The 57,671-nt window shown below is 57.8% G+C and carries 52 protein-coding genes (2 of these 52 only partly in view); 22 read left to right on the forward strand and 30 right to left on the reverse strand.

The window, feature by feature from the left end:
• From rsmG to rpmH, 8 genes are all read right to left on the reverse strand, one after another.
• A protein-coding gene (gene rsmG / locus BLU25_RS14735) for a 16S rRNA (guanine(527)-N(7))-methyltransferase RsmG (protein ID WP_016782870.1) crosses the window boundary here: on the reverse strand, positions 1-575 show its 5' portion. It extends 70 nt beyond the left edge of the window; 575 of the gene's 645 nt are visible here — the first part of the coding sequence; the start codon lies at positions 573-575; its stop codon lies beyond the left edge, outside the window.
• Positions 572-2,464 (reverse strand): tRNA uridine-5-carboxymethylaminomethyl(34) synthesis enzyme MnmG, encoded by a 1,893-nt coding sequence (gene mnmG / locus BLU25_RS14740; protein WP_016782869.1) that lies wholly within the window; start codon positions 2,462-2,464, stop codon positions 572-574. The genes rsmG and mnmG overlap by 4 nt, the downstream gene beginning before the upstream one ends.
• A gap of 504 nt (positions 2,465-2,968) precedes the next feature.
• Complete coding sequence (locus BLU25_RS14745) at positions 2,969-4,585, reverse strand: ABC-F family ATP-binding cassette domain-containing protein (RefSeq protein WP_016782868.1); 1,617 nt, start codon at positions 4,583-4,585, stop codon at positions 2,969-2,971.
• Between the two features lie 235 nt (positions 4,586-4,820).
• Positions 4,821-6,188 (reverse strand): tRNA uridine-5-carboxymethylaminomethyl(34) synthesis GTPase MnmE, encoded by a 1,368-nt coding sequence (gene mnmE / locus BLU25_RS14750; RefSeq protein ID WP_016782867.1) that lies wholly within the window; start codon positions 6,186-6,188, stop codon positions 4,821-4,823.
• A gap of 79 nt (positions 6,189-6,267) precedes the next feature.
• Positions 6,268-7,950 (reverse strand): membrane protein insertase YidC, encoded by a 1,683-nt coding sequence (yidC, locus tag BLU25_RS14755; RefSeq protein WP_016782866.1) that lies wholly within the window; start codon positions 7,948-7,950, stop codon positions 6,268-6,270.
• Positions 7,951-7,963: 13 nt separating this feature from the next.
• Complete coding sequence (gene yidD, locus BLU25_RS14760; protein WP_019828647.1) at positions 7,964-8,197, reverse strand: membrane protein insertion efficiency factor YidD; 234 nt, start codon at positions 8,195-8,197, stop codon at positions 7,964-7,966.
• Entirely contained in the window at positions 8,190-8,591 is a 402-nt protein-coding gene (gene rnpA, locus BLU25_RS14765; RefSeq protein WP_019828646.1) for a ribonuclease P protein component, read from the reverse strand. Before rnpA ends, yidD begins: the two co-directional genes overlap by 8 nt.
• Positions 8,592-8,607: 16 nt before the next feature.
• Entirely contained in the window at positions 8,608-8,742 is a 135-nt protein-coding gene (gene rpmH, locus BLU25_RS14770) for a 50S ribosomal protein L34 (protein WP_003213577.1), read from the reverse strand.
• A gap of 563 nt (positions 8,743-9,305) precedes the next feature.
• Here rpmH and dnaA point away from each other — a divergent pair.
• The 4 genes from dnaA to gyrB are packed head-to-tail and all read left to right on the forward strand — an operon-like array spanning position 9,306 to position 15,504.
• Positions 9,306-10,814 carry a chromosomal replication initiator protein DnaA gene (dnaA, locus tag BLU25_RS14775; protein WP_083369697.1) on the forward strand — a complete coding sequence of 503 codons (1,509 nt, stop codon included), beginning with the start codon at positions 9,306-9,308 and terminating at the stop codon, positions 10,812-10,814.
• A 38-nt stretch (positions 10,815-10,852) separates the two neighbouring features.
• Positions 10,853-11,956, forward strand: coding sequence for a DNA polymerase III subunit beta (dnaN, locus tag BLU25_RS14780; protein ID WP_016782864.1), 1,104 nt, complete (start codon positions 10,853-10,855; stop codon positions 11,954-11,956).
• 21 nt (positions 11,957-11,977) lie between these two features.
• Positions 11,978-13,081, forward strand: a complete 1,104-nt coding sequence (recF, locus tag BLU25_RS14785) for a DNA replication/repair protein RecF (RefSeq protein WP_016782863.1) — start codon at positions 11,978-11,980, stop codon at positions 13,079-13,081.
• A 5-nt stretch (positions 13,082-13,086) separates the two neighbouring features.
• On the forward strand, positions 13,087-15,504 hold the full coding sequence (gyrB, locus tag BLU25_RS14790; RefSeq protein ID WP_016782862.1) for a DNA topoisomerase (ATP-hydrolyzing) subunit B: 2,418 nt from the start codon (positions 13,087-13,089) through the stop codon (positions 15,502-15,504).
• 71 nt (positions 15,505-15,575) lie between these two features.
• Here the strand turns inward: gyrB and BLU25_RS14795 are convergent, their stop codons facing one another.
• Entirely contained in the window at positions 15,576-16,463 is an 888-nt protein-coding gene (locus tag BLU25_RS14795; RefSeq protein ID WP_029611652.1) for a LysR family transcriptional regulator, read from the reverse strand.
• Between the two features lie 151 nt (positions 16,464-16,614).
• Between BLU25_RS14795 and BLU25_RS14800 the strand changes: the two genes are divergently transcribed.
• Both BLU25_RS14800 and BLU25_RS14805 read left to right on the forward strand, forming a co-directional pair.
• The gene (locus BLU25_RS14800; protein ID WP_016782859.1) at positions 16,615-18,276 is read left to right on the forward strand and encodes a GMC family oxidoreductase; all 1,662 of its coding nucleotides are present in this window, start codon (positions 16,615-16,617) and stop codon (positions 18,274-18,276) included.
• A 90-nt stretch (positions 18,277-18,366) separates the two neighbouring features.
• Positions 18,367-19,989: an MFS transporter gene (locus BLU25_RS14805; RefSeq protein WP_016782858.1), complete on the forward strand. Its 1,623-nt coding sequence runs from the start codon at positions 18,367-18,369 to the stop codon at positions 19,987-19,989.
• Between the two features lie 192 nt (positions 19,990-20,181).
• Here the strand turns inward: BLU25_RS14805 and BLU25_RS14810 are convergent, their stop codons facing one another.
• From BLU25_RS14810 to glyQ, 4 genes are all read right to left on the reverse strand, one after another.
• Positions 20,182-20,952 (reverse strand): lysophospholipid acyltransferase family protein, encoded by a 771-nt coding sequence (locus tag BLU25_RS14810; protein ID WP_016782857.1) that lies wholly within the window; start codon positions 20,950-20,952, stop codon positions 20,182-20,184.
• A 77-nt stretch (positions 20,953-21,029) separates the two neighbouring features.
• The gene (gene gmhB / locus BLU25_RS14815; protein ID WP_016782856.1) at positions 21,030-21,569 is read right to left on the reverse strand and encodes a D-glycero-beta-D-manno-heptose 1,7-bisphosphate 7-phosphatase; all 540 of its coding nucleotides are present in this window, start codon (positions 21,567-21,569) and stop codon (positions 21,030-21,032) included.
• 4 nt (positions 21,570-21,573) lie between these two features.
• Positions 21,574-23,628: a glycine--tRNA ligase subunit beta gene (gene glyS / locus BLU25_RS14820; RefSeq protein ID WP_016782855.1), complete on the reverse strand. Its 2,055-nt coding sequence runs from the start codon at positions 23,626-23,628 to the stop codon at positions 21,574-21,576.
• A complete protein-coding gene (gene glyQ / locus BLU25_RS14825; protein WP_029611650.1) occupies positions 23,625-24,578 on the reverse strand; it encodes a glycine--tRNA ligase subunit alpha in 954 nt (317 codons plus the stop codon). The genes glyS and glyQ overlap by 4 nt, the downstream gene beginning before the upstream one ends.
• Positions 24,579-24,659: 81 nt before the next feature.
• Here glyQ and BLU25_RS14830 point away from each other — a divergent pair, with 81 nt between their 5' ends.
• Both BLU25_RS14830 and BLU25_RS14835 read left to right on the forward strand, forming a co-directional pair.
• Entirely contained in the window at positions 24,660-25,217 is a 558-nt protein-coding gene (locus tag BLU25_RS14830; protein WP_029611649.1) for a DNA-3-methyladenine glycosylase I, read from the forward strand.
• A gap of 183 nt (positions 25,218-25,400) precedes the next feature.
• Positions 25,401-26,288 (forward strand): lysophospholipid acyltransferase, encoded by an 888-nt coding sequence (locus tag BLU25_RS14835; RefSeq protein ID WP_016782851.1) that lies wholly within the window; start codon positions 25,401-25,403, stop codon positions 26,286-26,288.
• 118 nt (positions 26,289-26,406) lie between these two features.
• On the opposite strand, the gene BLU25_RS14840 is transcribed toward BLU25_RS14835, so the two are convergent.
• The 5 genes from BLU25_RS14840 to def all read right to left on the reverse strand — a co-directional run bounded on the left by BLU25_RS14840 (position 26,407) and on the right by def (position 31,098).
• A complete protein-coding gene (locus BLU25_RS14840) occupies positions 26,407-26,718 on the reverse strand; it encodes a hypothetical protein (protein WP_016782849.1) in 312 nt (103 codons plus the stop codon).
• A gap of 10 nt (positions 26,719-26,728) precedes the next feature.
• The gene (gene trkA, locus BLU25_RS14845; RefSeq protein ID WP_016782847.1) at positions 26,729-28,105 is read right to left on the reverse strand and encodes a Trk system potassium transporter TrkA; all 1,377 of its coding nucleotides are present in this window, start codon (positions 28,103-28,105) and stop codon (positions 26,729-26,731) included.
• A 19-nt stretch (positions 28,106-28,124) separates the two neighbouring features.
• Positions 28,125-29,435, reverse strand: a complete 1,311-nt coding sequence (rsmB, locus tag BLU25_RS14850; protein WP_016782846.1) for a 16S rRNA (cytosine(967)-C(5))-methyltransferase RsmB — start codon at positions 29,433-29,435, stop codon at positions 28,125-28,127.
• Complete coding sequence (gene fmt, locus BLU25_RS14855; protein ID WP_016782845.1) at positions 29,432-30,382, reverse strand: methionyl-tRNA formyltransferase; 951 nt, start codon at positions 30,380-30,382, stop codon at positions 29,432-29,434. The genes rsmB and fmt overlap by 4 nt, the downstream gene beginning before the upstream one ends.
• 209 nt (positions 30,383-30,591) lie before the next feature.
• Complete coding sequence (gene def, locus BLU25_RS14860; protein ID WP_016782844.1) at positions 30,592-31,098, reverse strand: peptide deformylase; 507 nt, start codon at positions 31,096-31,098, stop codon at positions 30,592-30,594.
• 380 nt (positions 31,099-31,478) lie between these two features.
• Between def and dprA the strand changes: the two genes are divergently transcribed.
• Together dprA and tsaC are read left to right on the forward strand one after the other, a co-directional pair.
• Positions 31,479-32,576: a DNA-processing protein DprA gene (gene dprA / locus BLU25_RS14865; RefSeq protein ID WP_083369698.1), complete on the forward strand. Its 1,098-nt coding sequence runs from the start codon at positions 31,479-31,481 to the stop codon at positions 32,574-32,576.
• A 35-nt stretch (positions 32,577-32,611) separates the two neighbouring features.
• The gene (gene tsaC, locus BLU25_RS14870; RefSeq protein WP_016782842.1) at positions 32,612-33,169 is read left to right on the forward strand and encodes an L-threonylcarbamoyladenylate synthase type 1 TsaC; all 558 of its coding nucleotides are present in this window, start codon (positions 32,612-32,614) and stop codon (positions 33,167-33,169) included.
• Positions 33,170-33,271: 102 nt separating this feature from the next.
• Here tsaC and BLU25_RS14875 read toward each other — a convergent pair whose 3' ends face one another.
• A complete protein-coding gene (locus BLU25_RS14875) occupies positions 33,272-34,249 on the reverse strand; it encodes an NADPH:quinone reductase (RefSeq protein ID WP_029611648.1) in 978 nt (325 codons plus the stop codon).
• A gap of 152 nt (positions 34,250-34,401) precedes the next feature.
• Between BLU25_RS14875 and hemF the strand changes: the two genes are divergently transcribed.
• The 7 genes from hemF (at position 34,402) to BLU25_RS23760 (ending at position 42,158) form a co-directional block, all read left to right on the forward strand.
• On the forward strand, positions 34,402-35,316 hold the full coding sequence (hemF, locus tag BLU25_RS14880) for an oxygen-dependent coproporphyrinogen oxidase (protein ID WP_016782840.1): 915 nt from the start codon (positions 34,402-34,404) through the stop codon (positions 35,314-35,316).
• 22 nt (positions 35,317-35,338) lie between these two features.
• Entirely contained in the window at positions 35,339-36,160 is an 822-nt protein-coding gene (gene aroE, locus BLU25_RS14885; protein WP_016782839.1) for a shikimate dehydrogenase, read from the forward strand.
• Between the two features lie 159 nt (positions 36,161-36,319).
• Positions 36,320-36,646, forward strand: coding sequence for a DOPA 4,5-dioxygenase family protein (locus BLU25_RS14890; RefSeq protein WP_016782838.1), 327 nt, complete (start codon positions 36,320-36,322; stop codon positions 36,644-36,646).
• 278 nt (positions 36,647-36,924) lie between these two features.
• Positions 36,925-37,461, forward strand: a complete 537-nt coding sequence (locus BLU25_RS23460; RefSeq protein WP_134050339.1) for a hypothetical protein — start codon at positions 36,925-36,927, stop codon at positions 37,459-37,461.
• Positions 37,462-37,473: 12 nt separating this feature from the next.
• Complete coding sequence (locus tag BLU25_RS14900) at positions 37,474-38,970, forward strand: hypothetical protein (protein WP_016782836.1); 1,497 nt, start codon at positions 37,474-37,476, stop codon at positions 38,968-38,970.
• Positions 38,971-39,643: 673 nt separating this feature from the next.
• On the forward strand, positions 39,644-41,602 hold the full coding sequence (betT, locus tag BLU25_RS14905) for a choline transporter BetT (protein ID WP_016782835.1): 1,959 nt from the start codon (positions 39,644-39,646) through the stop codon (positions 41,600-41,602).
• A gap of 415 nt (positions 41,603-42,017) precedes the next feature.
• The gene (locus BLU25_RS23760) at positions 42,018-42,158 is read left to right on the forward strand and encodes a hypothetical protein (protein ID WP_016782834.1); all 141 of its coding nucleotides are present in this window, start codon (positions 42,018-42,020) and stop codon (positions 42,156-42,158) included.
• Positions 42,159-42,422: 264 nt separating this feature from the next.
• Here the strand turns inward: BLU25_RS23760 and BLU25_RS14915 are convergent, their stop codons facing one another.
• The 8 genes from BLU25_RS14915 to BLU25_RS14950 all read right to left on the reverse strand — a co-directional run bounded on the left by BLU25_RS14915 (position 42,423) and on the right by BLU25_RS14950 (position 49,723).
• Entirely contained in the window at positions 42,423-42,638 is a 216-nt protein-coding gene (locus BLU25_RS14915; protein WP_003444581.1) for a TOBE domain-containing protein, read from the reverse strand.
• Positions 42,639-42,672: 34 nt separating this feature from the next.
• Positions 42,673-43,479 carry an aliphatic sulfonates ABC transporter ATP-binding protein gene (gene ssuB, locus BLU25_RS14920; protein ID WP_016782832.1) on the reverse strand — a complete coding sequence of 269 codons (807 nt, stop codon included), beginning with the start codon at positions 43,477-43,479 and terminating at the stop codon, positions 42,673-42,675.
• Complete coding sequence (gene ssuC / locus BLU25_RS14925; protein ID WP_016782831.1) at positions 43,476-44,282, reverse strand: aliphatic sulfonate ABC transporter permease SsuC; 807 nt, start codon at positions 44,280-44,282, stop codon at positions 43,476-43,478. Before ssuC ends, ssuB begins: the two co-directional genes overlap by 4 nt.
• 7 nt (positions 44,283-44,289) lie before the next feature.
• Complete coding sequence (gene ssuD / locus BLU25_RS14930) at positions 44,290-45,438, reverse strand: FMNH2-dependent alkanesulfonate monooxygenase (RefSeq protein ID WP_016782830.1); 1,149 nt, start codon at positions 45,436-45,438, stop codon at positions 44,290-44,292.
• A gap of 31 nt (positions 45,439-45,469) precedes the next feature.
• Entirely contained in the window at positions 45,470-46,435 is a 966-nt protein-coding gene (locus BLU25_RS14935) for a sulfonate ABC transporter substrate-binding protein (protein ID WP_016782829.1), read from the reverse strand.
• A gap of 100 nt (positions 46,436-46,535) precedes the next feature.
• A complete protein-coding gene (gene ssuE / locus BLU25_RS14940; protein ID WP_016782828.1) occupies positions 46,536-47,129 on the reverse strand; it encodes an NADPH-dependent FMN reductase in 594 nt (197 codons plus the stop codon).
• A gap of 310 nt (positions 47,130-47,439) precedes the next feature.
• Positions 47,440-48,078 (reverse strand): peroxiredoxin, encoded by a 639-nt coding sequence (locus BLU25_RS14945; protein ID WP_083369699.1) that lies wholly within the window; start codon positions 48,076-48,078, stop codon positions 47,440-47,442.
• A gap of 292 nt (positions 48,079-48,370) precedes the next feature.
• Positions 48,371-49,723, reverse strand: coding sequence for an OprD family porin (locus BLU25_RS14950; protein WP_016782826.1), 1,353 nt, complete (start codon positions 49,721-49,723; stop codon positions 48,371-48,373).
• Positions 49,724-50,221: 498 nt separating this feature from the next.
• On the opposite strand from BLU25_RS14950, the gene tauA reads away from it, so the two are divergent.
• The 4 genes from tauA to tauD are packed head-to-tail and all read left to right on the forward strand — an operon-like array spanning position 50,222 to position 53,742.
• The gene (gene tauA / locus BLU25_RS14955; RefSeq protein WP_016782825.1) at positions 50,222-51,205 is read left to right on the forward strand and encodes a taurine ABC transporter substrate-binding protein; all 984 of its coding nucleotides are present in this window, start codon (positions 50,222-50,224) and stop codon (positions 51,203-51,205) included.
• Positions 51,206-51,231: 26 nt separating this feature from the next.
• Complete coding sequence (gene tauB, locus BLU25_RS14960) at positions 51,232-52,026, forward strand: taurine ABC transporter ATP-binding subunit (RefSeq protein WP_016782824.1); 795 nt, start codon at positions 51,232-51,234, stop codon at positions 52,024-52,026.
• Positions 52,023-52,859: a taurine ABC transporter permease TauC gene (gene tauC / locus BLU25_RS14965; protein WP_016782823.1), complete on the forward strand. Its 837-nt coding sequence runs from the start codon at positions 52,023-52,025 to the stop codon at positions 52,857-52,859. The genes tauB and tauC overlap by 4 nt, the downstream gene beginning before the upstream one ends.
• A 49-nt stretch (positions 52,860-52,908) precedes the next feature.
• Positions 52,909-53,742 carry a taurine dioxygenase gene (gene tauD / locus BLU25_RS14970; RefSeq protein ID WP_016782822.1) on the forward strand — a complete coding sequence of 278 codons (834 nt, stop codon included), beginning with the start codon at positions 52,909-52,911 and terminating at the stop codon, positions 53,740-53,742.
• 137 nt (positions 53,743-53,879) lie between these two features.
• On the opposite strand, the gene BLU25_RS14975 is transcribed toward tauD, so the two are convergent.
• The 3 genes from BLU25_RS14975 to BLU25_RS14985 all read right to left on the reverse strand — a co-directional run bounded on the left by BLU25_RS14975 (position 53,880) and on the right by BLU25_RS14985 (position 56,911).
• A complete protein-coding gene (locus BLU25_RS14975) occupies positions 53,880-54,536 on the reverse strand; it encodes a TetR/AcrR family transcriptional regulator (protein WP_029611646.1) in 657 nt (218 codons plus the stop codon).
• 64 nt (positions 54,537-54,600) lie between these two features.
• Complete coding sequence (locus tag BLU25_RS14980; RefSeq protein ID WP_139803918.1) at positions 54,601-55,530, reverse strand: carbonic anhydrase; 930 nt, start codon at positions 55,528-55,530, stop codon at positions 54,601-54,603.
• Positions 55,531-55,534: 4 nt separating this feature from the next.
• Positions 55,535-56,911, reverse strand: a complete 1,377-nt coding sequence (locus tag BLU25_RS14985; RefSeq protein ID WP_016782819.1) for a glutamine synthetase family protein — start codon at positions 56,909-56,911, stop codon at positions 55,535-55,537.
• A 278-nt stretch (positions 56,912-57,189) separates the two neighbouring features.
• On the opposite strand from BLU25_RS14985, the gene BLU25_RS14990 reads away from it, so the two are divergent.
• A protein-coding gene (locus BLU25_RS14990; RefSeq protein WP_083369700.1) for a gamma-glutamyl-gamma-aminobutyrate hydrolase family protein crosses the window boundary here: on the forward strand, positions 57,190-57,671 show its 5' portion. 295 nt of this gene lie beyond the right edge of the window; 482 of the gene's 777 nt are visible here — the first part of the coding sequence; the start codon lies at positions 57,190-57,192; the stop codon falls past the right edge of the window.

Below are 57,671 nucleotides of genomic sequence, written 5' to 3' on the forward strand. Positions count from 1 at the left end.
CTATCTAGACGAAAATCAGACGGCAATGCTACCAGCTCATCGGCCGGATGGACGCCCTTCATTGCCAACCAGCGGGTTTCGCTGTTGCCCAGGTGACGGGTCCAGTTGCTGAAATTCTCCATGCTGCTGAAAGCCCTGGAAACAATTCCGTTGAAAGGCTGCTCAGGCTTGAACTCCTCGACGCGACTGTGGATAACTTGCAGGTTATCCAGCTTCAGCTCGAGTTTTACCTGGGTCAGGAAACGGGTTTTCTTGCCGTTGCTGTCCAGGCAGGTCACTTGCGACTCGGGAAACAGGATCGCCAGGGGAATACCCGGCATGCCGCCGCCACTGCCCACATCCAGCCAACGGCCGTTTTCGATGAAGGGCATCACACTCAGACTGTCGAGCAAATGGCGTGACACCATTTCGTCCGGGTTACGCACAGCCGTGAGGTTGTAGGCCTTGTTCCATTTGATCAACAGGGCCAGATAACCCAGCAATTGCTGATGCTGGCTTTCGGTCAGTGCAACGCCCAACTGGCGTGCACCTGTGGATAACTCTTCGGCGTGTTGTGCGGTTACCAGCGAACTCAAGCGTTTTGCTCCAACGTGCGGCCAGCGCCGCGCTTTTTCAGGTGAATCATCAACAAGGAAATCGCCGCGGGGGTCACACCCGGGATACGCGAAGCCTGGCCCAGGGTCTCGGGACGGGTAGCGCCCAGCTTGCTCTGGATCTCTTTCGACAGACCGGAGATGGTCGTGTAATCGATATCCACAGGCAGCTTGGTGTTTTCACTGGCACGCAGACGGGCAATTTCGTCCTGTTGACGATCGATATAACCGGCGTACTTGGTCTTGATTTCAACCTGCTCGGCAACCAGCGGGTCTTCTGCGCCCTGCCCGGTCACTTCAACCAGACCGGCGTAATCGATTTCGGGACGGGTCAGCAGGTTGAGCAAATTGTATTCATGGGTCAGCGGCGTGCCGAACTTGGCTGCAATGGCATCGCCCTGCTCGGTACCCGGGCGAACCCAGGTACTTTTGAGGCGCTGTTCTTCCTGCGCGATGCTTTCGCGCTTGGTGCAGAAAGCCGCCCAACGGGCGTCGTCGACCAGGCCCAGTTCGCGGCCTTTTTCGGTCAAACGCATGTCGGCGTTGTCTTCGCGCAGGATCAGGCGGTATTCGGCGCGGGAAGTGAACATCCGGTACGGTTCTTGAGTACCCAGGGTAATCAGGTCGTCGACCAATACTCCGATGTATGCCTCATCACGACGCGGGCACCAGCTTTCCTTGCCCTGTGCGAGCAATGCCGCGTTGGCGCCAGCCAGCAAACCTTGCGCACCGGCCTCTTCGTAGCCGGTGGTGCCATTGATTTGCCCGGCAAAGAACAAGCCGCCAATGACTTTGGTTTCGAGGCTGTACTTGAGGTCACGCGGGTCGAAGTAGTCGTACTCGATGGCGTAGCCCGGACGCACGATATGGGCGTTTTCCATGCCGCGAATCGATTGCACGATCTGGATTTGCACGTCGAACGGCAAGGAGGTGGAAATCCCGTTCGGGTACAGCTCGTGGGTGGTCAAACCTTCCGGCTCGATAAAGACCTGATGGCTTTCCTTGTCGGCAAAGCGATGGATCTTGTCTTCGATCGACGGGCAGTAACGCGGGCCGATACCTTCGATCACACCGGAATACATCGGCGAACGATCAAGATTGGACGCGATGATTTCGTGTGTCCGTGCGTTGGTATGGGTAATCCAGCAACTGACCTGGGCCGGGTGCTGTTCCTTGTTGCCCATGAACGACATCACGGGAATCGGGGTATCGCCCGGTTGCTCGGTCATAACCGAGAAATCCACAGAGCGGCCATCGATACGCGGTGGGGTACCGGTTTTCAGGCGGCCGACTCGCAGCGGCAGTTCACGCAGACGGTGTGCCAGGGCGATCGAAGGTGGATCACCGGCGCGGCCGCCCGAGTAATTCTGCATCCCGATGTGGATAAGTCCACCGAGGAAGGTGCCTGTTGTCAAAACCACGGCATCAGCCATGAAACGCAGGCCCATTTGGGTCACTACGCCACGCACTTGATCCTGTTCAACGATCAGGTCATCAGCGGCCTGTTGAAATATCCACAGGTTGGGCTGGTTTTCAAGAATTTCGCGTACCGCCGCCTTGTACAAGATGCGGTCGGCCTGTGCGCGGGTTGCCCGCACTGCCGGGCCTTTACGGCCATTGAGTACGCGGAACTGAATGCCGCCTTTATCGGTGGCAATCGCCATCGCGCCGCCCAGGGCGTCGATTTCTTTAACCAGATGGCTTTTACCAATCCCGCCAATTGCAGGATTGCAGCTCATTTGCCCGAGGGTTTCCACGTTGTGGGTCAACAGCAGGGTTTTTACGCCCATGCGTGCTGAAGCAAGTGCAGCCTCGGTTCCGGCGTGACCGCCGCCGATGACGATCACTGCAAAACGGGAAGGGAAATTCACCACGCACCTCGTGCCTGTTACTAGGGGTTTTTTGGATAGACCGCGAAGTATAGGGACTTCGCCCTTCTTAAAGAACCCTTTGCACAAAATTTAACCAGCTGTGGATAAAGGCAAGATAGATAAATAAATAGAGAAGAAATTTATAAAGCTTTGTTTTTATGTTTATTTCTACTGAGGCACCTTTCTGTGGATAGATTGCTACAGGCCTTATTTTACATACTGTACAGAGATTCAAAAGTCTGTGGTTATGCACCGATGAGGGGTTGGGATAAGTGCTTTAAGCCTGTGGGTAAAACAGGTGCTTATCCACAGGGGTGGTTATCTTCAGTTTTCATGCCTACTTACCCACTGACCTGAAGGGCAGTTATGCACAGGGCTTATTCCCGTGTTTGAGCGTTTCAGGGCCCATAAACAGGCAGCCGAAAACCGCTTGCAGGCGCATTCCAGCAAGCGGTCGGATGATCGGTCGGTGATTGAAGTGATAAACGGTAGAGGCCGGCAGGCTTACACAGCAGTTTTCAGCCAGCCTGTGGATGATGCCTGGAGCTTGTGGGTCATTCCGATTGCCGTGATAAACAGCTCATCGTGAGAAGTGACCACCAGCGTTCCCCGGTACTGATTGAGCATGCTTTGAAGTGCCAGAATCGAAGGCAAATCCAGATGATTGGCGGGTTCATCGAGTAACAGCAGCGGTGGTGGCACCTGAGCATAAAATACGCAGGCCATCGCGGCTTTCAATCTTTCACCACCACTGAGCTCCCCGCATGGCATGCAGACCTGATCGGCATTGAGGCCCAATTGCGCCAGCCGGGTACGCAATTGGCCTTCATTGAGTTGCCGGTTGAGAGACTGCAATTGATCAAGAACTGAGCGATCAGCTGCCAATATCTCCAGGTTCTGATCCAGATAAGCGGTGCTGACGAAGGTATGTGCCCGGCCCGAAACAACCGGCAGTTGCCCGGCCAGCACCCTGAGCAATGTCGATTTGCCGCAACCGTTCGGTCCCAGCAAAGCCACCCGCTGGCCACGGGTAAGGGTCAGATCGATGGCGCGCAAATGTTCTGCACCCTGGGGCAGGCGCGCATTGATCAATTCTGCAATTTGCACCGGTGTAGTCAAACAGTCTTGAGGTGGATGGACAAAGATAGCCTGCTGCTCTTCAACCCGGTTCGCGGCCAGGCGAACTTGAGTATCCAACAGCTCACGCGCCGCATCCTGTTGCATGCGCATTTTGCCGCTACTGGCCTGGCTACGCTCCTTTTGACGTCCCAGCAGGATTTTTGCCTGATTGGCCTCGCTGGCCTGCTTGTTACCCCGCGATTGTCTGCGCTCAAGGCTTTCCCTTTGCTCACGCAATACCTGTTCCTGCCGCTTGCGCTCAAGCCTGGCCAAGGCCAGTTGATGTTGCGCTGCCTCCCCTTGCTGGGCCCTGGCCAGTGCATAAAACGAGTAACCACCGCCATAGCCGGTGAGCCCCAAGGATGAAAGCTCAAGGATGCGCTCCATCCGTTCGAGCAAGTCGCGATCATGGCTGATGACCAGCAAGCCGTTGGTCCACCGCTCTAACTGCTCATAAAGCGTCATGCGGTGTTGTCGATCCAGATGATTAGTCGGTTCATCCAGGATCAGCAGGTCGGCTTCAGACATAAGGGCGCCCATCAGTGCCACGCGCATGGCTTCGCCACCGCTCAGGCTTGAGACAGGTGTGGAGGGTGTCAGATGTGAAAGGTTGTTGTGCCCAAGTTGATCGTGCAATTGCTGGCGGATAGCCCAGCGATCACCGACGCAGTCAAAGTCCGCTTGCGCGCTGCTGCCTTGCTCAATGCGCTCAAGCGCGGCAAGGATGGGTTGCACACCGGCGAGGCTGGCAACGGTCTGTTCAGGATCCGGACTGATTTGCTGAGCCAGGTAATGCACAGAGCCGTTGCGAATGCAGCGGCCTCTTGAGGGGGAAATATCTCCGGCGATCAGCTGAGCCAATATGCTTTTACCCACACCATTTCTACCCACCAGGCCGGTGCGGCGCTGGTCGAGGTGCAGATCAAGATCGGAAAACAGGCAACTGCCACCGGGCAGATGATAAGAAACGCTTTCCAGCGTCACACAGGTCACGAGAGCCATACGCACTCCAAAGATGCACAGATCTACCCCCTGTTGCAGGGGAATGAAGAACTGGCCGCAAGCATCGCGGCGGCATCAATTGCGCATTGGACTAATACCTCGTGTGAATGTGTACCGCAAAATTATAGTGCAAGACTTGTGGGAGCGGGCTTGCTCGCGATGGCAGTGACGCGGTGTACCTGTCACACCACGGCGATCCAATCGCGAGCAAGCCCGCTCCTACAAGGTTGAGGGATTATTTGCCGATGCAGAAGCTGGAGAAAATCCGCCCCAGCAGGTCATCCGAGCTGAACGCCCCGGTAATTTCGCCAAGGGAATGTTGCGCCTGGCGCAAATCTTCGGCCAGTAGCTCCCCTGCACCCGCCAGGGTCAATTGTGCCCTGCCGTGCTCAAGTGCATGGCTGGCGTGCTGCAGTGCCTCCAGATGGCGTCGGCGTGCGCTGAAGCTGCTCTCCGAGGTCTGCTCATAGCCCATGCAGGCCTTGAGGTGTTCGCGCAGCAAGTCCAGCCCTTCTGTGGATCTGGCACTCAGGCTGATGGTGACATGGCCATCTTCGCTGACTTCCAGGGCAATGTTCTCACCGCTCAGATCCGCCTTGTTGCGGATCAAGGTCACTTTCGCCGGATCCGGGCGCTGTTCCAGAAACTCTGGCCACAGGGTAAACGGGTCATCCGCTTCAGGCGCCGTGGCATCGACCACCAGCAACACCCGATCAGCCTCGCCAATAGCCTTGAGTGCCCGCTGCACGCCGATTTTTTCCACATGGTCGTCGGTGTCGCGCAGGCCGGCAGTGTCGACCACGTGCAACGGCATGCCATCGATGTGGATATGTTCGCGCAACACATCACGGGTAGTGCCGGCGATCTCGGTCACGATTGCCGCTTCACGACCGGCCAGGGCATTGAGCAGGCTCGACTTGCCAGCATTGGGCCGCCCGGCAATCACCACGGTCATGCCGTCGCGCAGCAAGGCCCCCTGCCCGGCTTCGCGCTGAACTGTGGATAACTCTTCGCGCACCTTGTCGAGCATACCGAGCACATGGCCATCGGCCAAAAAGTCGATTTCTTCTTCCGGGAAATCAATCGCGGCTTCGACATAGATACGCAAACTGATCAATTGCTCGGTCAAGTTATGCACACGTTGAGAGAAAGCCCCCTGCAGGGAGCGCAATGCATTACGTGCAGCCTGTGCAGAACTTGCCTCGATCAGGTCGGCAATCGCCTCGGCCTGGGCCAGGTCGAGCTTGTCATTCAAAAATGCCCGCTCACTGAATTCCCCGGGGCGTGCCAGTCGGCAGCCCAGCTGGATGCAGCGCTGCAGCAGCATGTCGAGAACGATCGGGCCGCCGTGGCCCTGCAGTTCAAGCACGTCTTCGCCGGTAAAGGAGTTCGGGCCCGGGAAATACAGCGCAATGCCTTCATCGAGCACTTCACGGTTTTCGCCGTAAAAAGGGCCGTAATGGGCATAGCGCGGTTTCAGTTCGCGTTCACTGAACGCTTTGGCCGCAACACGGGCGAGCGGCCCGGAAATACGTACGATCCCCACACCACCTCGGCCTTGGGCGGTCGCTACTGCGGCAATGGTCTCAGCCGGAACACTCATAAACAGGCCTCAAAACAAAAGTGACGGATAGCAAAACGCCCCACTAGGGGGCGTTTTGAGTGGTGCTTATCAGAGTAAGTTACTCAGCGACTTTTTTGGTAGCCGCTTCGACTTTACGCGTGATGTACCACTGTTGAGCGATGGACAGGCAGTTGTTCACAACCCAGTACAGCACCAGACCAGCCGGGAACCACAGGAAGAAGAAGGTGAAGATGATTGGCATCAGCTTCATCACCTTGGCCTGCATCGGGTCCGGCGGAGTCGGGTTCAGACGCTGCTGGATGAACATGGTTGCGCCCATGATGATCGGCAGAATGAAGAACGGGTCCTTGATCGACAGGTCGGTAATCCAGAGCATGAACGGCGCCTGGCGCATTTCAACACTTTCCAGAAGTACCCAGTACAAGGACAGGAAGACCGGCATCTGCACCAGGATCGGCAAGCAGCCGCCCAGTGGATTGATCTTCTCTTTCTTGTACAGCTCCATCATCGCTTGCGACATTTTCTGGCGGTCATCACCGAACTGCTCTTTCAGAGCGGCCAGTTTTGGTGCCACAGCGCGCATGCGAGCCATCGACTTGTAGCTGGCGGCCGACAGAGGGAAGAAGATCCCCTTGATCAGCATGGTCAGGAAGATGATCGACCAGCCCCAGTTACCGACCAGGCTGTGGATATGTTGCAGCAGCCAGAAAATAGGCTGGGCAATGAACCACAGGATGCCGTAGTCGACGGTCAGTTCCAGGCCTGGGGACAACTCTTTGAGTACACCCTGGCTTTTCGGACCGGCGTACAGGGTAGCGCTGGTTTCAGCGGTTTTGCCCGGCTCAACGGTCAAGGTTGGGCCAGTGAAACCGATGATGTAGTTGCCCTGGTTGTCTTTGCGGGTCTGAACGACGTTGTTATCGCCTTTCTGAGGGATCCACGCGGTCACAAAGTAGTGCTGCAACCAGGCAACCCAGCCGCCTTGTACGGTTTCTTTCAGCTGAGCCTTGTCGATATCTTTCATCGACACTTTTTTGTACGGCTCTGCACTTGTCCACAGGGCTGCGCCCAGGTAAGTCGCAGTGCCGGTGGCGGTGCTGGAAGAAGGATCGGAACTGGCGTCACGCTTCAATTGCGCGAACAGGTTGCCGTTCCACGGCTTGCCGCTCTCGTTATCAATCAGATAGCTGACTTGTACATCGTACAAACCACGCTTGAGCGTGAAGCGCTTGATGTAGTTGATGCCGTTTTCGCTGAATTTCAGGTCAACAACCAGTTGATCCTGGCCTGGGGCCAGTTCGTAGGTCTTTTTCTCAGTGCTGAAAACAGGACGACCTGACGGACGGGCGTCCGGGCCATCAACGCCTGTCAGGCCACTTTGTGCCAGATAGGTGCGTTCGTTGCCGTTATCGAACAACTGGAAAGGAACATCCGGGTGATCCTGGCGACGTGGGTACAGCGGCAGACGCAGCTGGGCAATGTCGCCACCCTGTGGATCAATCGCGATATCCAGAACATCCGTTTTTACATGGATGAGGTCTTTGCTTGCAGCCACCGGGGTTTCAGTCGGTGTGCTGGTATCAGTATTGGCGCTGGGTACATCGGCACTGTTCGAAGCGTTGTTACCTGAAACCGTGTCGGGCAAAGCCGGCGCGGTGGTGCTGGCGGCAACATTCTGAGTCGGCAGGGCAGCTTGGCCGTAGTCCTGGTTCCATTTCAGAACCATAACGTAGGACACGACTGCGAGAGCGACGATCAGGATCGTGCGTTTAATATCCATGATTACTCGGCCATCAAGAAGAACGGGAGGTAGGGATAGGCGGAACCGGGTCGTAACCACCGGGATTCCACGGGTGACAGCGACCTAAACGACGAAAGGTCAGCCAGCCGCCGCGCAGAAGGCCATGATTTTCGATGGCTTCCAACGCGTAGCAGGAACAACTGGGGTAGAAACGGCAGTGGCTGGCCATCAAAGGACTAATGGCATAGCGATAAAACTGGATCGGAACGAGTGCCAGTTTACGCATCAGGACTGCCTACCCCTACAGTTTCGGTTTTAACCGCTGGAACTGGCGTGTTACGGGCCAGACGCTTCCAGAGTTTGCCGAAATGCTGAATCAATTCGGGGTTCTCTACGTCACCCAAACCTTTGCGCGCGACGATAACGATATCCCAACCAACCAGTAAATCCTGGTGGAGACGAAACGATTCACGCATCAAACGCTTAAGGCGATTGCGCTCAACGGAGAGCTTTACGCTCTTTTTCCCGATCACTAACCCCAGGCGGGGGTGATCAAGATCGTTGCTACGCGCAAGGAGCAGGAGATTTTTCCCCGGAACCTTGCCGGTGGGGGAGTCAAAGACTGCCTTGAAATGTCGGGGAGTGAGTAACCGCTTTTCCCGACTGAAGTCCTGACTCACCACCATTGTCTGATTATCAAACTGCCAGACGTGCACGGCCTTTGGCGCGGCGACGCGACAGGACTGCACGGCCGTTTTTAGTAGCCATGCGAGCACGGAAACCGTGAGTGCGGGCGCGTTTGATAGTGCTTGGTTGGAAAGTACGTTTCATGTCGTGCTACCTGGTTCGTCCACAACGGGCCGGAATGGCCCCCGTTTTAAGAGACCGGCGATTCTAGAGAATGCAAGCCGATAGGTCAATTTCCAACCAACGTTTACTGCTAAATAGATGTTTGCCGTTTTACACCTGCCTGGTGCCTGCCAACTATAGAAATAAAAAAACGAAGTATTTAAAGCTCTTTTAAAGAACTTACTACTTTTATAGAGCCAGTTATCTGTGGATAACTCTATGCAGCCCTTGTACAGCAAGGTTTTCAGAGATCAGAAAGGTTGTCCACAAGCGGTGCTTTGCCTGTGCTGCGCACGCGGATAAGCTGTGCATGAAAGGGCTCTTTATCCACAGGCGGGTTATGCACAGAGTTTTACCCCCACTTGTGCAACGAGCTCAGGCCCGCTTATCCACAGACCTTATGCACATACCATTTGTCGCTTTGTTCACAGCAAAAAGCCGGTTAACCCCCTATATGCAGCGCAGCTACATGTGGATAAGTGCGACCGCGGTCGCTACAATGGCGCCTGTTTTTGCCTCACCGGCTTTCAACTTAGGGGATATCCGTGTCAGTGGAACTTTGGCAGCAGTGCGTGGAGCTTTTGCGCGATGAGCTGCCTGCCCAGCAATTCAACACCTGGATCCGTCCACTACAGGTCGAAGCCGAAGGCGACGAGTTGCGTGTGTATGCACCCAACCGATTCGTTCTCGACTGGGTCAACGAAAAGTACTTGAGCCGTTTGCTTGAACTGCTTAATGAGCACAGCAATGGCATGGCGCCAGCGTTGTCCTTGTTAATAGGCAGCAAACGCAGCTCGGCGCCTCGTGCTGCGCCCAATGCGCCTCTGGCTGCAGCGGCCTCCCAACAGGCCCCGGCGCCGAGCGCTCCTGCGCCAACGGCTACAGCGGCGCCCGCCCCTGCTCCAAAGCAGGCCGAGGCCGCCAGTGAAGAGCCTTCGCGCGCCAGCTTCGATCCGATGGCCGGCGCCAGCTCGCAGCAAGCGCCTGTGCGTGCCGAGCAGCGCACCGTCCAGGTTGAAGGTGCGCTCAAGCACACCAGCTACCTGAACCGCACCTTTACCTTCGAAAACTTCGTTGAGGGCAAGTCCAACCAACTGGCTCGCGCTGCGGCGTGGCAGGTGGCAGACAACCCCAAGCACGGTTACAACCCGCTCTTCCTTTATGGCGGCGTAGGTCTGGGTAAGACTCACTTGATGCACGCGGTGGGTAACCACCTGCTGAAGAAAAACCCGAATGCCAAGGTCGTGTACCTGCATTCCGAGCGTTTTGTAGCGGATATGGTCAAAGCCCTGCAGCTCAATGCCATCAACGAGTTCAAGCGCTTCTACCGTTCGGTGGATGCCTTGCTGATCGATGACATTCAATTCTTTGCGCGCAAGGAACGGTCCCAGGAAGAGTTCTTCCACACCTTCAACGCCCTGCTTGAAGGTGGTCAGCAAGTGATTCTGACCAGTGACCGCTACCCTAAAGAGATCGAAGGCCTCGAAGAGCGTCTCAAGTCGCGTTTTGGCTGGGGCTTGACGGTTGCCGTCGAACCGCCGGAGCTTGAGACCCGCGTAGCGATCCTGATGAAGAAGGCCGATCAGGCCAAGGTCGACCTGCCCCACGATGCAGCCTTCTTTATCGCCCAGCGTATTCGCTCCAACGTGCGTGAGCTCGAAGGCGCGCTCAAGCGCGTTATTGCCCACTCGCACTTTATGGGCCGCGACATCACCATCGAGTTGATTCGCGAGTCGCTGAAGGACTTGCTGGCGCTGCAAGATAAACTCGTCTCTGTGGATAACATCCAGCGTACGGTGGCCGAGTACTACAAGATCAAGATTTCGGACTTGCTGTCCAAGCGCCGCTCGCGCTCGGTAGCGCGACCACGCCAGGTCGCGATGGCACTGTCCAAAGAACTGACCAACCACAGCCTGCCGGAAATCGGCGACGTGTTTGGCGGTCGTGATCACACTACGGTTTTGCACGCATGCCGCAAGATCAACGAACTCAAGGAATCCGACGCGGACATCCGTGAGGACTACAAGAACCTGCTGCGAACTCTGACAACCTGATGACACCAGCGCAGCTTATTAAGGCAAGGGACTAGACCATGCATTTCACCATTCAACGCGAAGCCCTGTTGAAACCCCTGCAACTGGTCGCCGGCGTAGTTGAACGCCGCCAGACCTTGCCGGTATTGTCCAACGTGCTGTTGGTTGTCGAAGGCCAGCAACTGTCGCTGACCGGTACCGACCTTGAGGTCGAGCTGGTTGGTCGTGTGCAACTTGAAGAGCCGGCTGAACCAGGCGAAATCACTGTGCCTGCGCGCAAGCTGATGGATATCTGCAAAAGCCTGCCCAACGATGCCCTGATCGATATCAAACTCGATGACAACAAACTGGTAGTCAAGGCAGGCCGTAGCCGTTTTACCCTGTCGACCCTGCCAGCCAACGATTTCCCGACGGTTGAAGAAGGCCCGGGCTCGCTGACCTGCAGCCTGCAGCAAAGCAAACTGCGTCGCTTGATCGAGCGCACCAGCTTTGCGATGGCGCAACAGGACGTTCGTTACTACCTCAATGGCATGCTGCTGGAAGTATCGGCCGGCATCATCCGCGCCGTGGCGACCGACGGTCACCGTCTGGCCATGTGCTCGATGAAAGCCGATATCGGCCAGCCCGACCGTCATCAAGTGATCGTACCGCGCAAGGGCATCCTTGAGCTGGCGCGCCTGCTGACCGAGCCGGACGGCGAAGTGAGCATCGTATTGGGCGCACACCATATCCGTGCCACCACCGGTGAGTTCACCTTTACCTCCAAGCTGGTAGACGGCAAGTTCCCGGACTACGAGCGCGTGCTGCCTAAAGGCGGTGACAAGGTGGTGATCGGTGACCGTCAGGCACTGCGTGAAGCATTCAGCCGTACCGCGATCCTGTCCAACGAGAAGTACCGTGGTATTCGCCTGCAACTGGCCAATGGCCAGCTTAAAATCCAGGCCAACAACCCGGAGCAGGAAGAAGCTGAAGAAGAAGTGGGCGTCGACTACAACGGCGGCTCGCTGGAAATCGGCTTCAACGTGAGCTACCTGCTGGACGTGCTGGGCGTCATGACCACTGAACAAGTGCGTCTGATCCTGTCGGACTCCAACAGCAGCGCCCTGGTCCAGGAGTCGGATAACGACGACTCGGCTTACGTTGTCATGCCGATGCGCCTGTAACTTATGCACAGCCCACGCTAGATGTCCCTCAGCCGTGTCACAGTCACCGGGGTGCGTAACCTGCACCCGGTGACCTTCTCCCCTTCCCCTCGCATCAATATCCTGTACGGCGCCAACGGCAGCGGAAAAACCAGCGTGCTGGAAGCTGTCCATCTGCTGGGGCTGGCGCGTTCGTTTCGCAGTGTGCGGCTCAACCCCGTGATTCAGCACGAGCAGCAGAGCTGTACAGTGTTTGGTCAGGTCGAACTGGCTGAAGGCGGGCACAGCGCGCTGGGGATCTCGCGGGATCGCCAGGGGGAGTTCCAGATTCGTATCGACGGCCAGAATGCGCGCAGTGCTGCGCAACTGGCCGAGATCCTGCCGCTGCAATTGATCAACCCGGACAGCTTCCGTCTCCTTGAAGGGGCCCCCAAGATCCGCAGGCAGTTTCTCGACTGGGGCGTGTTCCATGTCGAGCCGCGGTTCATGTCGACCTGGCAGCGGCTACAGAAGGCCCTGCGGCAGCGGAACTCATGGCTGCGGCATGGTACACTTGACGCCGTTTCGCAAGCGGCCTGGGACCGGGAACTGTGCCTGGCCAGTGCTGAAATTGATGAATACCGCCGCGCCTATATCAAAGCCTTGAAACCAGTCTTTGAGCAGACCCTGAGCGAGTTGCTTGATCTCGAAGGGTTAACGCTGAGCTATTACCGTGGTTGGGACAAAGACCGTGAGCTGAGTGCTGTACTCGCCGCGTCTGTCCACCGGGACCAGCAAATGGGTCATACCCAGGCAGGGCCACAACGTGCTGATTTGCGCCTTAAGCTGGGTGCAAACAACGCCGCCGATATCTTGTCGCGGGGGCAGCAGAAGTTGGTGGTCTGCGCGTTGCGCATTGCCCAAGGGCACTTGGTCAGCCAGGCCCGGCGTGGCCAATGTATTTATCTGGTGGATGACTTGCCGTCCGAACTGGACGAGCAGCATCGCAACGCATTGTGTCGCTTGTTGGAAGACTTACGCTGCCAGGTATTCATTACCTGTGTAGACCACGAATTATTGAGGGAAGGCTGGCAGACGGAAACGCCAGTTGCCCTGTTCCACGTGGAACAGGGCTGTATCACCCAGACCCACGACCATCGGGAGTGAAGGCATTGAGCGAAGAAAACACGTACGACTCAACGAGCATTAAAGTGCTGAAAGGCCTTGATGCCGTACGCAAACGTCCCGGTATGTACATTGGTGATACTGACGATGGCAGCGGTCTGCACCATATGGTGTTCGAAGTAGTCGACAACTCCATCGACGAAGCGCTGGCTGGCCATTGCGACGACATCACCATCACGATCCACCCGGACGAGTCCATTACCGTGCGCGACAACGGCCGCGGTATTCCGGTGGACGTGCATAAAGAAGAAGGCGTATCTGCAGCCGAGGTCATCATGACCGTGCTGCACGCCGGCGGTAAGTTCGATGACAACTCCTACAAAGTATCCGGCGGCTTGCACGGTGTAGGTGTTTCGGTGGTAAACGCCTTGTCCGAACTGCTGGTCCTGACGGTACGTCGCAGCGGCAAGATCTGGGAACAGACCTACGTCCACGGTGTTCCTCAGGCGCCTATGGCTATTGTGGGTGAAAGCGAAACCACGGGTACGCAGATCCACTTCAAGCCTTCGGCTGAAACCTTCAAGAACATCCACTTCAGCTGGGATATCCTGGCCAAGCGGATTCGTGAACTGTCCTTCCTCAACTCCGGTGTAGGTATCGTCCTCAAGGACGAGCGCAGCGGCAAGGAAGAGCTGTTCAAGTACGAAGGCGGCCTGCGTGCATTCGTTGATTACCTGAACACCAACAAGAACCCTGTTAACCAGGTGTTCCACTTCAATGTTCAGCGTGAAGACGGCATCGGTGTAGAAATCGCCCTGCAGTGGAACGACAGCTTCAACGAGAACCTGTTGTGCTTCACCAACAACATTCCACAGCGCGATGGCGGCACCCACCTGGTGGGCTTCCGCTCTGCCCTGACGCGAAACCTCAACACCTACATCGAAGCTGAAGGCCTGGCCAAAAAGCACAAGGTTGCCACCACCGGTGATGACGCGCGTGAAGGCCTGACTGCAATCATCTCGGTGAAAGTACCGGATCCGAAGTTCAGCTCCCAGACCAAAGACAAGCTGGTGTCTTCCGAAGTGAAGACCGCTGTTGAACAGGAAATGGGCAAGTTCTTCTCCGACTTCCTGCTGGAACACCCGAACGAAGCCAAGCTGATCGTCGGCAAGATGATCGACGCTGCCCGCGCTCGTGAAGCCGCGCGTAAAGCCCGTGAGATGACCCGTCGTAAAGGCGCGCTGGACATCGCAGGCCTGCCGGGCAAGCTGGCCGATTGCCAGGAAAAAGACCCGGCATTGTCCGAACTGTACCTGGTGGAAGGTGACTCTGCTGGCGGCTCCGCCAAGCAGGGACGCAACCGTCGCACCCAGGCCATCCTGCCGTTGAAAGGTAAAATCCTCAACGTCGAAAAAGCTCGCTTCGACAAGATGATCTCTTCGCAAGAAGTTGGCACCTTGATCACGGCACTGGGCTGCGGTATCGGCCGCGAAGAGTACAACATCGACAAACTGCGCTATCACAACATCATCATCATGACCGATGCTGACGTCGACGGTTCGCACATCCGTACTCTGCTGCTGACCTTCTTCTTCCGTCAGTTGCCGGAGCTGATCGAGCGTGGCTACATCTACATCGCTCAGCCGCCGTTGTACAAAGTTAAGAAGGGCAAGCAAGAGCAGTACATCAAAGACGACGAGGCCATGGAAGAGTACATGACCCAGTCGGCTCTTGAAGATGCCAGCCTGCACCTGAACGAAGATGCCCCTGGCATCTCCGGTGAGGCGTTGGAGCGTCTGGTGTACGACTTCCGCATGGTGATGAAGACCCTCAAGCGTTTGTCGCGCCTGTACCCACAGGAGCTGACCGAGCACTTCATCTACCTGCCAGCCGTTAGCCTGGAGCAGTTGGGCGACCACGCTGCCATGCAGGACTGGATGGCCAAGTTTGAAGAGCGTCTGCGCCTGGTTGAAAAATCGGGTCTGGTTTACAAAGCCAGCCTGCGTGAAGACCGTGAGCGTAATGTCTGGTTGCCTGAGGTCGAACTGATCTCCCACGGCCACTCGACCTTTATCACCTTCAACCGCGACTTCTTTGGCAGCAACGATTACAAAACCGTTGTGACCCTGGGCGCTCAACTGAGCACCTTGCTGGACGAAGGCGCGTACATCCAGCGTGGCGAACGTCGCAAGCAAGTGACCGAGTTCAAGGAAGCCCTGGACTGGTTGATGGCTGAAAGCACCAAGCGTCACACCATCCAGCGCTACAAAGGTCTGGGTGAAATGAACCCGGATCAGCTCTGGGAAACCACGATGGACCCAAGCGTGCGTCGCATGTTGAAAGTTACCATCGAAGACGCGATCGGCGCCGATCAGATCTTCAACACCTTGATGGGCGACGCTGTAGAACCACGTCGTGAATTCATCGAGAGCAATGCACTGGCAGTGTCCAACCTGGACTTCTGATCCAGGCTTGACCCGCAGTACCCAAAAAGGCCAACGCATAGCGTTGGCCTTTTTTAATGGCTAAAAAATGACTACGGCGCCAGCAGCACCGCCCTCTCCTCGCGACACAACTCCAGTAAATAATCCCACACCACTCTCAACCTTACCGATTTGTGCAGTTCGCGGCGGGTGCTGATCCAGTAGCTGCGTTGCACAGATTCATCAGGTAATACGCGCACCAGGTCGGGGTCGTCAGCGGCCATATAGTTGGGCAGCACGGCAATACCGAGCCCTGCTCGCGCGGCTTGTTGCTGGGCAATCACGCTGGTGCTGCGAAAGGTCACGGTCGGGGTGCGGCAGAAGGTGTTGAGAAACAGCAGTTCCTGACTGAATAACAGGTCGTCGACGTAGCCGATCCAGTAGTGGTTTGCCAGATCGTCGCGGCTGGTCAGAGGCGGTGCCTTGTCCAGATATAGACGGCTGGCGTAGAGCGCCAGTCGGTAGTCGGTGAGCTTGCGAGTTATCAACAGGTCGGCGTTGGGGCGGTCCAGGTGGATGCTGATTTCTGCCTCGCGATTGAGGATGCTGACAAAGCGCGGTACCGCGACCAGTTCCACTTCCAGCCCTGGATAACGTTCAAACAAGCCCCGCAACCGAGGGGCGATAAACATGATGCCAATACCCTCGGTGACACCCAGGCGGATCTTGCCCAAGGGGGTGAGGGACTGGTTGATTTCTTCCTGGGCCAGCAATGCGACGTTTTCCATCGCTTCGGCGTGTTTGAGCAAGGCTTGCCCGGCGGGGGTCAGTTCGTAGCCCTGGGCATGCTGTACAAACAACGCTGCTCCCAGGTGCTGCTCGATGCTCTCGATATGCCGCGCCACGGTGCTGTGGGTGGTGTTCAGGCGCTTGGCGGCGGTCAGCAAGCGGCCGCTGCGCTGCAGCTCCAGGAAGTACCGCATGTCATTCCAGTCGAACATGATCAACTCCCCGAGTGCTACATCAGACGTGGCTTTCGGCTGGCTGTGCAAAAACGCACATGGCATGGGTGAAATCTCGCGTTTGCAACACGAAAATAATCAATAGGATGGTGTAGGACAAGAACAATAAATAAAAGGCGCGAGGTGTTAAATGCCATCAGCCGATCAGGTGTATGACTATATTGTGGTGGGCGCCGGGCCGGCAGGCTCCGTGCTGGCGAATCGGCTGTCTGCCGATCCACGTCACAACGTATTGCTGCTCGAAGCGGGCGGGCAAGATAACTACCCGTGGATCCATATTCCGGTGGGCTACCTGTATTGCATTGGTAACCCGCGCACCGACTGGTGCTTCAAGACCGAGGCCCAGGCAGGCTTGCAAGGTCGCAGCCTGAGCTATCCGCGGGGTAAGGTGCTGGGTGGCTGTTCTTCTATCAACGGCATGATCTACATGCGCGGCCAGGCAGGTGATTACGACCGTTGGGCCGAGCTGGGCAATCCGGGCTGGGCCTGGAATGACGTGCTGCCACTGTTCAAGCGCAGTGAAAAGCACTTTGCCGGCAACTCTGAACTGCATGGCAGCGAGGGTGAGTGGCGGGTCGAGCAACAGCGCTACTCATGGCCGATTCTGGACGCATTTCGTGACGCCGCCGCGCAAAGCGGGATTGCCACCGTCGATGATTTCAACGGTGGCGACAATCAGGGCTGTGGATACTTTCAAGTCAACCAGCGTGCCGGTGTGCGCTGGAATGCTTCCAAGGCTTTTCTGCGGCCGATACTCAAGCGCCCCAACCTGACTGTTCTGACCGATGTGCAGGTCGACAAGGTGCTGCTTGAAAACGGCCGGGCCACCCAGGTCAGTGCGCGTTGGCAAGGTGCACAGCATACCTTCACGTCGGGTCGCGAGATTATCCTGTGCGCTGGCGCCATCGGCTCGCCAGGGATCCTGCAGCGCTCGGGTATTGGCCCACGGCCCCTGCTGGAAAGCCTGGGGATAACTGTGCAACACGAATTGCCCGGCGTAGGCGGTAACCTGCAGGACCATTTGCAACTGCGGCTGATCTTCAAGCTGACCAAGGCCCGCACCCTCAATCAGGTTGCCAATAGTCTGTGGGGCAAAGTCGGCATGGGCCTGCGATATGCCTATGACCGCAGTGGTCCATTGGCAATGGCGCCAAGCCAACTGGGTGCGTTCGTCAAATCCGATCCTGAGCAGCCCTCTGCCAACTTGCAGTACCACGTCCAGCCGCTGTCCCTTGAGCGTTTTGGTGAGCCGCTGCACACCTTCCCCGCCTTTACCGCATCGGTTTGCAACCTGCGGCCAAAAAGCCGGGGGCGCGTGGATATCCGCTCGGCCAACCCGGATGACGCGCCGCTGATCGACCCCAATTACCTGAGCCACCCTGATGACCTGACAGTCGCAGCCGATGCCATCCGCCTGACCCGGCGCATCGTGGCCAGCGCAGCCTTGCAGGCCTTTACGCCCGAGGAATACCTGCCAGGCAAGGACCTGCAAACCGAGCAAGAGCTTTACGACGCCGCCGCCCGTATTGGTACGACGATCTTTCACCCCGTGGGCACTTGTCGCATGGGGCATGACGCCGAAGCTGTGGTCGATGCGCAATTGCGTGTCCACGGCGTACCGGGTTTGCGGGTGGCGGACGCATCGATCATGCCGAGCATCGTGTCGGGCAATACCTGTTCGCCGACCCTGATGATTGGCGAAAAAGCCGCGCAGTTGATTCTGCAGTCAGCGCTTGAGACCGCGCAGCACACTGCAGGGGTTAACCGCACGGCAGCAATACCGGTCGTCTGAGGGCGATCGTGGTCTCGGACGCAGTCACCCGAGACCGGCAGTGGACAACAACAATAATCACTGTGGCCCACAGGGCCGAGGACTTTGCACATGTCAGACGCAATTGCACACCAGGCGGCTACCGCCAAGGGAAGCACCGGGCGCGAAGAGCGCAAGATCATTTTTGCGTCATCCCTCGGGACAGTTTTCGAGTGGTATGACTTTTTCTTGTATGGCGCTTTGGCCACCGTGCTCAGCAAGCAGTTCTTTGCTGGGGTCAACGACACCACGGCGTTTATTTTTGCCTTGATGGCCTTTGCCGCCGGCTTTTTGGTCAGACCGTTCGGGGCACTGGTATTCGGCCGATTGGGTGACATGATCGGGCGCAAATACACCTTCCTCATGACCATCATTCTGATGGGTTTATCGACCTTTGCTGTCGGCCTGCTGCCGACCTATGCCAGCATCGGCATCGCGGCCCCGATCATGCTCGTGGTATTGCGCATGCTCCAGGGGCTGGCGCTGGGCGGTGAATATGGTGGCGCGGCCACTTATGTTGCGGAACACGCCGCTCCCGGCAAACGCGGTTTCAACACCAGTTGGATTCAGTCCACCGCCACCCTGGGCTTGTTGTTGTCGCTGCTGGTGGTTCTGAGTTGCCGCTACCTGACCGGCGACCAGTTTGAAGTCTGGGGCTGGCGCCTGCCGTTCCTGTTGTCCATCGTGCTGCTAGGCATCTCGACCTGGATCCGCATGAGCATGCACGAGTCGCCTGCTTTCGTAAAAATGAAGGCCGAGGGCAAAACCAGCAAGTCGCCGATCCGCGAATCGTTCGGTAAATGGGAAAACCTCAAGATCGTGCTGATTGCCCTGTTCGGTATCAACGCCGGACAAGCGGTGACCTTCTATACCGCGCAGTTCTATGTGCTATTTTTCCTGACGCAGATGCTCAAGATGGACCCGGCCCAAGCCAACCTGTTACTGATCATCAGCGTGGTGATTGGTGCGCCGTTCTTTATTTTCTTCGGCTGGCTGTCTGACCGTGTGGGGCGCAAGCCGATCCTGATGCTGGGCCTGTTGCTGGCCACGGTGCTGTACTTCCCGCTGTTCAAAGCATTGAGTCATTACGCCAACCCGCAAATCGATACCGCCAGCCGCCAGTCACCGATTGTGGTGATGGCCGATCCGGCCACCTGCACCTTCCAGTTTGACCCGGTGGGCAAGGCGCGCTTTGACAGCCCGTGTGACAAGGTCAAAACCTTCCTGGTTAAACAGGGCTTGCCCTACACCTCGCAAGCGGCTGCACCCGGCACAGAAGTACAGGTATCGGTGGGTGAGCAGAAAATCAGCGGTTTTGACGAAGCGGCCATGCGCGCTGCAGTGACCGAAGCAGGCTACCCGGCCAAGGCAGACTCGAGTTCGGTGAACCAGCCGATGGTGGTGCTGATGATGGTACTGCTGACCCTGATTGCCACCATGACCTATGGCCCATTGGCTGCCGTGATGGTCGAGCTGTTCCCGACCCGTATCCGCTACACCTCGATGTCCCTGCCCTACCATATCGGCAACGGCTGGTTCGGTGGTTTCCTGCCCACCGTGTCGTTTGCGCTGGTGGTGTACACCGGGGATATCTTCTATGGCCTGTGGTACCCGGTGGTGATTACCGGGGTCAGCCTGGTGGTGGGTATGCTGTGCCTCAAGGAAACCAGGAACGTGGATATCGACAAAGTCTAAACAGCACGCCCCACAGCTTTGTATAAGACACAAAAAAACCGGCTGATATAAGCCGGTTTTTTTGTGTGCTTAGAAAAACTTATGCACGTTTTTCGGTGAAAAGTAACAGTCTGAAATAAGCATGCAAATCATAAGCTTACGTCTGTTTTTCAGCAAAAAACAAAAACTTGTGCACAAGTTATCCACATTTTCTTAGCTGCCAATCGTTTCAGCAGGTTCAGTCACTGGAGGCAGCGAACCCATGTCACGTTGAGCCTGTTCGTTCCAGGCCTGTACCCGGTCATTCAGCTCGGCAATAGCCCGTGGGCCTGTACCGTTGGCGTACATCGGTTCGCCAATCACCAGCTCGATGGTGCCGGGCTTTTTGGCCCAGCCGGTCTTTGGCCAGAACTTGCCCGCGTTGTGGGCAATCGGTAGTACCGGCAGCTCGGCGTTGACTGCCAGAGCCGTGCCACCACGGGAGAATTTACCGACCTGGCCAAAGGGCACGCGGGTGCCTTCCGGGAAGATCAGCACCCAGATGTTGTCCTTGAGCAGCTCATCACCCTTTTTGGCAATGTGCTTGAGCGCCGCCTTCGGGTTATCGCGGTCGATGGCAATCGGACGCAGCATCGCCATCGCCCAGCCAAAGAAAGGCACATACAGCAGCTCACGCTTGAGCACCTGGCTCAACGGTTGAAAGTAGGCCGAGAGAAAAAATGTCTCCCAGGTACTTTGGTGGTTGGCCAGAATCACGCAGGGTTGTTGCGGGATGTTTTCCGCGCCCGTAACCCGCACATCAATGTTCAGGAACACCCGTGTCAGCCACAGTGCGCAGCGGCACCAGTAAACGTTGATAAACCGGTAGCGCGCACGGAACGGCAAAAATGGAGCGACAAAAAAGCTCAGCGAGCACCACAGCAGAGAGCTGGTGCCCAGCAGCAGGTAAAAGAAGAAGGTTCTGATGGCCTGCAGTATCGACATAGCGACTTTTACCGTTGCGGATAAAGCATCACCTGACAGGCCTGCGCACAGGGGGCAGGCTGGTGTTCGAAGATGCTCTATTTGTGGATAAGTTCTGCGGCAACTGCCGCCAGATCGTCAAATATTAGGGTATTAACCGGCAATGACTTGGCCAATGTTTGTAGGCCCTTTCCGGTTTTTACCAAAACTGGCTGAGAATCGACGGCTTGTGCAGCCTGCAAGTCACCCAAACTGTCACCTACGAACCAACATTGGGCCAAATCAGCGCCGTAATGCTTGGCAATCGTTTGCAACATGCCCGGTTTGGGCTTGCGGCACGCGCACCCCTCGTCGGGCCCGTGTGGGCAATAGACAATCAATCCGACCTCACCACCCTGCTCCGCCACCAGCGCCCGTAAACGGGCGTGCATGGCGTCCAGGGTGGCGACATCATAGTAGCCGCGGGCAATGCCGGACTGGTTGGTCGCGATGGCGACCGTCCAGCCGGCCTTGCTCAACTGCGCAATGGCCTCAATCGCGCCGGGCAGTGGAATCCACTCCTCGACTGACTTGATGTAAGCGTCGGAGTCAAAATTGATCACCCCGTCCCGATCGAGAATCAGCAGTTTCAACGGCAACCCCTCAGCTCAGCAGTGAAATATCGGCAACGCCCAGGAACAGGCCACGCAGACGGGCCAGCAATGCGTAGCGGTTAGCCCGCACGCTCGGGTCTTCTGCGTTGATCATCACGGCTTCGAAGAACGCATCCACCGGCTCGCGCAGCGAGGCCAGACGGGTCAGTGCTTCGTTGTACTGACGGGCAGCAGCCATTGGCTGTACGGCTTCGTCGGCCTTCTGGATGGCCGAGAACAGCGAGAACTCACAGGCATTGTCGAAATAACGGGCTTCAACGTGAGTCGAAACCGTGCCTTCAACCTTGCTCAGCAGGTTCGATACACGCTTGTTCACGGCAGCCAGTGCAGCGGCCTCCGGCAATTGACGGAACGCCTGTACCGCTTGCACGCGCTGATCGAAGTCCAGTGCCGACGTCGGGTTGAGGGCACGCACCGAGAGGTAGGTGGCCACGTCCACGCCTTCATCCTCATAACGCGCACGCAGGCGGTCGAAGATGAATTCCAGTACCTGATCCGCCAGACCGGCCGACTTGATCTTGGCGCCGAAAGCGTTGACAGCGAATTTCACTGCTTCAGTCAGGTCGAGGTCGAGTTTCTTGTCGATCAGGATGCGCAGGATACCCAGCGCTGCACGACGCAGTGCGTACGGGTCTTTGCTGCCTGTAGGCAACATGCCAATGCCGAAAATGCCCACCAGGGTGTCGAGCTTGTCGGCGATGGCCACCGCAGCACCGGTCAAGGTGCTTGGCAACTCGGCGCCAGCGCCACGCGGCATGTACTGCTCGTTCAATGCCAGTGCAACGTCTTCAGGCTCGCCGTCGTTCAGCGCGTAGTAGTAACCGGCAATGCCTTGCATCTCCGGGAACTCGCCGACCATTTCGGTCGCCAGGTCGCACTTGGATAGCAAGCCGGCACGGGCTGCACGCGGTGCGTCGCCGCCAATGCGCGGGGCAATGAAGGCTGCCAGTTTCGAAACGCGCTCGGCCTTGTCGTAAACGCTGCCCAGTTGAGCCTGGAACACCACGTTTTGCAGGCGCAGGTTGAAGCTTTCCAGCGTCTGTTTTTTGTCTTGCTTGAAGAAGAACTCAGCATCGGTCAGGCGCGGGCGAACCACTTTCTCGTTACCCGAGATGATCTGCTGCGGGTCTTTGCTCTCGATGTTGGCCACGGTGATAAAGCGCGGCAGCAACTTGCCATCAATGTCCAGCAGGCAGAAATACTTCTGGTTGTCCTGCATGGTGGTGATCAGGGCTTCTTGCGGTACATCGAGGAAGCGCTCTTCGAACGAGCACACCAGCGGCACCGGCCATTCAACCAGCGCAGTCACTTCGTCGAGCAGGCTTGGTGGCACGATGGCAGTGCCTTCCTGCATGGTCGCCAGCTCGGCTACACGCTTGGAAATCAGCTCACGACGCTCGTTGAAGTCTGCCAGCACATAGGCTTTGCGCAGGTCTTCGAGGTAGTTGGCGGGTGCGCTGATGCGCACGTTTTCCGGGTGGTGGAAGCGGTGACCGCGGGATTCGCGACCGGCTTTTTGCGCCAGGATCGTGCAATCAATCACTTCATCGCCCAGCAGCATGACCAGCCATTGGGTTGGACGCACGAACTCGACCTTGCGTGCACCCCAGCGCATGCGCTTGGGGATCGGCAGGTCGTTGAGCGAGTCTTCGACGATGGTTGGCAGCAAGCTGGCGGTCGGCTTGCCGACGATCACCTGGCTGAAACGCAGTTTCGGGCCGCTCTGGTCGATTTCGCTCAGCTCAACGCCGCATTTTTTGGCAAAGCCAAGGGCTGCCTGGGTCGGGTTGCCTTCGGCATCGAAAGCGGCCTGGCGTGGCGGGCCGTCGATATTGATGCTGCGGTCCGGCTGTTGGGTTTCCAGCTGGGTCAGCAGCACGGCCAGACGACGCGGTGCGGCGTAGACTTTTTTCGCGCTGAATTTCAGACCGGCTGTTTGCAGGCCTTTTTCAATCCCGGCGAGGAATGCATCGGCCAGGGTATTGAGGGCTTTTGGCGGCAGTTCTTCAGTGCCCAGTTCAACCAGAAAATCTTGAGCACTCATTGTACTGCCTCCAACTTGGCCAACACTTCATCACGCAAATCAGGTGGAGCCATCGGGAAGCCCAGCTTGGCGCGAGCTTCGAGATAGGCCTGAGCCACGGCACGGGCCAGGGTACGCACACGCAGAATGTACTGTTGGCGCGCCGTCACGGAAATCGCGCGACGGGCATCCAGCAAGTTGAAGGTGTGGGATGCCTTGAGCACCATTTCGTAGCTTGGCAACGGCAGCGGCTGGTCGAGTTCGATCAGACGCTTGGCTTCGCTTTCGTAGAAATCGAACAATTCGAACAGTTTGTCGACGTTGGCGTGTTCGAAGTTGTAGGTCGACTGCTCGACTTCGTTCTGGTGGAACACGTCGCCGTAGGTCACTTTGCCGAACGGGCCGTCAGTCCATACCAGGTCGTAGACGGAATCCACGCCCTGCAGGTACATCGCCAGACGCTCAAGGCCGTAGGTGATTTCGCCGGTAACCGGGTAGCACTCAATGCCGCCTACTTGCTGGAAGTAGGTGAACTGGGTGACTTCCATGCCGTTGAGCCAGATTTCCCAGCCCAGACCCCAAGCGCCCAGAGTTGGCGATTCCCAGTTGTCTTCGACGAAACGGATATCGTGGACCAGCGGGTCCAGGCCGATGTGTTTCAGCGAGCCCAGGTACAGTTCCTGGAAGTTTGGCGGGTTTGGCTTCAAAACCACCTGGAACTGGTAGTAGTGCTGCAAACGGTTGGGGTTTTCGCCGTAGCGGCCGTCAGTCGGGCGACGACTGGGCTGCACATAAGCGGCGTTCCAGGTTTCCGGGCCCAGAGAGCGCAAAAACGTGGCGGTATGGAATGTGCCGGCGCCCACTTCCATATCGTAGGGCTGAAGCACCACACAACCTTGCTCGGCCCAGTATTGCTGGAGGGCGAGGATCAAGTCTTGGAAGGTACGCACTGCTGGCGTAGGCTGGCTCACAAATTCACCTGTTTCTTGGGCTGCGATTTAAAGAGCGGGAGTATACCCGATTCGGTCGCCCCTCTACCTCTCGGAGCCTATATGCCACGTTGCTTCTGGTGTTCAGAAGATCCGCTGTATGTCGCTTATCACGATCAAGAGTGGGGCGTGCCGCTGCGCGATGCGCATGGGCTGTTCGAGTTGTTATTGCTCGAAGGGTTCCAGGCGGGTTTGTCGTGGATCACGGTTTTAAAGAAGCGCGAGCACTATCGCAAGGTCATGTTCGGCTTTGATGTGCAGCGCCTGGCGGCCATGACGGACGCTGAAATCGAGGCATTGCTGCAAGACCCGGGGATTATCCGCAACCGTCTCAAGGTGGCCGGAGCACGGCGCAATGCCCAGGCCTGGCTGGCGCTGGACAACCCGGTGGAGTTTTTATGGTCGTTTGTGGGCGGCAAGCCGAAGATCAATCACTTTACCGAGCGCCATGAATTCCCGGCGGTAACGCCAGAGGCCGAAGCCATGAGTAAGGGCCTGAAAAAAGCGGGCTTTACGTTCGTCGGCCCGACCATTTGCTACGCCTTTATGCAGGCCAGCGGCATGGTCATGGACCATGCCACCACCTGTGACCGTTACGCCGAACTGGCAAACGGCGGTTAGAATGTCTTTTTTCGCCACACGCATAACCCGTAGCAGCTGCCGAAGGCTGCGTCCGGCGGCGTAGCCGTCGTGAAGTCAGGCCCTGCGATGTGTCAGTAAAATCAAGCACTCAGCATTGACGATTGCTTCGCAATCGGACGCAGCCTTCGGCAGCTGCTACGAGTGCTTTCGAGAGATTATCCTGTGGAAAAGTTTAAAGGCGCCTTGCTGGTCGGGGCTTTGCGGTTGTTTGCCATGCTCCCGTGGGGCGCGGTGCAGCGCGTGGGCTCGGCCATCGGCTGGTTGATGTGGAAACTGCCTAATCGCTCACGCGATGTGGTGCGTATCAACCTGGCCAAGTGCTTCCCCGAAATGGACCCGGTTGCCCGTGAGCAACTGGTGGGCCAAAGCCTCAAGGACATCGGCAAAAGCCTGACCGAGAGCGCTTGTGCGTGGATCTGGCCAGCTCAGCGTTCCATTGACCTGGTGCGTGAAGTTGAAGGCCTGGACGTGCTCAAGGACGCTTTGGCTTCAGGCAAGGGCGTGGTCGGCATCACCAGCCACCTGGGCAACTGGGAAGTGCTTAACCACTTTTATTGCAGCCAGTGCAAACCGATCATCTTTTACCGTCCGCCCAAGCTCAAGGCTGTGGATGAGTTGCTGCAAAAGCAACGTGTGCAACTGGGCAACCGTGTGGCTGCGTCGACCAAAGAAGGCATCCTGAGCGTTATCAAGGAAGTGCGCAAAGGTGGCCAGGTGGGCATTCCGGCAGATCCGGAGCCTGCTGAGTCGGCCGGTATTTTTGTGCCATTTCTCGGCACGATGGCCCTGACCAGCAAGTTTGTGCCCAATATGCTGGCGGGCGGCAAGGCGGTGGGGGTGTTCCTGCACGCACTGCGCCTGCCGGACGGGTCGGGATTCAAAGTGATTCTGGAAGCGGCACCCGAAGAGATGTACAGCACTGACACGGCCACCTCGTGCGCGGCCATGAGCAAGGTGGTCGAGAAATATGTGCGGGCGTATCCGAGCCAGTACATGTGGAGCATGAAGCGCTTCAAGAAGCGTCCGCCGGGTGAGGCGCGCTGGTACTGAAACCCTATGCCCATTGTGGGGGCGGGCTTGTTGTGGGAGCGGGCTTGCCCGCTATGCGGTACTCCAGTTGCACCGCAGCGATCCCATCGCGAGCAAGCCCGCTCCCACAGGGGGAGTCTTACGAGGTTTTATCCAGCTTTTTCAAAAACACGGTCATTTCTTTTTCGGCCTGTTTGTCACCATGGGCCTGCGCTGCAGCTATCCCCTGCTCCCACGCCGCCCGCGCTGCCACTCGATCCCCCGCCGCCAGTTGCGCCTTGCCCAGCAGCTTCCAGGCCGCCGAATACTTGGGATCAAAGCCCACGCAACGCTGCAGGTGTTCCGCCGCCTTGAGGTTATCCCCAAGGTCGAGATAACCCTTGCCCAGGCCGAAGCGCAGCAATGAGTTATCCACACCCTTGGCGAGCATTTTTTCCAGTGATTCCAGCATCCCTGACTCCTTAGAAAAAACTCAATCCCACATGGAACAGCTTCTCTACGTCGCGAATATGCTTTTTATCCACAAGGAAAAGTATGACGTGGTCGCCCGCATTGATCACAGTTGAATCGTGGGCAATCAGCACTTCTTCATCACGAATGATCGCGCCAATCGTGGTGCCCGGCGGTAAGTTGATTTCGCCGATGCTGCGCCCAATGACCTTGCTCGACTTCGAATCACCGTGGGCAATCGCCTCGATGGCCTCTGCCGCACCGCGGCGCAGTGAGTGCACGCTGACGATATCGCCACGGCGCACGTGGGCCAGCAAGGTGCCGATGGTGGCCAGCTGCGGGCTGATGGCGATATCGATTTCGCCACCCTGGATCAGGTCTACATAGGCCGGGTTGTTGATGATGGTCATCACCTTCTTCGCGCCCAGGCGTTTGGCCAGCAGCGAGGACATAATATTGGCCTCGTCATCGTTGGTCAGGGCCAGGAACACGTCGGCGTCGGCGATGTTCTCTTCGAGCATCAGATCACGGTCCGAGGCGCTGCCTTGCAGCACCACCGTGCTGTCCAGGGTGTCGGACAGATAGCGGCAACGCGCCGGGCTCATCTCGATGATCTTGACCTGATAACGGCTTTCGATGGCCTCGGCCAGACGCTCGCCGATCTGCCCGCCGCCGGCAATGACAATGCGTTTGTAGCTTTCGTCGAGACGGCGCATTTCGCTCATGACAGCGCGAATATTGGCCTTGGCGGCGATGAAAAAGACTTCGTCGTCAGCCTCGATGATGGTATCGCCACGGGGGGTAATCGGCCGATCACGTCGGAAAATCGCCGCCACTCGTGTATCCACATTCGGCATGTGCTCGCGCAGCTGGCGCAATTGCTGGCCAATCAGCGGGCCACCGTAATACGCCTTGACCGCCACCAGCTGCGCCTTGCCTTCGGCAAAGTCGATCACCTGCAAGGCACCGGGGTGTTCGATCAGGCGCTTGATGTAGTTGGTCACCACCTGCTCGGGGCTGATCAACACGTCGACCGGGATGGCGTCGTTGTCGAACAGTTCTTCGCCCCGTGTCAGGTAGGCCGCTTCCCGTACCCGGGCGATTTTGGTCGGGGTGTGAAACAGCGTGTAGGCAACCTGACAGGCAACCATATTGGTCTCGTCGCTGTTGGTCACGGCCACCAGCATGTCAGCGTCATCCGCACCTGCCTGGCGCAGTACATTGGGCAGCGAGGCGCGGCCCTGCACGGTGCGGATGTCGAGGCGATCACCGAGGTCGCGCAGGCGCTCACCGTCGGTGTCGACCACGGTGATGTCGTTGGCTTCGCTGGCCAGATGTTCGGCCAGCGTGCCGCCGACCTGACCCGCGCCGAGGATGATGATTTTCATGCCTGCAATCCTTAATCCGTTAGCCGCGAGCGGCTGCGATCTTGATCAATTTGGCGTAATAAAAGCCATCGTGCCCGCCCTCTTGCGCCAGCAGCTGGCGCCCGTGAGGCTGCTTGATGCCGAACTGCCCGGCGATATCCAGCTCCCGGGCACCCGGTGTACGGGCCAGGAATGCTTCAATCACTTCGGTGTTTTCGGTTGGCAACGTCGAGCAGGTGGCATAGAGCAAGATGCCACCAACTTCCAGGGTTGGCCACATCGCGTCCAGCAATTCGCCCTGCAAGGTGGCGAGTGCGGCAATGTCGTCCGGTTGGCGGGTCAGTTTAATGTCCGGATGACGACGGATAACGCCCGTTGCCGAGCAAGGCGCATCCAGCAATATGCGCTGGAACGGCTTGCCGTCCCACCAAGTGGCGGTGTCGCGGCCGTCAGCGGCGATCAGCTCGGCGCTCAGGCCCAGCCGCTCGAGGTTTTCACGTACACGCACCAGGCGCTTGGCTTCCAGGTCCACGGCTACCACGCCGGCCAGTTTGGGCTCGACTTCCAGGATGTGGCAGGTCTTGCCGCCGGGGGCACAGCAGGCGTCGAGGACACGTTGGCCCGGCGCCAGGTCCAGCAGGTCGGCGGCCAGTTGCGCGGCTTCGTCCTGCACACTGATCCAGCCTTCGGCAAAGCCCGGCAGGTTGCGCACATCGCAAGCCTCAGCCAGCACGATGCCATCCTGGCTAAAGGTGCACGGCTGGGCTTCGATCCCGGCTTCGATCAACAATTGCAGGTAAGCATCGCGGCTGTGATGGCGACGGTTGACCCGCAATATCATCGGCGGGTGAGCGTTGTTGGCTGCGCAAATGGCCTCCCACTGCTGTGGCCAAAAGGCCTTCAAGGATTTTTGCAGCCAGCGCGGGTGTGCAGTGCGCACGACCGGGTCATGCTCCAGCTCGGCCAGCAAGGTTTCGCTCTCGCGCTGGGCGTTGCGTAGCACGGCGTTGAGCAGGGCCTTGGCCCAGGGTTTTTTCAGTTTGTCGGCGCAACCTACGGTTTCGCCGATGGCCGCGTGAGCCGGAATGCGGGTGTAGAGCAGTTGGTACAAACCCACCAATAGCAGTGCTTCAACATCAGCGTCCGCAGCCTTGAAGGGTTTTTGCAGCAGCTTGTTGGCCAGCGCCGACAGGCGTGGTTGCCAGCGGGCTGTGCCGAAGGCCAGGTCCTGGGTCAGGCCGCGGTCACGCGCCTCAACCTTGTCCAGTTGCAGCGGCAACGAACTGTTGAGCGATGCCTTGCCGTTGAGTACGGCAGTCAGGGCCTTGGCGGCGGCCAGACGAGGATTCATTGTGCGGCACCTAATACTGTACCGACGGCAAACTTCTCACGACGGCTGTTGAAAAAATCGCTGAAGTTCAGCGCTTTGCCACCGGGCAATTGCAGACGGGTCAGGCACAAGGCGCCTTCACCGCAACCCACGATCAAGCCTTCCTTGCTGGCGGCGAGGATCTGCCCCGCAGGGCCTTGAGCGTCAGCCATGCTTGCGGCCAGCACTTTCAGGGCTTCGCCGTTGAGGGTGCTGTGGCAGATCGGCCACGGGTTAAAGGCACGAATCAGGCGCTCCAGCTCAACCGCCGGGCGGCTCCAGTCGATACGCGCTTCGTCCTTGTTCAGCTTGTGGGCGTAGGTCGCCAGGCTGTCATCCTGCACTTCACCTTCAAGCGTTCCCGCCGCCAGACCGGCGATGGCCTGGATAACGGCGGGTGGGCCCAGTTCGGCGAGGCGGTCATGCAGGCTGCCACCGGTGTCATCGGCGGTGATTGCAGTCACGGTCTTGAGCAACATGGGGCCGGTGTCCAGGCCCGCCTCCATGCGCATTACGGTCACACCGCTTTCGCTGTCACCGGCTTCGATGGCGCGCTGGATCGGCGCCGCCCCGCGCCAGCGTGGCAGCAAGGACGCGTGGCTGTTGATGCAGCCCAGGCGTGGAATATCCAGCACCACTTGCGGCAGGATCAGGCCGTAGGCCACCACCACCATCAAGTCCGGCTTGAGTGCGGCCAGTTCGGCCTGGGCCTCGGGGGCGCGCAGGGTGGGTGGCTGCATCACCGGGATGTTGTGTTCCAGCGCCAGTTGCTTGACCGGGCTTGGCATCAGCTTTTGCCCGCGCCCTGCCGGACGATCCGGTTGGGTGTAGACCGCGACGATCTCGTAAGGCGTGGCTAGCAGTGCCTTGAGGTGTTCGGCGGCGAATTCTGGGGTGCCGGCAAAGACGATGCGCAATGGCTCAGTCATGGGTTACTCACTTGGAATGGGGGGCGCAGGAACTGGCGGCATTGAGCCAGCGAACGGACAGGCTGGCTTATTTCTAATGTGGGAGCGGGCTTGCTCGCGATGAGGGTTACCCGGTGTATCAACAGGATCGCGTTGGCCCGATCGCGAGCAAGCCCGCTCCCACATCGGGTCACTGCATGTTCGAAAGTGTTAGCCGCTCGGTATGTCGATCAAGCGTTCTGGCGGTGCAGTTTTTCCAGCTTCTTCTTGATCCGGTCACGCTTGAGCGTAGACAGGTAATCGACGAACAGCTTGCCGTTGAGGTGGTCGCACTCATGCTGAATGCACACGGCCAACAGGCCTTCGGCGATCATTTCGAACGGCTTGCCGTCACGGTCCAGCGCCTTGATCTTGACGCGCTGCGGGCGATCAACGTTCTCGTAGTAACCCGGGACCGACAGGCAGCCTTCCTGGTACTGGCCCATCTCGTCGGAGAGGATCTCGAACTCGGGGTTGATAAACACCATCGGTTCGCTGCGGTCTTCGCTCAGATCCATGACCACGATGCGTTTGTGTACGTTGACCTGTGTGGCGGCCAGGCCGATGCCCGGCGCCTCGTACATGGTTTCAAACATGTCATCGATCAACTGACGGACTTCGTCGTCCACAACCGCCACGGGTTTGGCGATGGTACGCAGACGCGAGTCTGGGAATTCGAGGATGTTCAAAATAGCCATAAGTTTGATTGGTGCACTGTGTGAAAGATTCAAAAACGGTTGTCAGGTGGGTCCGGTGGACTCGAGCAACCTGTGCAAAACGTCTCCTTCAGAGAGAGCCCGCTCGGGCTCAGGCGTTTCACGCGAGTACACATAATAAAGGGATTCACCCGCGGATGAAACGACTAGCTGCCGGGCTGCACACGGCATGTCTTAATTTGAAACCAACGCGCCCGGCCTATGCGCGACGTTCTACTAATGTTGGGTTTGCAGCTGCCGTTTCAAGTTTTGCCGGGGTGCTCAATCCAGCCCTTTTCATGATTTGCCAAACAACTTGTCAACAGACTTATCCACAGCTTGTTCCTTACAGCTAGATGGAATAATCGATCAAGGATGATCCTATGCCACCGTCAGAAATATCCCCAGCAGAGCTGGAGGCCCGCTTGCGCTTGCACCGCTTGCCCGACGTCGGGCCACGGCGCTACTACAGCCTGTTCAGTGCCTTTGGCTCGGCCAGCTCTGCTCTCAGCGCGCCTGCCAGTGCCTGGCGCGCCCTGGGGCTGCCCGAGGCCTGCGCCCAGGCGCGGCGCAGCCCTGAAGTTCGCGAGGGTGCCAGCGCTGCATTGCGCTGGCTTGAGCGCTCCAGACACCATGTGCTGCTGCATGACCAGGCTGCTTACCCGGCGTTGTTGAGTGAATTGAGCGATGCCCCGCCGCTGTTGTTCGTGGCGGGCGAGCCGTCGATCCTGGAAAAGCCGCAGTTGGCGATGGTCGGTAGCCGACGCGCCTCAAGGCCAGGGCTGGACACCGCCGCAGCCTTTTCCCGCAGTCTGGCAGGCGCAGGTTTTGTGATTACCAGCGGGCTGGCGCTGGGCATTGATGGCGCGGCGCACCAGGCTGCCCTCGACGTTGGCGGGCAGACGGTGGGGGTGCTGGGCACAGGTCTGGAAAAACTTTATCCACAGCGCCATCGCGCCCTGGCAGACGCCATGATTCACGGCGCTGGCGCGGTGGTTTCGGAGTTTCCCCTGGACGCCGGGCCACAAGCTGCCAACTTCCCCCGGCGTAACCGCATCATCAGCGGTTTGTCCCTTGGCGTGCTGGTGGTCGAGGCCAGCGTGTCCAGCGGATCGCTGATTACTGCCCGGCTCGCTGCCGAGCAGGGGCGCGAGGTCTACGCCATGCCCGGTTCCATCCATCACCCGGGGGCGCGTGGCTGTCATCAACTGATCCGTGATGGCGCTACGCTTGTCGAAACCGTCGAGCACATCCTTGAAGGCTTGCGGGGTTGGCGCTCGATGCCGATATCCACAGCACAAACGCTTACACCAAGCTGTCATCCATTAGTGCAATTGTTGCAGGCAGCGCCTTGCACCAGCGAAGCGCTGGTCAACGCCAGTGGTTGGGATCTGCCCCGATTGCTGGCCACTTTGACCGAGCTTGAACTGGCGGGGCACGTTGTACTCGAGGGTGGGCGTTGGTTTGCTCGCGCCAGCTAAGTACACTGCGCGCAGCATATATCTGGAGACATTCAATGATCAGCACCTGGCGCGTCCAACAAGCTGCAAGAGCCATTCGCGCAGGCGCGGTGATTGCCTACCCGACCGAGGCGGTCTGGGGGCTGGGTTGCGACCCGTGGGATGAAGACGCGGTCGAGCGGTTGCTGGCGATCAAATCGCGGCCTGTGGATAAAGGCCTGATTGTGGTGGCGGACAATATTCACCAGTTCGATTTTCTGTTTGAAGACTTCCCCCAGGAGTGGATTGACCGCATGGCCAGCACCTGGCCGGGGCCCAACACCTGGCTGGTGCCACATCAGGGCTTGTTGCCCGAGTGGATCACCGGGGTACACGACACGGTGGCGCTGCGGGTAAGCGATCACCCACTGGTACGCGAGCTGTGCGCGCTGGTGGGGCCGATTGTATCCACCTCCGCCAACCCGGCGGGCTTACCGGCGGCGCGAACGCGATTGAAGGTCGAGCAGTATTTCCGCGGGCAAATCGACCATGTATTGGGCGGTAACCTGGGCGGGCGCAAAAACCCGAGCCTGATCCGCGATCTGGCGACCGGCAAAGTGGTACGCCCGGCGTAATGGTGGGAGCGGGCTTGCTCGCGATGGGATCGCCGCGGTGTATCAGGTACACCACAGCGATCTCATCGCGAGCAAGCCCGCTCCCACAAGGGGACATTTGTTTTAAGGCAACAAAATCGTCGATCCCGTGGTTCGGCGCGCCGACAGTTCTGTCTGCGCCTTGGCCGCATCAGCCAACGCAAACCGCTGGCTGATATCAACCTGGATGGCGCCGCTGCGGATCATCGCAAACAGCTCATCGGCCATCGCTTGCAGGTTTTCGGCGCTATTGGCGTAGGACGCCAGTGTCGGCCGGGTCACATACAGCGAACCCTTCTGCGACAAAATCCCCAGATTGACCCCTGTTACCGCGCCTGAGGCATTGCCAAAGCTGACCATCAGCCCCCGTGGCGCCACGCAGTCCAATGACGTTAGCCAGGTGTCCTTGCCTACGCCGTCGTAAACCACCGGGCACTTCTTGCCGTCGGTCAATTCCAGTACACGCTTGGCTACATCCTCGTGGCTGTAGTCGATGGTTGCCCATGCGCCGAGGGCCTTGGCGTGTGCGGCTTTTTCGGCCGAGCTGACCGTGCCGATCAGTTTTACATCCAAGGCTTTTGCCCACTGACAGGCAATCGAGCCGACGCCCCCTGCCGCAGCGTGGAACAGGATGGTTTCACCCCCTTTGAGTTCATAAGTCTGACGCAGCAGGTACTGGGTTGTCAGACCCTTGAGCATCACGGCGGCGGCTTGCTCGAAGGAAATATCCTCGGGCAGCTTCACCACATTGGCTGCGGGCAATACATGCAACTGGCTGTACGCCCCCAGCGGTCCGGTGCCATAGGCCACGCGGTCGCCCACCTTGACATTGCGCACCTCGCTGCCCACGGCATCGACAATCCCCGCCCCTTCATTGCCCAGCCCGGACGGCAGCTCAGGCAACGGGTACAAGCCGCCGCGGTAATAGGTATCGATGAAATTCAGGCCGATGACCTGGTTGTGCACCCGCACCTGCTGCGGGCCCGGTTCGGCGGGTTGGTAGTCGACATACTCAAGTACTTCCGGGCCGCCGTGGGCCCGAAACTGGATACGCTTTGCCATCTGCACTGTCCTCGCTCATTTCACGAAGCCACCATCCAACGCCTAAGCGTGATCTTCGTCAACTGCGGCGAAGCTGGGTGCGGTGTTATGCTAGCGGCCCTTTGCCGCCGGCCCCGCACGCCGCGTCGCTTTGCCCGATTTAAGGTGATGTCATGACTACTCGCACCGAGGCTGTAAAAGCCTACCTGCTCGACCTTCAAGACCGCATTTGCAACGCACTGCAAGCGGAAGACGGCGGCACGCAATTCGTTGAAGACGCCTGGCAACGTCCGGCGGGCGGTGGCGGTCGTACACGAGTGATCGAAAACGGCCACGTCATCGAGAAAGGTGGCGTTAACTTTTCCCACGTATTCGGCAGCGGCTTGCCGCCGTCCGCCAGCGCCCACCGTCCTGAATTGGCGGGCCGTGGCTTTGAGGCGCTGGGCGTGTCGCTGGTGATCCACCCGCACAACCCCCATGTACCAACGTCCCACGCCAACGTACGTTTTTTCATCGCCGAAAAAGAAGGTGAAGAGCCGGTCTGGTGGTTCGGTGGCGGCTTTGACCTCACCCCTTACTACGGCGTTGAAGAAGACTGCATACACTGGCACCGCGTGGCCGAGCAGGCCTGCGCACCATTCGGTGCCGATGTGTACCCGCGCTACAAGGCCTGGTGCGACACCTACTTCCATATCAAGCATCGCAACGAGCCGCGCGGTATCGGCGGCCTGTTTTTCGATGACCTGAACGAGTGGGATTTCGACACCTGCTTTGCGTTTATCCGCGCCATTGGCGATGCTTATATCGACGCCTACCTGCCGATTGTTCAACGCCGTAAAAACGATGAATACACCGCCCAGCAGCGAGAATTCCAGGAATTCCGCCGGGGTCGTTACGTGGAATTCAACCTCGTCTATGACCGTGGCACCCTGTTTGGCCTGCAATCGGGCGGTCGTACCGAATCGATCCTGATGTCCCTGCCACCGCAAGTGCGCTGGGCCTACGACTGGAAAGCCGAGCCGGGTAGCCCGGAAGCGCGTCTGACGGATTACTTCCTGCAAGACCGCGACTGGTTGGCCAACGCCTGACACTGCCCGAGGAGCTTGCCTGATGGACCGTTACGTTGTTTTTGGTAACCCGATTGCCCACAGCAAATCCCCGGTGTTGCATCGCCTGTTTGCCGAACAAACCGGTCAGGCCATGCAGTACGACACCTTGCTGGCGCCGCTGGATGATTTTGCTGGCTGCGCGACGGAGTTTTTCCTGCAGGGGCGTGGCGCCAATGTGACAGTGCCCTTCAAGGAAGACGCCTACCGCCTGGCCGACCGCCTGACCGCACGGGCGCAGCGGGCCGGTGCGGTCAACACCCTGAGCAAACTGGCCGATGGCAGCTTGCTGGGGGACAACACCGATGGTGCGGGGCTGGTGCGCGACCTGACCGTCAATGCCGGTTTCAGCCTCAAGGGCAAACGCATCCTGGTGCTGGGCGCGGGCGGTGCGGTGCGGGGGGCGCTGGAGCCGCTGCTGGCCGAAGGGCCGGCCTCGGTGACTATCGCCAACCGCACCGTCGAAAAAGCCGAGTTGCTGGCCGAGTTGTTCAGCGACCTGGGCCCGGTGGCGGCCAGCGGTTTTGACTGGTTGCACGAGCCGGTCGACCTGATCATCAACGCCACCTCGGCCAGCCTGAGCGGCGAATTGCCACCCATTGCCAGCAGCTTGATCGAGCCGGGCAAGACCCTGTGCTACGACATGATGTACGGCAAGGAGCCGACGCCGTTTTGCGTGTGGGCCAGCGGGCATGGTGCGGGTCAGGTGATGGATGGTTTGGGCATGCTGGCCGAACAGGCTGCTGAGGCGTTTTATCTGTGGCGCGGGGTGCGCCCGGATACGGCACCGGCGCTGGCTGAGTTGCGTCGGTTGCTGACGCTTTAAAGCACACCCTCACCCCAACCCTCTCCCAGAGGGAGAGGGGGCCGATTGGGGGTTGCTGTTAATTTATTGCGACCTGACGGTTCTGCACTGAATCCAGGATCGACTCGATCAGCCCCCTCTCCCTCCGGGAGAGGGCTGGGGTGAGGGCAAGAGGTACTTATGCAGCGAATCAAGGGCTACCACGCCCATGTCTACTTCGACGCTTCGACCATCGAACAGGCGCGCGCCTTGTGCGAAGAGGCCAAGCGACTGTTTGGCGTGACCATGGGCCTCGTCCACGAACGCCCGGTTGGCCCGCACCCGGACTGGAGCTGCCAACTGGCTTTCGGCCCTGAACTGATCGGAGTCGTCCTGCCGTGGCTGGCGCTCAACCGGCACGGTCTGGTGGTGTTTTTGCACCCTGATACCGGCAACGACCTGCTGGACCACACCGACCATGCTATCTGGATGGGCGCAATTCGGCCGCTGGACTTGTCTGTTTTTTAAACGGGGGCGCGCAGTTCAGCGCCCGGTTTAACCCTCTCCTACATACTATTTTTAGTTACGGAAATATCCGACAGTAAGTACGGCGGCTTCGCTGTGGTCATATTTTGATACTAGGCCTAAAGTTTTCAGGGCGATAAGATTTTTAATATTGAATCTTGGATGGAAATAACACGTCCAAACCATGTTTCGCGCTGTGCTCTGGAGATTAAATGTTGCTGGTGGCTGTATTTAATCCTCCTGTGGATAAGGCGATACATCAGTAATGTTGGAGGCTGGTAGTGCGTAGATATCTTCTAGGTGGGCTTATATCACTGGTGTTTGCTTGTGGCTCAATGCCCGCCCATGCAGCTTGCACGTTTGTTAATAAAAAAACGAATGCCAGTGTTTTTTCCTTTGATGTTTCGGATGAGGATTGTGAGCTTATTGATTTTAACGGTGAAACCGTGGTTACTCTTCGAGTGGAATATCCATCCATGAAGTTGGTTGACTATAAAAATAGATCTAACAATATAATGGTGTTAATTCTTTTTCCTATATCCGTTCCTCCGTTTGATATAGATCGAGTCACCCGAACATTAAAAACCATTGCGTCTTTTGATGGGGTTGAACTATTAGAGGGTAGTGAAAAGACTTATAGAGTTGCGGGCCGTGATGGAAGCAATGCTTACATATATGAGTGGGACCTTATTTATGTGGGAAAAAGAGCGTACAAAAATATTTTTGGGGTTGATTATTTGTTTAATCGCGAGATTTCCAACCTTAAAGAAGTCGATAATTTTGTGTTGAGTTTTCTGGATCGTTTTTTAATTAATTAAGGAGGCGCCAATATGGTGCAAATACCTCTGACACCCGCGGATATCAAATACCTGGAACGTAGACTCGCCGTGAAAGACTACGCGGGAGGATACCATTACTTATATAATGTTGCTCAAAAAGCCATTGCCAACCAGGCCGATGGCGAAGTGAGAGACCAGATGTTGATGACGGCTAACTGGCTTATGGCTGCAAAATCTATCAATAATATTGATGGGAGCTTTGTAAGCGAACTGGTTTCCAATTCCATGCGATATGCAGTTGAGCGCTCCGGAAGGAAATTCACTTCGCGTATGTATAAAAATGCTTCTGACAGATTAGCCCACCAAGTTATTGCGGATTTTATTTATGCTAAAGGCATTTTGCCAATTAAAGAGGTGATCAAAAGAGACGTACAAGCCGCAGTTGAAGGCTTGGGCTTGGAACCATGGCAATGGGCCGGGACGCTCGGTGATGAGTTTCCTGTGTGGGGGGGTGGACTAGGGCATAATTACGTTGAGATTCCGGGCCGTAACTTTTTAGAGCAAATGGAAAATTATGCCACGGTATTTATACAAAATGCCGCTGCTATTGGGATGATTTTCGAAAAGCATTTTGGCAATGCCTCAATGATTATACCTTTTGTAATAAAGATAGTATTTGAAGATTTATTAGTAGAAGGTGTGGAAGTTGATATTTCACTGCCTGTAGTTCCAGGTGGCGGTATAAGTAACAGTACGGCTGGTAGTCTTGACAGTGGCGGAAGTGGGGGGGCAGGTGGCGCTACTTCTGCATCGAACGGCTACAGTACAGGCGGAGGGGTACCTGTGACAAATATCGAAAGGCCAGCTGCTAATGTTGATATTTCTTTGGAAAGTGTTGGAGGTCTCAACTATATAACGCCAGAACAAATTGCAAGAATGAAATGCGCCTTAGAAAACAAAGTAGACCCTTTGATTTTGGATCTGGGTGGGGCCGGAGTAAAACTCACCAACCCTCATACCTCTCCTGTTCATTTCGACATGAACAATGATGGCGAGAAGGTGCAAACGGGGTGGAACAGCCCTGACGAAGGTATGGTTGTTTTGGACCTTGATGGCAACGGAAAAATTGATAATGTCTCGGAGTTGATGTCAGAGTATTTTGGTGCCGAACAAGGAAGCCGTGATTCTCCGAGTAAAAAAACCTTTGATAATGCATTTGATGCACTGCGCAGCCTGGATAGCAACAAAGACCTTAAGTTTGATAACCAGGATGAACGCTGGGGCGATGTGAGGGTTTGGGTTGATGCCAATCATGATGGCCAAAGCAGGGTTGAGTCGACTGGTACAAGCGAGTTACATTCGCTGGACGAGTTAAGTATTTCACAGATTGATCTGAACTATACAAGGCCATTAGCAGATGCTCGAAATGGCAATGATATTGTAGGTGTCAGTGGTTTTACTCAAAAGGGTGAAATTAAAGAAGCAGTGGCCGTTAATTTTTCGACGATAACTCCCGATGAGCCATCGTCAGAGACATTGAAAAGTTAAATTGATATAAATATCCGTTGAAAGAAAGCATGATTTATCTGTCGATTGGATTTTATCTGTGGGCTATTGTTAACTTCGATGTATGAAATAGAGTGTTTGTAGTCTAAAATTTTTTATAACTGTAATCGGTAACATTATCAGGTGTTCTTTGTGAATCTCTGTTTGTTCGTATTGGTGCTTGTAGATTGCGGGCGCCAATACGAGATAAGTCTCTGGGACCGCTTCAATCAATAGGGTCCCCCTCAGCTGTAAATTCGTCGGTACTTTCTTCCTGAGTCACTACTGATCGGCGTCTAAATCAGTCTATTTTTTGATCACTGCGCTTCTGCGAACATTTTTTTTGGATTTTTTTTCAGCGCCCGAAATTCCCGTTTTCTTTTGCCGTCGCCATCCCCTGATAGCCCCACGCTATAACGGCTGAACGATGATCATGGCCATGTGTCATACCTTGCCATGAGCTAACGTATCAGGCGTGCAGCTGCGGGCAGCGATTAGTTCTAAAAGGCCATCCATGTTTAACTTGAACGCGCAATCAAGTTAAACCGGTGGTCCGCTGCCCGCTCACAACAGGAGGCTAACCCTTGCCGAATCCGCTCTTTTTGATCCCGTTTTACCTCTATAAGGTGCACATCCAATGAGTGTACCGATCGCGTCCGAGACGTCCTCGATCCGCATGAACCCGCCGGTGTTCTACTTCGCCGCCGCGTTCATTCTGGTCTTTGGCCTGGTGGTAATCGCCATGCCAGCCGCCGCCGGCGAATGGCTGCTGGCCGCACAAAACTGGGCGGCCAATACGGTCGGCTGGTACTACATGCTAGCGATGACCCTGTATCTGATCTTCGTGGTCGTCACCGCCTTGTCCGGCTACGGCAAGATCAAGCTCGGTGCCGACCACGACGAACCCGAGTTCAGTTACCTGTCCTGGGCGGGCATGTTGTTCGCCGCCGGGATCAGCATCACGCTATTTTTCTTCTGTGTGTCCGAACCCCTCACCCATATGCTCAACCCGCCGCAGGGCCCGGCCGGCAATGCCGAAGCTGCGCGCCAGGGCATGCAGCTGTTGTTCCTGCACTGGGGCCTGCACGGTTGGGGTGTGTTCGCGTTCGTCGGCATGGCACTGGCCTACTTCGCCTACCGGCATAACCTGCCGCTGGCACTGCGTTCGGCGCTTTACCCGCTGATCGGCAAGCGCATCAACGGCCCCATCGGTTATGCGGTGGATGGTTTTGGCATTATCGCCACGGTGTTCGGCCTGGGCGCCGACATGGGTTTCGGGGTGCTGCACCTCAACTCCGGCCTCGATTACCTGTTCGGCATGCCCCATACCCAATGGGTACAAGTAGGCCTGATCACGCTGATGATGGGCGCCGCGATCCTGGTGGCCATTGCCGGTGTCGACAAGGGCGTGCGGGTGATGTCCGACATCAACATGCTGCTGGCCTGTGCCCTGTTGCTGTTTGTGTTGTTCGCCGGGCCCACCCAGCATTTGCTCAACACCCTGGTGCAGAACATCGGCGACTACCTGGGCGCGTTGCCCACCAAGAGTTTCGATGTGTACGCCTACGACAAGCCAAGCGACTGGCTGGGCGGCTGGACCGTGTTCTATTGGGCCTGGTGGATTGCATGGTCGCCGTTTGTGGGGCTGTTCATTGCGCGTATTTCCCGTGGCCGGACCATCCGCGAGTTCGTGTTCGGTGTGCTGCTGATCCCGTTGGGCTTTACCCTGGCGTGGATGTCGATCTTCGGCAACAGCGCCATCGACCAGGTGCTCAACCACGGCATGGTCGCCCTCGGCCAGTCGGCCATCGACGACCCGTCGCGCACGCTGTACCTGCTGCTTGAGACCTACCCGTGGAGCAAGACCGTTATCGCGGTCACGGTGTTTATCAGCTTCGTGTTCTTCGTGACCTCGGCCGACTCTGGCACCGTGGTGCTGTCCACTCTCTCGGCGCGTGGCAACAACGCGGACGAAGACGGCCCCAAATGGCTGCGGGTGTTCTGGGGCGCGATGACCGCGCTGGTCACCAGTGCGCTGCTGTTCTCGGGCAGTATCGATGCGCTGAAGTCAGCGGTGGTGCTGACCTCGTTGCCGTTCTCGCTGATTTTGCTGCTGATGATGTGGGGCCTGCACAAGGCGTTCTACCTTGAGTCGCAGAAGAAGATTGCGCAGACCCATTCCCTGGCGCCGGTTTCGCACTCGCGTCGTGGTGGCTGGCGCCAGCGCTTGAGCCAGGCCGTACACTTCCCGTCGCGGGACGAGGTGTACCGCTTTATGGACACCACCGTGCGCCCGGCGATTGAAGAAGTGAGTGCGGTGTTCCGGGAAAAAGGCCTGAACGTGGTCACGCAGCCGGACCCGGCCAACGACAATGTAAGTCTGGAAATCGGCCATGGTGATGAACATCCGTTTATCTACCAGGTGCAGATGCGTGGCTACTTCACGCCGTCCTTCGCCCGGGGTGGCTTTGGCAAAAAGGAGCAACTGCGTAACCGCCGTTACTACCGAGCTGAAGTGCATCTGGCCGAAGGCAGCCAGGACTACGACCTGACGGGCTACACCAAGGAGCAGATCATCAACGACATCCTTGATCAGTACGAACGCCATCTGCAGTTTTTGCATTTGGTGCGCTGATGGGTTTGGCGGTGATTCAGGCTGCTGTGACTGCCTGAGTCACCGGGCTGATGCCATCGCGAGCAAGCCCGCTCCCACAGGTTTTGGGTGTTCTCACAATGTGTGGATGCTCGTCAAAACTGTGGGATCGGGCTTTCGCCCGCGTTACCCCATTGTGATGCCCCAGGCGGGCTGCCTATAGTCCGCTCCATCGCTGAACATCAGCGATCAGACGTGCAAGCCTGACTCTCAGATTTCCAACTTTTCATTTCGCTTGGTAGGCTCTGCGCCTGCAATCGGCGTTATGGCGGTTGTGCGCGGGAGATCTTCGGGTCTGCCGGGTTATCTGGGACCGGTTTTGCACACCCGCGCACAATTGCCACCCTCTTTCTGCGTGCAAGCTGATTGAGTGGCTCCTTTTCTTAGGAGTTAAAGCATGTCCCAGTACGTTCCCCAAACCGACAATCCAGTCGGTTCCCACGTCTTATTGATCGATCCCCACGCCGCTGTTTCTGCCCTGCTGGCCTGTGCCGAGCAGCGCATTCAGGCGGCCAAGAGTTTGTTGCGCTGTTTGTAGCTGATGAGCGGCCACAGCAGTGACCCCCATGATTTGAGCGCGGTGTGCGAGGCGTCGTCTTTGTTGTTGCAGCAAGGCTGTGATGTGTTGGGGGTGCTGGCGCTGCGGGAGGCCTGACCCTGCGCGTTGGCTTCGGCCCTCACCCTAACCCTCTCCCAAAGGGAGAGGGGACTAAAGGCAAAAGCAGTTCTGTGCAACACCACCAATCAGCCCCCTCTCCCTTTGGGAGAGGGTTGGGGTGAGGGTGTGTGGATAACCCACGGATTACAACTTGGCGATGGACACTTCAGTGGATTTTACAAAGGCGATCACTTCGCTACCGACCACCAGTTCCAGCTCCTTGACCGAGCGGGTGGTGATCACCGAAGTCACGATGCCTGACGCAGTTTGTACGTCGATTTCCGACAGCACGTCGCCCAGCACGATTTCCTTGATGTGGCCTTTGAACTGGTTGCGAACGTTGATGGCTTTAATGGTCATGATGTCGATTCCTGTCTTGGGATAGAAAGTGGGTTTATTGCGCCCAACGCAGTTGCGTAGGCAGCGGTGCAACGGGTTCCGGCTCAGGTGGCGAGCCAGGCAGTGCAAGAACACGGTTCAGTACTTCGGTTTCCAGTGCAGCCAGGCGATGCGAGCCGCGTACCCGTGGGCGTTGCAGGTCGACCGTGAGGTCCAGCCCTACCTGGCCGTCCTCAATCAAAATCACCCGGTCAGCAATCGCCACCGCTTCGCTCACGTCATGGGTCACCAGCAACACGGTGAAACCATGCTGGCGCCACAGGCGTTCGATCAGTTGCTGCATTTCGATGCGGGTCAGGGCGTCCAGGGCGCCCAGCGGCTCGTCGAGCAGCAGCAAGCGCGGTTGGTGGATCAGGGCGCGGGCCAGGGCCACACGCTGCTTCTGCCCGCCCGAGAGCGCTGCTGGCCATTCATTGGCGCGTTCGGCCAGGCCGACTTCTTCCAGTGCCTTGAGCGCTTTGGGGCGCCAGTCGCCTTTAAGGCCAAGGCCTACGTTGTCGATGACTTTTTTCCAGGGCAGCAGGCGCGCTTCCTGAAACATCAACCGCGTGTCTTCGCGGGCCTCTTGCAGGGGCGCGCTGCCCGCCAGCAACTGGCCAGCGGTGGGCTGATCCAGCCCGGCCAGCAAACGCATCAGGGTGCTTTTGCCGCATCCGCTGCGGCCCACGATGGCAACAAACTGCCCCGCCGGGATATGCAGGTTGATATCACGCAGCACCAGCCGTTGGCCGAAGGCCTTCTGCAGGCCATTGATGGCCAGCGGGATGCCCTGGCGCAAACGTGGGGGTTGTTGAGCTGTCATGCTGCACCGCCTTTAACCACTTGATACGCCGGGTGCCAGCGCAACCAGATGCGCTCCAGCCCCCGTGCTGCGGTGTCGGCCAGTTTGCCGAGCACTGCGTACAAAACAATCGCCAGCACCACCACGTCGGTTTGCAGGAACTCCCGGGCGTTCATCGCCAGGTAGCCAATGCCGGAGCTGGCGGAGATGGTTTCGGCCACGATCAACGTCAGCCACATAAAGCCCAGGGCAAAGCGCACACCCACCAGGATCGACGGTAGCGCGCCCGGCAAAATCACCTGCCAGAACAGGCTGAAACCGGACAAGCCGTAGTTGCGGGCCATTTCCACCAGCGCCGGGTCGACGTTGCGGATGCCGTGGTAAGTGTTGAGGTAGATCGGGAATAAAGTCCCCAGGGCCACCAGAAAAATCTTCGCCGACTCATCGATACCGAACCACAGGATCACCAGCGGAATCAGCGCCAAATGCGGCACGTTTCTGATCATTTGCACCGAGCTGTCGAGCAGGCGTTCGCCCCATTTCGACAGGCCGGTGATAAAGCCCAGCGCCAGACCGATGCTGCCACCGATCACAAAGCCGAGCCCGGCGCGCCAGCCGCTGATGGCCAGGTGTTTCCAGATTTCGCCACTGCGCACCAGCTCGACCCCGGCCGTGATCACGGCACTGGGGGCGGGCAGGATGCGTGTCGACAGCCAGCCCGCTGACACGGACAGCTGCCACACGGCCAGCAGCAAGACCGGCAAGGCCCAGGGCGCCAGGGTGTGACCGATGTTTTTGAGGCCCGAGGCCTTGCCTGAACTCATGGCGACCTCAGCTCTGCGACGCGGCTTTAGGGAGAATGTCATTGGCGACCATTTCGCCGAACGGGCTCACATAGCCTGCGCTTTTTGGCAGTTCCGGGCGTTCGATATCCAGGTGCGGGAACAGCAGCTCGGCCACGCGATAGGACTCTTCAAGGTGCGGGTAGCCGGAGAAGATAAAGGTGTCGATGCCCAGGTCGGCATATTCCTGAACCCGTGCGGCCACGGTCGGGCCATCACCGACTAGCGCCGTGCCAGCACCGCCGCGCACCAGGCCCACGCCTGCCCACAGGTTGGGGCTGACTTCGAGGTTGTCGCGGCTGCCGCCGTGCAGGGCGGCCATGCGTTGCTGGCCCACCGAGTCAAAGCGCGACAGCGAGGCCTGGGCGCGGGCAATGGTGTCGTCGTCCAGGTGCGAGATCAGTTTGTCGGCGGCTTTCCAGGCCTCTTCGTTGGTTTCACGCACAATCACATGCAAGCGAATGCCGAAGCGCACGGTGCGGCCCAATTTGGCAGCCTTGGCTCGTACCTGCTCGATTTTTTCGGCAACGGCAGCCGGCGGCTCGCCCCAGGTCAAAACCATTTCCACCTGCTCGGCGGCCAGATCCTGCGCGGCTTCGGAGGAACCCCCGAAGTACAGCGGCGGACGCGGTTGCTGGATTGGCGGGTAGAGCAGCTTGGCGCCTTTGACGGTGATGTGCTCGCCGTCGTAGTCCACGGTTTCGCCTTCGAGTACGCGGCGCCAGATGCGGGTGAATTCCACCGAGGCCTGGTAACGCTCTTCGTGGCTGAGGAACAGGCCATCACCGGCCAGTTCTTCGGGGTCGCCGCCAGTCACCAGGTTGAACAACGCACGGCCGCCGGACAAACGGTCCAGAGTCGCTGCCTGACGCGCCGCCACGGTGGGCGAAACAATACCGGGGCGCAGGGCCACCAGAAATTTCAGACGCTGGGTCACGGGGATCAGCGATGCCGCCACCAGCCATGAGTCTTCGCACGAACGTCCTGTCGGAATCAGTACCCCGCCAAAGCCCAGGCGGTCGGCGGCCTGTGCGACTTGTTGCAGATAACCGTAGTCGACGGCGCGGGCGCCCTCGGAGGTGCCAAGGTAATGGCCATCACCGTGGGTAGGCAGGAACCAGAAAATATTGAGGCTCATGGAGTGGTCTCCTAATGGGGGGCAGCAAGCGTTAGTTGGCTTTGGCCAGATTGGCCGGGGGCGTCCAGATCACGTCTTTCACAACCAGCGGCTTGGGGATCAGCTTGAGCTGGTAAAAACTGTCGGCGATTTTTTGCTGCGCGTTGACCACTTCCGGGGTCAGGAACTGTGCGCCGTAGCCCTGGCGCTTGACCGCCGTTAGGGTGATTTCAGGAGACAGGCCCAGGAGTGGGGCGACTTGTGTAGTCACGTCTTCAGGGTGGGCCTTGGCCCATTCGCCAATATTGCGCACTTCATCGACCAGGGTTTCGATCACCTTGGGGTGCTGTTCGGCATATGGCTTGGTGGCCAGATAGAACTGATGGTTGTCGGCGATGCCGCTGGCATCACGCAGGGTGCGCGCTTGCAGCTGTTGTTCGGCGGCCGCCTGGTACGGGTCCCAGATCACCCAGGCATCGACACTGCCACGCTCGAAAGCGGCGCGGGCATCGGCGGGCGGCAGGAATACGGTCTGGATATCGGTGTATTTCAGGCCGGCGTCTTCCAGGGCGCGTACCAGCAGGTAGTGCACGTTGGAGCCTTTGTTGAGGACGACTTTTTTGCCCTTGAGGTCTTGTACCGATTTGATCGGTGAATCCTTGGGCACCAGGATCGCTTCGCTGGTGGGGGCTGGCGGCTCGTAGGCGACGTAGAGCAGGTCGGCACCCGCAGCCTGGGCGAACACCGGCGGGGTTTCGCCGGTCACGCCGAAGTCGATGGAGCCTACGTTCAGGCCCTCCAGCAATTGCGGGCCGCCGGGGAATTCGGTCCATTGCACGTCTACGCCCTGCTCGGCCAGGCGCTTGTCCAGCGTGCCCTTGGCCTTGAGCAGCATCAGCGTGCCGTACTTCTGGTAACCGATGCGCAGGGTATCGGCTTGAGCCTGGGTAACAGCGCCGAAGGACACAGCCGCAGCTAACAGTGCGACCAGACCACGACGCAAAATGACAGGGCGCATGGCGCTCTCCTTTTTGTTGTTCGGGATTCGGGTAGCACCTGCTGGGCCGTTAGCGGTTCAGTAAGGTGGTGGAGCTTTTATCTGTGGGAAAAATGCTGTTTCAGATGCTCCAGCGTGCCGTCACCAGGCGCTCGTTGAGGATGCTCGGGTCCAGTGGCTTGGGGCGGCGCGCCAGGGCGCTGTAGAACTGTTCAAGCGACTCTTGCAGGCGTTGCTCCAGCACCGGCACCAGTTGCGCTTGTGCGCTGCCTTCGCCGTAAGCAATCTGGCTGTCTTCGGCAAAAATACCGTGGAGCATTTCCTGGGCCTTGAGCGCTGACAGGACCGGCTTGAGGGCATAGTCCACGGCCAGCATATGGGCGATGCTGCCGCCGGTGGCGATGGGCAGTACCACTTTGTGGCTCAGGGCGCGTTCGGGCAGCAGGTCGAGCACGGTTTTCAGGGCGCCGCTGAACGAGGCCTTGTACACCGGGGTGGCAATTACCAGGCCGTCGGCGTTTTCGATCTGTTGCAGCAGGTCGATGATTTTCGGGCTGTCGAAGCGTGCGTGCAGCAAGTCCTCGGCCGGAAAGTCGCGAACCTGGTAACTCACCACTTCAACGCCTTGCTGGTTGAGCCAGCGTTTGGCGTGATCCAGCAACACGCCCGAGCGGGAACGTTGGCTTGGGCTTCCTCCGAGTGTCACGACCAGCATCTAGGCGTTTCCTTGAATGAATATGTGCAATTCGCTGTCAGCGTTTTCGCTTGAGTGAACAGACCATAACAGGTGATTTATATATCCATAAATCATATTTATTCATTTGTTTATTCTTAAAATGCATATGCCTTTTTGTTAAATCGAAAGCAAAAAAAAGGCCGTCGAAACGGCCCAAAACCCTGTGGAAGACACGGTTGCCTGTTTGTGGGAGCGGGCTTGCTCGCGATGGGATCGGCGCGGTGTATCAGAAGAAACCGCGGCGCCTTCATCGCGAGCAAGCCCGCTCCCACAGGGTATGAGGTTGGTTTTACTTGTTCGGCTGTGGTGTCAGGCGCAGGTAGGGCTTCACGGCGCGGTAGCCTTTGGGGAAGCGACGCTTGATTTCGTCTTCGTCCTTGAGCGACGGCACGATCACCACCTCGTCACCGTCCTGCCAGTTGGCCGGGGTGGCCACTTTGTGGCTGTCGGTCAGTTGCAACGAGTCGATCACCCGCAAAATTTCGTTGAAATTGCGCCCGGTGCTGGCCGGATAAGTAATGGTCAGGCGAATTTTTTTGTTCGGATCAATCACGAACAACGAGCGCACCGTCAGGGTGTCGCTGGCATTGGGGTGGATCAGGTCGTAGAGGTCAGACACCTTGCGGTCGGCATCGGCCAGGATCGGGAAGTTGACCACTGTGTTCTGGGTTTCGTTGATGTCCTCGATCCACTTGTGGTGTGAGTCCACCGGGTCTACCGACAGCGCGATGGCTTTGACGCCGCGCTTGGCAAACTCATCCTTGAGCTTGGCGGTGAAGCCCAGTTCGGTGGTGCACACCGGGGTGAAGTCCGCCGGGTGCGAGAACAGCACGCCCCAGCTGTCGCCCAGCCATTCATGGAAACGGATCTTGCCAGCGCTGGAATCCTGTTCGAAATCGGGGGCGATGTCGCCGAGTCTGAGGCTCATGGTGCAGCTCCTTTTTATTGGCAATGGCGGGGCGTGATGGAGCCACTCTGCCTGCGTCACCAGCTAATTAAAAAGAATAAATATTGATTTGGTTAGAACTAAAAGGGATATTAAAAACAGTTTCATTGGACGCAACAATGCCCCGGGTCCACTGTGGACTCAGCATGGCAAGGGGAGCGGCAGGGAGCTGCGACTATTAATGTGTTGCGAATTGACCGTTCAGGTCTTCGGTAAACACCCTGCCCGGCATTGCGCCGGGCAGGATTTTTCTTACTTTTGCTCTAGATCACGCTTACAACAACGGGATCGAGTAGCTGACGATCAGACGGTTTTCGTCCTGGTCGCGCTGGCTGGCAATGTCGTTGCGCCACATGGCGTTTTTCCACATAAAGCCGAGGTTTTTCAGCGCGCCTTCCTGGATCACATAAGCCACGGTGATATCGCGTTCCCACTCGGAAGCGCCATTGCTCACCTGCTTGCCACCGCTGTAGGTGTCGATATTGTCGCCACGCAGGTAAACCGCGCCCGCAGTCAGGCCAGGTACGCCCACTTTGGCGAAGTCATACGAGTAGCGTGCCTGCCAGGTACGTTCGCCAGCACGGGCGAATTTCGAGATCTGCATATCGGTAGGGATATAAGCCGACGCACCGTCGCCCTGGTTCAGGAACGGGAAGTCGCTGCTGCCGTTGCTGACTTGATAGCCGCCACCGAAGGTGTGACCTTCAACTGTGTACAGCAGCAGGCCGCTGAAGAGGTTGTTATCAACCTTTCCCTTGCCGTTTTTCAACGAGCTATTAGCGTAAGAACCGTTGCTGAAATACGACGAGTCGTAACCGTTTTTACCATCATCGCTGCTGTTGAAGTAACGCAGGTCAGTTTTCAACACGCCCGGGCCGATGGACCAGTTGTGAACCAGGCCCAGGAAGTGTTGCTTGTAGAACTCTTCCAGGTTGCCGTAGTAGTACTGCAGCAACAGGTCTTTGTTGACCTTGTAGTCGACACCGCCGTACAGGAACTTGTTGCTGTTGGCCGTGCGAGCGCTCGCACCACCAATCGACATTTGTTCTTCGCTGCTGGAGTTACGACCTTTTACGTGTTCGATCTGACCACCGATCAGGGTCACATCCTTGAACTCGTTGGAGGTGATTTGGCCACCTTCAAAGGTTTGTGGCAGCAGACGGCCGTCGTTGTAGGAAATGACAGGCAGTTTCGGCATCAGGGTGCCGTAACGCAGTTCGGTCTGGGAGATCTTGGCTTTGGCGGTCAGGCCCAGGCTGGAGAAGTCATTGACTGCATCGCCGTTGGACTTGCTTGGGAATACAGTGCCGCCGTAGGAGTTGCCGCTACGGCCATTGGTACCGCCGCCCGAATCCAGACGCACGCCCAACAGGCCAATGGCATCAATACCGAAACCGACGGTGCCTTGGGTGAAGCCCGAGGTGAAGTCCAGCTGGAAGCCCTGGCCCCATTCTTCAGCCTTGCTTTGCGCGCCGGCAGCCTTGGTACCCGAATCACGGTTATCGTTGTTGATATAGAAGTTACGCAGCTTCAGCGTGGCCTTGCTGTCTTCGATAAAGCCGGCAGCGCTTGCTTGTTGTGCCAGCAAACCTACGGCCACAGCGATGGCCAAGGTGGACTTGTTCATGTGTTGCTCCTTTGCGTTTCTAATTTTTGTAGTTCTTTAGCCCCGGATCTGATGTCCGGGTGCTACAGATGCGCGATTAGCGCCAGACGGTGACCGGCAAGTCAATCGTAACCAATCATGTCTACGACCTTTGTCTAGTCATCCGTCGTTTGTGCGCAGATTAATGGCTATTTAATAAACCTAAAAAGAATTGTTTCTGATCTTTTCAGATCAAATAGGCATAAAGAAGGGTTTCTCCTACACGCGCGCGTGGGAATGCTATCGGTCTTTTGTCTAATTTCTAAACATAATTTCATGAATCTTTTAATAGCCTTTGGTTCTTAAACCTTCGACCCGATCACCTGCCGGATAAAACGCCGTAGCAGTTATTGCGCGGGCGCGTGTCTGCATGTTGCAGAACTACATAAGCTAATGCTTAAAAGTTATTTATTTACTGATTCTTAGATCATTTAACCTCGCATCCAGCCGATATCCGGCCACCTGCCGAGGAGCTTCCTGATGAAACTGCACTCTCCCCTACGCCTTTTGGCTGCTTTGTCCCTGGCGGGTGCCAGCTTCTTTGCACAGGCTGCCAGCTCGGATGTGACTGTTGCCTACCAGACCAACGTTGACCCGGCCAAGGTCGCCCAGGCCGACGGCGCTTACGAAAAAGCCACCGACACCAAGATCAACTGGCGCAAATTCGATAACGGCGCAGACATCATTGCGGCCATCGCCTCGGGCGACGTGCAGATCGCCTACCTGGGTTCCAGCCCGCTCACCGCGGCCATCACCCGCAACGTACCGGTTGAAACCTTTTTGATCGCCACCCAGCTGGGCGGCTCTGAAGCTCTGGTTGCCCGCAACGGCTCGGGTATCAACGGCCCGCAGGACCTGGTCGGTAAAAAAGTCGCGGTGCCCTTTGTGTCCACCGGCCACTACAGCCTGCTGGCTGCGTTGAAGCACTGGAACATCGACCCTGCGAAAGTACAGATTCTCAACCTCGCGCCGCCAGCCATCGTTGCTGCGTGGAAGCGCGGTGATATCGACGCCACCTATGTATGGGACCCGGCACTGGGCACGGCCAAGGAAAACGGCAAGGTGCTGATCACCTCCGGCGAGCTGGGCAAACTCGGCGCGCCGACCTTCGATGCCTGGATCGTGCGCAAGGACTACGCCGCCAAGCACCCGGAAGTGGTTAAGCAGTTCGCCAAAGTGACCCTGGATGCCTACGCGGACTACCACAAGGATCCAAAAGCCTGGCTGGCCAATCAGAGCAATATCGACAAAGTCGTGAAGCTTTCGGGTGCCAAGGCGGCCGATATCCCGCTGCTGTTGCAAGGTAACGTCTACCCGTTGGCCGCTGACCAGGTGGTATTGCTGGGCGCCCCTACCACCAAGGCCCTGGCTGATACCGCTGCGTTCTTGAAAGAGCAGAAAAAGGTCGACGCGGTACTGCCGGACTACGCACCGTCGGTCAACGCCACTTTTGTAACCCAATAACCAACGCCGCTGAGGAGTCGACCGTCATGGCCTTGTTATCACTGGAGCGCATCAGCGCACAGTACCCAGGCGCCGCTGAGCCAGTGCTGTCGGATATTTCCGTCAGCCTCGGGCCTCAACAACTGCTGGTCGCACTTGGCCCTTCGGGCAGCGGCAAAACCTCATTGCTGAATCTGATTGCCGGTTTCGTCGAGCCCAGCGCTGGGCGAATCACCCTCGATAACGTGCCTGTCCACGGCCCGAGCGCCGAGCGCGGCGTGGTGTTTCAGGACGATGTGTTGCTGCCGTGGCAAGACGTACTGGCCAACGTGGCATTTGGCCTTGAACTGGCGGGTGTGGCGCGGGACAAGCGCGAAGCCCGTGCCCGTGAAATGCTTGCGCTGGTGGATTTGTCCGGCTTTGAAAAGCGCCGCGTCTGGGAACTCTCCGGCGGGCAAAAACAGCGCGTGGGCCTGGCCCGTGCGCTGGCAGCCGACCCCCGCGTATTGCTGATGGACGAGCCTTTCGGTGCCCTCGACGCGTTCACCCGTGAGCAGATGCAGGAACTGTTGCTGCAAGTGTGCCGGCGCACTGACAAACCGGTGTTCCTGATTACCCACGACATTGAAGAAGCCGTGTTTCTGGCCACTGACCTGATTTTGCTGGCGCCCAACCCGGGCCGCATCGTTGAGCGTCTGACCCTGGATTTCGGCCGGCGCTACAACGCGGGCGAGTCGGCCCGTTCGATCAAGTCCGACCCTCGTTTTATCGAAACCCGTGAGCACGTGCTTGAGCGCGTATTTTCACAACGCGGCGCCGCCCAGCGGCAGGAGCGCGCATGAGCAGTTATGAAGCAGTCGCGGCCGCCCCGGTTGCTGCCCCCCACGCCCCGCGCCCGGTCAAGCGCAGCCTGAGCACACGCTGGATCAGTGTCCTGACCCTGGTCACCCTGCTCGCCGTGTGGTGGGCCGTGACCGCCGCAGGTTTGATCGAGCCGCTGTTTTTGCCGCCACCCTCTGCGGTGCTGCAAAAAGGCTGGCTGCTGGCGACCACTGGCTATATGGACGCCACGTTGTGGCAACACCTGGGCGCGAGCCTGAGCCGTATCGGCCTGGGTCTGGGTTTTGCGATCCTGACGGCGGTGCCGGTGGGCATCGCCATTGGCCACAACCGCATAGCACGGGGGATTTTCGACCCGCTGATCGAGTTCTATCGGCCGATCCCGCCATTGGCCTATCTGCCGCTGATCGTGATCTGGTGCGGCATTGGCGAACTGTCAAAAGTACTGCTGATCTACCTGGCGATTTTTGCCCCGATCGCGATTGCTACCGCCACCGGTGTGCGCACCGTCGACCCGGCCAAGGTCCGTGCTGCGCAGTCGTTGGGTGCGACGCGCTGGCAGTTGATTCGTCATGTGATTTTGCCGAGCGCCTTGCCGGATATTTTGACCGGTGTGCGTATCGGTTTGGGCGTGGGCTGGTCGACTCTGGTGGCCGCCGAGCTGATCGCTGCCACCAGCGGCCTGGGTTTTATGGTGCAGTCCGCTGCGCAGTTTCTGGTGACCGATGTGGTGGTGTTGGGGATTCTGGTGATTGCCGTTATCGCCTTTGCCATGGAAATGGGCCTGCGCGCCCTGCAACGCAAGCTGGTGCCGTGGCACGGCCAGGCTCACTAACAACAGAACTCGACGCTGATTAATCGGCGCGCTGATAAAGAGATAGATCATGAGCCTGACCATTACCCCGATTAGCTCTGCCCTGGGCGCCCAGATTGATGGTGTCGACCTGACTCAACCGCTGAGCCTTGAGCACCGCGATGCCATTGAGCAAGCCTTGCTTGAGCATCATGTGGTGTTCTTCAAGAACCAGTCGATCACCCCGCAGCAGCAAGCCCGTTTTGCCGCCCATTTTGGCGACCTGCATATTCACCCGATCTACCCCAACGTGCCGGAGCAGCCGGAAGTGCTGGTGCTGGATACAGCAGTAACTGACGTGCGTGACAACGCGGTATGGCACACCGACGTGACCTTTTTGCCGACCCCGGCGATGGGCGCGGTGTTGAGTGCCAAGCAGTTGCCGGCTTTTGGTGGCGACACCTTGTGGGCCGCCGGGATTGCTGCTTTTGAAGGGTTGTCCAAACCGTTGCAGGTGCTGCTTGATGGCCTGACCGCGACCCATGATTTCACCAAGTCATTCCCGCTGGAGCGCTTTGGCTCGACCCCGGAAGATCTGGCGCGCTGGGAGCAGACCCGCAAAAACAATCCGCCGCTGTCGCACCCGGTGATCCGCACGCACCCGGTGAGCGGGCGCAAGTCGTTGTTCGTCAATGAAGGCTTCACCACGCGTATCAACGAGCTGTCGGAAGCCGAAAGCGAAGCGATTTTGAAGCTGCTGTTTGCCCACGCCACCCGCCCGGAATACACCATCCGCTGGCGCTGGCAGGAAAACGACGTGGTATTTTGGGACAACCGCGTGACCCAGCATTACGCCGTTGACGATTACCGCCCCAACCGCCGCGTGATGCACCGTGCGACGATTCTGGGTGATGCGCCGTTCTGAGCCGCTCATCCTCTGCTGTGGGAGCGGGCTTGCTCGCGATTCAGGCGGTGCGGTCTCTCGATGAGCCGAGTCGATGCAATCGCGAGCAAGCCCGCTCCCACAAAGGCAAGCTCACAAGCGTTGATGCAGGCTTACGCTCAGGTATTTGACGGGCTTTCGCGTTTCGGCAAAAACGGCGGTAAATACAGCCCCAAATAAGCATCCACCACCCGCATGCTTTCCTCGGCCATGCGCGGGGTGATGCGCTCATGCAACTGGATTGAGCGCGCATACACGCGGTCGCCCAGCTCCATCGCCAGGGCAAATACGTCCACGTCCTGTGGCAGTACTGGCAATTCAAAATGCTTCATGAATAGCGCATGCATCAGTTGCCCCAGCTCAAGGTCGTGCTGGCGGTCGGCCCGGGTGACTTCGGTCAGGCCATGCTGGGCCAGGATCAACTGCCGGGCCGCAGCATCTTCGTTGTAGATCGCCAGCATGCGCTGCTCAATGATGCGCGACAGGTCGCGCCAGCCACTCAGCGCCTCATGTTCGATCGGCGCCTGCAGGCAGGCGCGAAACGCGGCGTGAACATCACCGGTCAGAGCTTCGAGCAGGGCTGGTACACCGGCGAAAAAGTGATAGACCGACGACGGCGGAATCTGCGCGTGCTCAGCCACGCTGTAAATCGACAGGCTGGCCACGCCCTGGGCTGCCAGCAACGTGCGGGCAGCGTCGAGTATCGTGTCGATGCGGCCCTGGCTGCGAGCGCGTGGCTTTCGGGGGGTGGCGCGTGGGGCGGCAGGGCGGGACATCAGCGTTTCCTCAAGGGCTGCCGGCATTGTACGAGCCGGGTTCGAGGTTGTCTGTAAACCCGTTTCAGCTTCCAAACTTCACCGCACGGTCGTTGCTCGGTTGGATCGGACGCGCGTTCATCGGGAACAACTGCTTGAAGTCCTTCAGCTGTTGTTTGGATATCGTGCCCGGCACTTTAAACACCTGCCACAGGACGCCTTCGGTACATGGCGGCGTCGTCAGCGACCCCATAAAGGTGAAGTAGTCCAGCTTTGCCGGAAACAGGCTTTTCAAATCCAGTGTGCGCAAGGTCACAGCGTCCCCCTCATGACGGGGCATGTTGGAAAACAGCGGTGCCAAAACCTTGTTTTTTGCCCCAACGTCAAATAACAGGGCAATGACGGCCAGGTTGCCGGCGGCATCACGGTGGACCAGATGCGCGCTAAATGGGTACTTGTGGCCTTCTATCTGCATTTCGGCAGGGGCATGAAAGTGCATTTGTACCAGGTCATAGTTGCCTGACGGCAGGGTCATATAGCCCTTGCTCTCAGGGGTGACCTCAAGCGTGTGGCCATTGTGTTTGACCACGGCAGGGCCTCTCGGGTAGTGGATATCCAGAGCTGGCAAGCGCCCTGGGGTATTGGCTTTGATATTGATCGGTGATTGTTGGGTGCCGGTGTTGCACAGGGTGTGGTTGTCGTGCAAATCGCCCCACTCGTCAGGCCCGGTGGGGGATGTGTAGCTCCAGTGGGGTTGGGGTGAGGGGGCGGCAATGACGGGGCCGAAACCGATGGCGAACAGGGCGATGCCCAGGTAATGGCGTTTCATGATGATGGCTTCGTAGAAAGTAGCTGCAAATGGCAGCCGGAGCTTCATCGTGAGATATTCACTGTGAAATTTCTGTAGTGATTTTCTTACGTTTGCGATCGATAAGAACGCTTGGTTTGATGGATTATCGCCATGAAAAAAAACGCCGCAGGCTGCAAGGCCGGCGGCGTTTTTTTGGGGCTGCAAGCGCTTACACGGTATGCAGGTACCAGTTGTATTCGAGGTCGGAGATGGAGTGTTCAAACTCTTCCAGCTCGCTCTCTTTGCAGGCGACAAAAATATCGATGTATTTCGGGTCGATATATTTGGCCATTACTTCGCTGTCATCCAGCTCGCGCAAGGCATCGCGCAGGTTGTTTGGCAGGCTTTGCTCGTTTTGCTCGTAGCTGTTGCCTTCAACGGGTGCGCCCGGTTCGATCTTGTTGGTCAGACCGTGGTGCACGCCGGCCAGTACAGAGGCCATCAACAGGTACGGGTTGGCATCGGCACCGGCAACCCGGTGTTCGATACGCACCGAATCGGCCGAGCCGGTCGGTACGCGAATGGCCACAGTACGGTTGTCCAGGCCCCAGCACGGCGAGTTGGGCACATAGAACTGTGCGCCGAAACGACGGTAGGAGTTCACGTTAGGGCAAAGGAACGCCATCTGAGCCGGTAGGGTCTCCAGCACACCGCCGATCGCGTGACGCAATGCGGCGTTCTGCTCGGGATCCTCGCTGGCAAAAATATTTTTGCCTTCTTTGTCCAGAATCGAAATATGAACGTGTAGTCCGTTGCCCGCCTGGCCCGGGTAAGGCTTGGCCATGAACGTGGTGTCCATCTCATGGTCGTAGGCGATGTTTTTGATCAGACGCTTGAGCAGTACCGCGTAGTCGCAGGCCTTGATCGGGTCGGCAACGTGGTGCAGGTTCACTTCGAACTGCGCCGGGGCACTTTCTTTGACGATGGCGTCAGCCGGGATGCCTTGCTCTTTGGCACCTTCCAGAATGTCCTGGAGGCAGTCGACGTATTCATCAAGGTCGTCGATCAGGTAAACCTGAGTCGAATGCGGGCGTTTGCCGGAGATCGGCGAACGTGGAGGCTGTGGGCGACCGTTAACGTTCTCCTGGTCGATCAGGTAGAACTCCAGCTCGAAAGCGGCACAAATGGTCAGGCCCAGATCGTCAAATTTGGTAACAACTTGACGCAGTACTTCGCGCGGGTCGGCGAAAAAAGGTTCACCTTCAAGTTCGTGCATCGTCATCAGCAACTGCGCGGTTGGGCGCTTTTGCCAGGGTTCGTTGCACAGGGTGTCGGGGATTGGATAACAGATTCTGTCTGCGTCACCGATATCCAGACCCAGGCCGGTGCTTTCCACCGTTGAGCCATTGATATCCAGAGCAAATAGAGAGGCAGGCAGGTTGATGCCTTTCTCGTAAACCTTGTGGAGGCTGGTGCGTTCGATGCGCTTGCCGCGCACCACACCATTCATATCCGCAATGAGAAGGTCTACGTACAGAACCTCAGGATGATCCTTAAGGAACGCGTTCGCTTCATTAAGCTGAACGGCACGCGGGGGTACCGACATGATGCAACACCTTTGTTGTTAAAAATATCAATCATTGAGCGCTACGGGATTCAGTCAACCCGAACGGCATACCGAAGTCAAGCAGCCTGTTTTTTGCCCTCAAAAAGCGCAGAAAGGCCATTTTTGACGCTTTTTAGGGCGCCATTAACCCTTTTTAAATCGTGCCGCCCGCAGGCTTGAGCGGGCCGTGTTGTATTTTTTACGGGGGTGTTGTGTAAAAAAATGAACAAGGCTAAGCTCGATTCAAACCCATAACAGCAATAATACCGGGGTGTTACATGTCACGCCTGCCGTTAATCGGCGTCACCGCCTGCACCAAGCAGATCGGTTTGCACCCTTATCACATCACTGGCGATAAGTATGTGCGGGCTGTTGCGGTGGCCGCCAAAGGCTTGCCTCTGATCATTCCGTCATTGGCGGAACTGATTGATCCGACCGATATTCTTGACGGTCTGGACGGCCTGCTCTTTACCGGGTCACCTTCCAATATAGAACCCCATTTGTATCACGGCCCCGCCAGCGCGCCAGGCACGCTGCATGATCCCGACCGTGATCGCACGACCCTTCCCCTGATTCGTGCTGCATTGGCAGCGGGCGTTCCGGTGCTTGGCATTTGCCGCGGCTTTCAGGAATTGAATGTAGCTCTGGGTGGCTCACTTCACCAGAAATTGCACGAAGTCGAAGGCTATATCGAGCACCGCGAAGACCCCAGCGCGCCTGTTGAAGTGCAATACGCACCCAGCCACGCCATGCGCGTCCA

Source organism: Pseudomonas fragi (assembly GCF_900105835.1).
In the GTDB taxonomy this organism is placed as follows: Bacteria; Pseudomonadota; Gammaproteobacteria; order Pseudomonadales; family Pseudomonadaceae; genus Aquipseudomonas; species Aquipseudomonas fragi.

Bases quoted from the DNA above. Each gene is read 5' to 3' on its own strand.
- BLU25_RS14935 (WP_016782829.1), bottom strand. From the start codon at position 46,435: ATGCGCCCTGTCATTTTGCGTCGTGGTCTGGTCGCACTGTTAGCTGCG.
- fmt (WP_016782845.1), bottom strand. From the start codon at position 30,382: ATGACTGAGCCATTGCGCATCGTCTTTGCCGGCACCCCAGAATTCGCC.
- BLU25_RS14890 (WP_016782838.1), top strand. From the start codon at position 36,320: ATGCAGCGAATCAAGGGCTACCACGCCCATGTCTACTTCGACGCTTCG.
- tsaC (WP_016782842.1), top strand. From the start codon at position 32,612: ATGATCAGCACCTGGCGCGTCCAACAAGCTGCAAGAGCCATTCGCGCA.
- tauB (WP_016782824.1), top strand. From the start codon at position 51,232: ATGGCCTTGTTATCACTGGAGCGCATCAGCGCACAGTACCCAGGCGCC.
- BLU25_RS14810 (WP_016782857.1), bottom strand. From the start codon at position 20,952: ATGTCGATACTGCAGGCCATCAGAACCTTCTTCTTTTACCTGCTGCTG.
- BLU25_RS14985 (WP_016782819.1), bottom strand. From the start codon at position 56,911: ATGTCGGTACCCCCGCGTGCCGTTCAGCTTAATGAAGCGAACGCGTTC.
- dnaN (WP_016782864.1), top strand. From the start codon at position 10,853: ATGCATTTCACCATTCAACGCGAAGCCCTGTTGAAACCCCTGCAACTG.
- rsmB (WP_016782846.1), bottom strand. From the start codon at position 29,435: ATGAATCCTCGTCTGGCCGCCGCCAAGGCCCTGACTGCCGTACTCAAC.
- BLU25_RS14875 (WP_029611648.1), bottom strand. From the start codon at position 34,249: ATGGCAAAGCGTATCCAGTTTCGGGCCCACGGCGGCCCGGAAGTACTT.
- ssuE (WP_016782828.1), bottom strand. From the start codon at position 47,129: ATGCTGGTCGTGACACTCGGAGGAAGCCCAAGCCAACGTTCCCGCTCG.
- BLU25_RS14950 (WP_016782826.1), bottom strand. From the start codon at position 49,723: ATGAACAAGTCCACCTTGGCCATCGCTGTGGCCGTAGGTTTGCTGGCA.
- aroE (WP_016782839.1), top strand. From the start codon at position 35,339: ATGGACCGTTACGTTGTTTTTGGTAACCCGATTGCCCACAGCAAATCC.
- dprA (WP_083369698.1), top strand. From the start codon at position 31,479: ATGCCACCGTCAGAAATATCCCCAGCAGAGCTGGAGGCCCGCTTGCGC.
- mnmE (WP_016782867.1), bottom strand. From the start codon at position 6,188: ATGAGTGTTCCGGCTGAGACCATTGCCGCAGTAGCGACCGCCCAAGGC.
- BLU25_RS14915 (WP_003444581.1), bottom strand. From the start codon at position 42,638: ATGACCATTAAAGCCATCAACGTTCGCAACCAGTTCAAAGGCCACATC.
- def (WP_016782844.1), bottom strand. From the start codon at position 31,098: ATGGCTATTTTGAACATCCTCGAATTCCCAGACTCGCGTCTGCGTACC.
- ssuD (WP_016782830.1), bottom strand. From the start codon at position 45,438: ATGAGCCTCAATATTTTCTGGTTCCTGCCTACCCACGGTGATGGCCAT.
- BLU25_RS14945 (WP_083369699.1), bottom strand. From the start codon at position 48,078: ATGAGCCTCAGACTCGGCGACATCGCCCCCGATTTCGAACAGGATTCC.
- BLU25_RS14975 (WP_029611646.1), bottom strand. From the start codon at position 54,536: ATGTCCCGCCCTGCCGCCCCACGCGCCACCCCCCGAAAGCCACGCGCT.
- BLU25_RS14795 (WP_029611652.1), bottom strand. From the start codon at position 16,463: ATGTTCGACTGGAATGACATGCGGTACTTCCTGGAGCTGCAGCGCAGC.
- tauD (WP_016782822.1), top strand. From the start codon at position 52,909: ATGAGCCTGACCATTACCCCGATTAGCTCTGCCCTGGGCGCCCAGATT.
- trkA (WP_016782847.1), bottom strand. From the start codon at position 28,105: ATGAAAATCATCATCCTCGGCGCGGGTCAGGTCGGCGGCACGCTGGCC.
- BLU25_RS14830 (WP_029611649.1), top strand. From the start codon at position 24,660: ATGCCACGTTGCTTCTGGTGTTCAGAAGATCCGCTGTATGTCGCTTAT.
- yidC (WP_016782866.1), bottom strand. From the start codon at position 7,950: ATGGATATTAAACGCACGATCCTGATCGTCGCTCTCGCAGTCGTGTCC.
- BLU25_RS14800 (WP_016782859.1), top strand. From the start codon at position 16,615: ATGCCATCAGCCGATCAGGTGTATGACTATATTGTGGTGGGCGCCGGG.
- recF (WP_016782863.1), top strand. From the start codon at position 11,978: ATGTCCCTCAGCCGTGTCACAGTCACCGGGGTGCGTAACCTGCACCCG.
- tauC (WP_016782823.1), top strand. From the start codon at position 52,023: ATGAGCAGTTATGAAGCAGTCGCGGCCGCCCCGGTTGCTGCCCCCCAC.
- BLU25_RS14840 (WP_016782849.1), bottom strand. From the start codon at position 26,718: ATGCTGGAATCACTGGAAAAAATGCTCGCCAAGGGTGTGGATAACTCA.
- glyS (WP_016782855.1), bottom strand. From the start codon at position 23,628: ATGAGTGCTCAAGATTTTCTGGTTGAACTGGGCACTGAAGAACTGCCG.
- rpmH (WP_003213577.1), bottom strand. From the start codon at position 8,742: ATGAAACGTACTTTCCAACCAAGCACTATCAAACGCGCCCGCACTCAC.
- BLU25_RS14805 (WP_016782858.1), top strand. From the start codon at position 18,367: ATGTCAGACGCAATTGCACACCAGGCGGCTACCGCCAAGGGAAGCACC.
- yidD (WP_019828647.1), bottom strand. From the start codon at position 8,197: ATGCGTAAACTGGCACTCGTTCCGATCCAGTTTTATCGCTATGCCATT.
- BLU25_RS14900 (WP_016782836.1), top strand. From the start codon at position 37,474: ATGGTGCAAATACCTCTGACACCCGCGGATATCAAATACCTGGAACGT.
- BLU25_RS14745 (WP_016782868.1), bottom strand. From the start codon at position 4,585: ATGGCTCTCGTGACCTGTGTGACGCTGGAAAGCGTTTCTTATCATCTG.
- ssuC (WP_016782831.1), bottom strand. From the start codon at position 44,282: ATGAGTTCAGGCAAGGCCTCGGGCCTCAAAAACATCGGTCACACCCTG.
- tauA (WP_016782825.1), top strand. From the start codon at position 50,222: ATGAAACTGCACTCTCCCCTACGCCTTTTGGCTGCTTTGTCCCTGGCG.
- hemF (WP_016782840.1), top strand. From the start codon at position 34,402: ATGACTACTCGCACCGAGGCTGTAAAAGCCTACCTGCTCGACCTTCAA.
- betT (WP_016782835.1), top strand. From the start codon at position 39,644: ATGAACCCGCCGGTGTTCTACTTCGCCGCCGCGTTCATTCTGGTCTTT.
- ssuB (WP_016782832.1), bottom strand. From the start codon at position 43,479: ATGACAGCTCAACAACCCCCACGTTTGCGCCAGGGCATCCCGCTGGCC.
- BLU25_RS23760 (WP_016782834.1), top strand. From the start codon at position 42,018: ATGTCCCAGTACGTTCCCCAAACCGACAATCCAGTCGGTTCCCACGTC.